This window comes from Undibacterium sp. GW821-FHT07F11 (genome assembly GCF_059418665.1).
In genome coordinates, this window is record NZ_JBWKQH010000003.1 from 676,559 (window position 1) to 724,692 (window position 48,134).

40 protein-coding genes (1 of these 40 cut by a window edge) are annotated in these 48,134 nt (G+C 50.0%); 11 read left to right on the plus strand and 29 right to left on the minus strand.

The genetic code is table 11. From position 1 onward, the window contains the following. The 3 genes in view from AC07OI_RS10395 to AC07OI_RS10405 are tightly spaced (at most 44 nt apart) and all read right to left on the minus strand, a layout consistent with a single transcriptional unit that may run on beyond the window. On the minus strand, nucleotides 1-1,518 hold the 5' portion of the coding sequence (locus AC07OI_RS10395; RefSeq protein ID WP_495257144.1) for a bifunctional salicylyl-CoA 5-hydroxylase/oxidoreductase. Its footprint begins 876 nt before the window's first position; the window shows 1,518 of its 2,394 coding nt (coding positions 1-1,518); the start codon lies at nucleotides 1,516-1,518; its stop codon lies off the left edge, out of view. 44 nt (nucleotides 1,519-1,562) lie between these two features. Further along, the gene (locus AC07OI_RS10400; protein ID WP_495257145.1) at nucleotides 1,563-2,765 is read right to left on the minus strand and encodes an ABC transporter substrate-binding protein; all 1,203 of its coding nucleotides are present in this window, start codon (nucleotides 2,763-2,765) and stop codon (nucleotides 1,563-1,565) included. A 25-nt stretch (nucleotides 2,766-2,790) separates the two neighbouring features. Continuing rightward, nucleotides 2,791-4,425 (minus strand): AMP-binding protein, encoded by a 1,635-nt coding sequence (locus AC07OI_RS10405; RefSeq protein ID WP_495257146.1) that lies wholly within the window; start codon nucleotides 4,423-4,425, stop codon nucleotides 2,791-2,793. Nucleotides 4,426-4,634: 209 nt separating this feature from the next. Between AC07OI_RS10405 and AC07OI_RS10410 the strand changes: the two genes are divergently transcribed. The 4 genes from AC07OI_RS10410 to AC07OI_RS10425 are packed head-to-tail and all read left to right on the plus strand — an operon-like array spanning nucleotide 4,635 to nucleotide 8,008. Next, nucleotides 4,635-5,555, plus strand: a complete 921-nt coding sequence (locus AC07OI_RS10410) for a branched-chain amino acid ABC transporter permease (protein ID WP_495257147.1) — start codon at nucleotides 4,635-4,637, stop codon at nucleotides 5,553-5,555. A gap of 10 nt (nucleotides 5,556-5,565) precedes the next feature. After that, nucleotides 5,566-6,537: a branched-chain amino acid ABC transporter permease gene (locus tag AC07OI_RS10415; protein WP_492706086.1), complete on the plus strand. Its 972-nt coding sequence runs from the start codon at nucleotides 5,566-5,568 to the stop codon at nucleotides 6,535-6,537. Then, the gene (locus AC07OI_RS10420; RefSeq protein ID WP_492706084.1) at nucleotides 6,534-7,301 is read left to right on the plus strand and encodes an ABC transporter ATP-binding protein; all 768 of its coding nucleotides are present in this window, start codon (nucleotides 6,534-6,536) and stop codon (nucleotides 7,299-7,301) included. The genes AC07OI_RS10415 and AC07OI_RS10420 overlap by 4 nt, the downstream gene beginning before the upstream one ends. After that, nucleotides 7,298-8,008, plus strand: a complete 711-nt coding sequence (locus AC07OI_RS10425) for an ABC transporter ATP-binding protein (RefSeq protein WP_495257148.1) — start codon at nucleotides 7,298-7,300, stop codon at nucleotides 8,006-8,008. Before AC07OI_RS10420 ends, AC07OI_RS10425 begins: the two co-directional genes overlap by 4 nt. A gap of 9 nt (nucleotides 8,009-8,017) precedes the next feature. On the opposite strand, the gene AC07OI_RS10430 is transcribed toward AC07OI_RS10425, so the two are convergent. From AC07OI_RS10430 to AC07OI_RS10475, 10 genes are all read right to left on the minus strand, one after another. Then, nucleotides 8,018-9,130, minus strand: coding sequence for a hypothetical protein (locus tag AC07OI_RS10430; RefSeq protein WP_495257149.1), 1,113 nt, complete (start codon nucleotides 9,128-9,130; stop codon nucleotides 8,018-8,020). A 62-nt stretch (nucleotides 9,131-9,192) separates the two neighbouring features. Beyond that, on the minus strand, nucleotides 9,193-11,574 hold the full coding sequence (locus AC07OI_RS10435) for a hypothetical protein (protein ID WP_495257150.1): 2,382 nt from the start codon (nucleotides 11,572-11,574) through the stop codon (nucleotides 9,193-9,195). Nucleotides 11,575-11,843: 269 nt separating this feature from the next. Beyond that, nucleotides 11,844-12,170 carry a cell division protein FtsB gene (gene ftsB, locus AC07OI_RS10440; RefSeq protein WP_492706077.1) on the minus strand — a complete coding sequence of 109 codons (327 nt, stop codon included), beginning with the start codon at nucleotides 12,168-12,170 and terminating at the stop codon, nucleotides 11,844-11,846. A gap of 106 nt (nucleotides 12,171-12,276) precedes the next feature. After that, a complete protein-coding gene (eno, locus tag AC07OI_RS10445) occupies nucleotides 12,277-13,560 on the minus strand; it encodes a phosphopyruvate hydratase (RefSeq protein ID WP_492706075.1) in 1,284 nt (427 codons plus the stop codon). A 485-nt stretch (nucleotides 13,561-14,045) separates the two neighbouring features. Continuing rightward, complete coding sequence (pyrG, locus tag AC07OI_RS10450; RefSeq protein ID WP_492706073.1) at nucleotides 14,046-15,689, minus strand: CTP synthase; 1,644 nt, start codon at nucleotides 15,687-15,689, stop codon at nucleotides 14,046-14,048. A gap of 111 nt (nucleotides 15,690-15,800) precedes the next feature. After that, a complete protein-coding gene (locus AC07OI_RS10455) occupies nucleotides 15,801-16,745 on the minus strand; it encodes a lipid A deacylase LpxR family protein (protein ID WP_495257151.1) in 945 nt (314 codons plus the stop codon). Nucleotides 16,746-16,786: 41 nt separating this feature from the next. Beyond that, entirely contained in the window at nucleotides 16,787-17,605 is an 819-nt protein-coding gene (locus AC07OI_RS10460) for an alpha/beta fold hydrolase (RefSeq protein WP_495257152.1), read from the minus strand. Between the two features lie 16 nt (nucleotides 17,606-17,621). After that, nucleotides 17,622-20,054, minus strand: coding sequence for a DNA internalization-related competence protein ComEC/Rec2 (locus AC07OI_RS10465; RefSeq protein ID WP_495257153.1), 2,433 nt, complete (start codon nucleotides 20,052-20,054; stop codon nucleotides 17,622-17,624). 15 nt (nucleotides 20,055-20,069) lie between these two features. Beyond that, nucleotides 20,070-20,876, minus strand: a complete 807-nt coding sequence (locus AC07OI_RS10470) for a TatD family hydrolase (protein ID WP_495257154.1) — start codon at nucleotides 20,874-20,876, stop codon at nucleotides 20,070-20,072. A gap of 48 nt (nucleotides 20,877-20,924) precedes the next feature. After that, the gene (locus tag AC07OI_RS10475; protein ID WP_495257155.1) at nucleotides 20,925-21,725 is read right to left on the minus strand and encodes a hypothetical protein; all 801 of its coding nucleotides are present in this window, start codon (nucleotides 21,723-21,725) and stop codon (nucleotides 20,925-20,927) included. 129 nt (nucleotides 21,726-21,854) lie between these two features. On the opposite strand from AC07OI_RS10475, the gene AC07OI_RS10480 reads away from it, so the two are divergent. Then, nucleotides 21,855-22,601 carry a transcriptional regulator gene (locus AC07OI_RS10480; protein ID WP_492706061.1) on the plus strand — a complete coding sequence of 249 codons (747 nt, stop codon included), beginning with the start codon at nucleotides 21,855-21,857 and terminating at the stop codon, nucleotides 22,599-22,601. A 17-nt stretch (nucleotides 22,602-22,618) separates the two neighbouring features. Here the strand turns inward: AC07OI_RS10480 and AC07OI_RS10485 are convergent, their stop codons facing one another. The 3 genes from AC07OI_RS10485 to AC07OI_RS10495 are packed head-to-tail and all read right to left on the minus strand — an operon-like array spanning nucleotide 22,619 to nucleotide 25,473. Continuing rightward, nucleotides 22,619-23,650: an N-acetylmuramoyl-L-alanine amidase-like domain-containing protein gene (locus AC07OI_RS10485; RefSeq protein WP_495257156.1), complete on the minus strand. Its 1,032-nt coding sequence runs from the start codon at nucleotides 23,648-23,650 to the stop codon at nucleotides 22,619-22,621. A gap of 39 nt (nucleotides 23,651-23,689) precedes the next feature. After that, nucleotides 23,690-24,184 (minus strand): ribonuclease E activity regulator RraA, encoded by a 495-nt coding sequence (gene rraA / locus AC07OI_RS10490; RefSeq protein ID WP_492706059.1) that lies wholly within the window; start codon nucleotides 24,182-24,184, stop codon nucleotides 23,690-23,692. 56 nt (nucleotides 24,185-24,240) lie between these two features. Next, complete coding sequence (locus AC07OI_RS10495; protein WP_492706058.1) at nucleotides 24,241-25,473, minus strand: MFS transporter; 1,233 nt, start codon at nucleotides 25,471-25,473, stop codon at nucleotides 24,241-24,243. A gap of 139 nt (nucleotides 25,474-25,612) precedes the next feature. Here AC07OI_RS10495 and AC07OI_RS10500 point away from each other — a divergent pair, with 139 nt between their 5' ends. Continuing rightward, nucleotides 25,613-26,398, plus strand: coding sequence for an AraC family transcriptional regulator (locus AC07OI_RS10500; RefSeq protein WP_492706056.1), 786 nt, complete (start codon nucleotides 25,613-25,615; stop codon nucleotides 26,396-26,398). A gap of 124 nt (nucleotides 26,399-26,522) precedes the next feature. On the opposite strand, the gene clpB is transcribed toward AC07OI_RS10500, so the two are convergent. Beyond that, nucleotides 26,523-29,126 carry an ATP-dependent chaperone ClpB gene (gene clpB / locus AC07OI_RS10505; protein WP_495257157.1) on the minus strand — a complete coding sequence of 868 codons (2,604 nt, stop codon included), beginning with the start codon at nucleotides 29,124-29,126 and terminating at the stop codon, nucleotides 26,523-26,525. A 117-nt stretch (nucleotides 29,127-29,243) separates the two neighbouring features. Here clpB and AC07OI_RS10510 point away from each other — a divergent pair, with 117 nt between their 5' ends. Next, nucleotides 29,244-29,786, plus strand: a complete 543-nt coding sequence (locus AC07OI_RS10510) for a hypothetical protein (RefSeq protein WP_492706052.1) — start codon at nucleotides 29,244-29,246, stop codon at nucleotides 29,784-29,786. A 38-nt stretch (nucleotides 29,787-29,824) separates the two neighbouring features. Here the strand turns inward: AC07OI_RS10510 and pip are convergent, their stop codons facing one another. Beyond that, complete coding sequence (pip, locus tag AC07OI_RS10515) at nucleotides 29,825-30,790, minus strand: prolyl aminopeptidase (protein ID WP_495257158.1); 966 nt, start codon at nucleotides 30,788-30,790, stop codon at nucleotides 29,825-29,827. Between the two features lie 248 nt (nucleotides 30,791-31,038). Between pip and AC07OI_RS10520 the strand changes: the two genes are divergently transcribed. Further along, on the plus strand, nucleotides 31,039-31,983 hold the full coding sequence (locus AC07OI_RS10520) for a phytanoyl-CoA dioxygenase family protein (protein ID WP_495257159.1): 945 nt from the start codon (nucleotides 31,039-31,041) through the stop codon (nucleotides 31,981-31,983). A 31-nt stretch (nucleotides 31,984-32,014) separates the two neighbouring features. On the opposite strand, the gene crcB is transcribed toward AC07OI_RS10520, so the two are convergent. From crcB to AC07OI_RS10545, 5 genes are all read right to left on the minus strand, one after another. Further along, nucleotides 32,015-32,395 carry a fluoride efflux transporter CrcB gene (gene crcB, locus AC07OI_RS10525; RefSeq protein ID WP_492706047.1) on the minus strand — a complete coding sequence of 127 codons (381 nt, stop codon included), beginning with the start codon at nucleotides 32,393-32,395 and terminating at the stop codon, nucleotides 32,015-32,017. After that, complete coding sequence (gene moaE / locus AC07OI_RS10530; RefSeq protein WP_492706045.1) at nucleotides 32,392-32,868, minus strand: molybdopterin synthase catalytic subunit MoaE; 477 nt, start codon at nucleotides 32,866-32,868, stop codon at nucleotides 32,392-32,394. Before moaE ends, crcB begins: the two co-directional genes overlap by 4 nt. A gap of 3 nt (nucleotides 32,869-32,871) precedes the next feature. After that, entirely contained in the window at nucleotides 32,872-33,129 is a 258-nt protein-coding gene (gene moaD, locus AC07OI_RS10535) for a molybdopterin converting factor subunit 1 (RefSeq protein ID WP_495257183.1), read from the minus strand. Nucleotides 33,130-33,171: 42 nt separating this feature from the next. Beyond that, on the minus strand, nucleotides 33,172-34,374 hold the full coding sequence (locus tag AC07OI_RS10540) for a molybdopterin molybdotransferase MoeA (protein WP_495257160.1): 1,203 nt from the start codon (nucleotides 34,372-34,374) through the stop codon (nucleotides 33,172-33,174). Nucleotides 34,375-34,563: 189 nt separating this feature from the next. Continuing rightward, complete coding sequence (locus tag AC07OI_RS10545; RefSeq protein ID WP_495257161.1) at nucleotides 34,564-35,088, minus strand: outer membrane lipoprotein; 525 nt, start codon at nucleotides 35,086-35,088, stop codon at nucleotides 34,564-34,566. A gap of 356 nt (nucleotides 35,089-35,444) precedes the next feature. On the opposite strand from AC07OI_RS10545, the gene AC07OI_RS10550 reads away from it, so the two are divergent. The 3 genes from AC07OI_RS10550 (at nucleotide 35,445) to AC07OI_RS10560 (ending at nucleotide 39,677) form a co-directional block, all read left to right on the plus strand. Next, nucleotides 35,445-37,721 carry a catecholate siderophore receptor Fiu gene (locus tag AC07OI_RS10550; protein WP_495257162.1) on the plus strand — a complete coding sequence of 759 codons (2,277 nt, stop codon included), beginning with the start codon at nucleotides 35,445-35,447 and terminating at the stop codon, nucleotides 37,719-37,721. Between the two features lie 52 nt (nucleotides 37,722-37,773). Continuing rightward, the gene (locus AC07OI_RS10555; protein ID WP_495257163.1) at nucleotides 37,774-38,463 is read left to right on the plus strand and encodes a Fe2+-dependent dioxygenase; all 690 of its coding nucleotides are present in this window, start codon (nucleotides 37,774-37,776) and stop codon (nucleotides 38,461-38,463) included. Between the two features lie 176 nt (nucleotides 38,464-38,639). Further along, a complete protein-coding gene (locus AC07OI_RS10560; protein WP_495257164.1) occupies nucleotides 38,640-39,677 on the plus strand; it encodes an acyltransferase family protein in 1,038 nt (345 codons plus the stop codon). Between the two features lie 8 nt (nucleotides 39,678-39,685). Here the strand turns inward: AC07OI_RS10560 and AC07OI_RS10565 are convergent, their stop codons facing one another. From AC07OI_RS10565 to AC07OI_RS10590, 6 genes are all read right to left on the minus strand, one after another. Further along, a complete protein-coding gene (locus AC07OI_RS10565; RefSeq protein ID WP_495257165.1) occupies nucleotides 39,686-40,900 on the minus strand; it encodes a glycosyltransferase family protein in 1,215 nt (404 codons plus the stop codon). Next, entirely contained in the window at nucleotides 40,897-42,051 is a 1,155-nt protein-coding gene (gene wecB / locus AC07OI_RS10570; RefSeq protein WP_495257166.1) for a non-hydrolyzing UDP-N-acetylglucosamine 2-epimerase, read from the minus strand. The genes AC07OI_RS10565 and wecB overlap by 4 nt, the downstream gene beginning before the upstream one ends. A gap of 41 nt (nucleotides 42,052-42,092) precedes the next feature. Beyond that, the gene (locus AC07OI_RS10575) at nucleotides 42,093-44,600 is read right to left on the minus strand and encodes a methyltransferase (RefSeq protein ID WP_495257167.1); all 2,508 of its coding nucleotides are present in this window, start codon (nucleotides 44,598-44,600) and stop codon (nucleotides 42,093-42,095) included. Between the two features lie 51 nt (nucleotides 44,601-44,651). Continuing rightward, a complete protein-coding gene (locus tag AC07OI_RS10580; protein ID WP_495257169.1) occupies nucleotides 44,652-45,980 on the minus strand; it encodes an ABC transporter ATP-binding protein in 1,329 nt (442 codons plus the stop codon). After that, nucleotides 45,970-46,797 (minus strand): ABC transporter permease, encoded by an 828-nt coding sequence (locus tag AC07OI_RS10585; protein WP_495257170.1) that lies wholly within the window; start codon nucleotides 46,795-46,797, stop codon nucleotides 45,970-45,972. The genes AC07OI_RS10580 and AC07OI_RS10585 overlap by 11 nt, the downstream gene beginning before the upstream one ends. A gap of 494 nt (nucleotides 46,798-47,291) precedes the next feature. After that, entirely contained in the window at nucleotides 47,292-47,735 is a 444-nt protein-coding gene (locus tag AC07OI_RS10590; protein WP_495257171.1) for a hypothetical protein, read from the minus strand. Nucleotides 47,736-48,134 lie beyond the last annotated feature (399 nt).

Here is a 48,134-nt window from a genome sequence, read left to right on the forward strand (position 1 = left end):
CTTTGCATCGGTATTGGCATGGACAAAATCGACGATGCGCTTCCAGGCTTGCGTATGTTCAGGTGCATACAGGCCGGGGCAAGCTGGCGTGATGCGGGCATCAGCAGAGACACAAGTCATTTCGGCAAACACCAGGCCTGCACCGCCCATGGCCCGGCCACCCAGATGCACGAGATGATAATCACCAGCCACACCATCGACCGCTGAGTATTGCGCCATCGGTGAGACGACGATGCGATTTTTCAATACCACGTCGCGCAACTTATATGGCGTCAGCATAGGTGGGATCGCTGTTTTTGTTTTGGGTACTGGCAAGCGAGCCCTGGCATACGCCTGCTCCGCTATCCAGTGCTCAAAGCTACGCACGTAAGTCGCATCCCTTACCCGCAGGTTTTCATGCGACAGACGCTGGCTGCGTGTCAGCATGGAATAGGCAAACTGCGGTGCTTCCATGGCGGTATAGCGCTCAACGTTTTCAAACCATTCCATGGAATTGCGGGCAGCGCTTTGTATCTTCAAGACTTCTATGGAACGCAAGTCCTGATAGGCTTCCAGCACGGCATCCATGCCTTGCTCACCATGCTTTTCAAAACTGCGTGCCAGTTCTATGGCATCCTCCAGAGCCAGCTTGGTGCCAGAACCTATGGAAAAATGCGCAGTATGAGCAGCGTCGCCCATCAAGACCACAGGCACACGTTTGTCATTCAATTGATTCCAGTGCACCCAGTTCTTGCAGATGATACGCGGGAACTTGATCCAATTGGCAGAGCCGCGCAAGTGCGTTGCGTTTGACATCAGAGCATTGCCATCGAGATATTTGGCGAACAGGTTTTCACAAAAAGCGATGGCTTCTTCCTGGCTCATTTTATCTATGCCTGCCTTGAGCCAGGTTTCTTCCGGTGTCTCGACGATAAAGGTCGCGGTATCGCCATCATATTGATAGGCATGCGCCTGGAACCAGCCATGCTCGGTTTTTTCAAAGGCAAAGGTAAAAGCCGAGAACAGTTTTTTGGTGCCCAGCCAGACAAAACGGCATTTGCGGGTATCAATATCAGGTTGATAGCTTTGCTCGTAACGGGTACGCACGCGGCTGTTCAAACCATCGCAGGCAATGACAAGATCAGCATCATATTCCAGCGCCAGTGCCTGGTCGTCTGTCACATCAGTTTCAAACACCAGCTTGACATCCAGCTCTTCGCAACGTTCTTGCAGGATATTCAGAAAACGCTTGCGGCCTATGCCGCAAAAACCGTGGCCGCCAGAGGTAACAACCTGCCCTTTGAAATGGGTATCAATGTCATCCCAGTGATTAAAGGATTGCAAGATAGAACGTGCAGTCTGTTCATCGGCATTCACCAGATTACCCAGGGTCTGGTCAGAAAATACCACGCCCCAGCCAAAGGTATCGTAAGCGCGATTGCGTTCGACGATGGTGATCTGGTGCGCCGGGTTTTTCTTTTTCATCAGCAGGCTGAAGTACAGGCCAGCCGGACCACCGCCTATGCATAGGATGTTCATTAAATTACCTTGAAAATTAATTTTTTACTTGACCAATCACTGTCTTATTGCATTTTGCAAGAAGCGACATAAGCGTCAGGGTGATTGGTAAATACGGCACTCAGAGTTTTGTTAGTCACCCTGCCCTGACCATCCTTGCTGATGATGCGTGCATAGTAATTTTGCACAGGATAGTGATTGCTGTTGAACTTGAAGTCACCGCGTACAGATTTGAAGTTGGCAGCCTTAATGGCTTTGCCCAATGCATCCTTGTCTTCTATCTTGCCCTTGACACCGCGCACGGCACTATCCATCAGCATGGCAGCGTCATAGCCTTGCGATGCATATAGCGATGGCAGGCGGCCATATTCTTTCTGGAAATCGGTCACAAAGCGCTTGTTTTGTGGATTATCCATATCATGCCCCCACTGCGATGCATTGAACATGCCCAGCATGGGTGCGCCTACTGCCTTGATGATGTCTTCATCGGCAGAGAAGCCTGGGCCGAATAGCTGGGTATTCTTGGATAAACCGGCATCCACAAACTGCTTGATGAAATTGATGCCCATGCCACCCGGCAGAAAGATATACACGGCATCGGGCTTCAAGCCGCGTATCTGCGCCAGTTCAGTTGCATAATCAAGCTGTCCCAGTTTGGTATAAATTTCTTCCGCAACCTTGCCCTTGTAATAGCGCTTGAATCCCGTCAGCGCATCTTTGCCCGCCGGATAATTAGGCGCCACCAAAGCGACATTCTTAAAGCCTTTGTCATTGACTTGCTTGCCAACAGCTTCATGCAGGCTGTCGTTTTGCCAGGCAACATTAAAGAAATAAGGGTTACATTGCTCGCCCGCATACTGCGAAGGGCCTGCATTGGCGCTGATGTAATGTACCTTGGCACCAAAAATTGTTGGCCCGACCGCCAGCATCAGATTGGAAAACACGATGCCGGTCATCAAATCAACCTTGTCTTTTTTGATGAGTTTATCGACCAGTTGCTTGGTCGCATCAGGATTTTGCTGATCATCACCCGTGATGACTTCGACAGGCAAGTTACCGAATTTATTATCCAGATGTTTCATGGCCAGGGAAAAGCCATCGCGTATATCAACACCCAGACCAGCACCCGCACCAGACAAGGTGGTGACCATGCCTACTTTGACTTTGTCTGCGGCAAAAGCACTGGTCGCATTGGTCGCAGCAATACTGGACAATAATAAACACAGCAAGGTCTTTTTCACGAACGTCTCCTTCGGGTTAATGGGCATGAATGAATATTTTCAAACGTTATATTTAGCTGGCAGCAGGCGTACGTAATTTATAGCGCTGTAGTTTGCCAGTCTCAGTTCTCGGTAAACTCGTCATGAATTCTATGGCGCGCGGGTACTTGTAAGGGGCAATACTGTTCTTGACGAAATTCTGGATTTCCTTGCTCAGTTCTGCTGATGCCAGTGCATCAGCTTTCAATACTACAAATGCTTTGACGATCTGGCCACGCTCTTCATCCGCCAGGCCTATGACCGCGCACTCAGACACTGCAGGGTGTTTCAGCAAGGCTTCTTCCACCTCTGGTCCGGCAATATTGTAGCCAGCAGAAATAATCATGTCGTCAGTGCGGGCCCGATACCAGAAATAACCGTCGGCATCCATCTCATAAGCATCGCCAGTCAGATTCCAGCCTTGATGGACATAATTTTTTTGCCTGTCATCTGCCAGGTAACGGCAACCTGTCGGCCCCTTGACTGCCAGGCGGCCAACCACGCCAGGGCCAGCCATGTCGCCATGCTCATCAAATATACAAGTCTGATAGCCGGGTATGGGCTTGCCGGTTGCCCCCGCCCGCGCCTCGTCGCCTGCGGCAGAAATAAATATATGCAGCATCTCGGTCGCACCTATGCCGTCTATCATGACCAGACCAGTCGCCTGACGCCAGGCTTCACGGGTTGCGGCAGGCAGAGCTTCACCGGCAGAAACGGTTTTCTTGAGGCTGGACAAGTCAAAATTCTTTGCGAGCGTTGCCATCTGGCGATAGAAAGTAGGCGCAGTAAAACAGACGGTGGCCTTGAATTCGTCTATGGCTTTCAGCAGGGATTCTGGCGTCAGTTTTTCCAGCAATACCGCCGTTGCACCGACACGCAAAGGAAACAGCAGCAAGCCGCCAAGGCCAAAAGTAAACGCCAGTGGCGGCGTGCCTATGAAAATATCGCTTTGCGCGGACTGCAAGGTCGAACGCGGGAAGCAATCGCAGATCGCCAATACATCCCTGTGGAAATGCATGGTGCCCTTGGGCATGCCGGTCGTGCCAGAGGTAAAACTGATGAGGCAGACATCTTCGGCCAGCGTATCGACAGCGGTAAATTCAGGAGACTTGCCAACCATCGACGCCTCCAGGCCATCATCGCCCTGATGATTGAAGTACACCACTTGCGTCAATATGGGATTGGCTTGCATTGCCAACTCCATCTCTTCGCGCAGATTTTCTGAGCAGAGTGCGGCGGCAATTTCAGCCTTGTTCGCGATCACACCCAATTCTTTGGCGCGCAGCAATGGCATTGTGGGCACGGCTATACAACCTGCCTTGATCACAGCCAGTACACTGGCAGCCATCATGGGATTATTAGCACCGCGCAACAAGACCCTGTTACCGGGCTGCAAATGCATATCTTCGAGCAAGACGTGGGCAATACGATTGACAGTAGCCAGCAGATGGGAATAAGTCCAGCTTTCTGCCTGGCTGCGGATGGCGATGTTGTCTGCATGACCGCTTGCACACATCTTGTCGAGCAAGTCGGCGACACAATTCAGGCGTTCGGGGTATTGCAACTCAGGCAAAGAAAAAATCAGCTCAGGCCATTGCTCGCGTGGCGGCAGGTGATCAAAAGCAAAGGTATCCAGATGGGCAGACCCTGGTAGCACAGTTGAATTCATTTCTTCTCCGGCTTTGGTACACAATATAGATACAGCAACCCGAAAACACAAAACTACTTTAAACCTAAACTATTTTTAGGTAAAGTGTTTTTTTACATCAAAATCCAGTTTTTCTCAAAGAAAATATTTTCAATTGCGTCGCTTATAGTATATTTTAGGCCTAAAGTAATTTCACATCTGCACCACCATCAGCATTTAGGGATCAGGGGATGAATATCACGCTTTTGCTTGAACACGGCTTAAATGGCTTGCAATTTGGCCTCATGCTTTTCCTGCTGGCAGCGGGCCTGACGCTGATCTTTGGCATCATGGATTTCATCAACCTGGCCCACGGTTCCCTCTACATGGCAGGTGCTTATTTCGCCGCCAGCTTTACCGGCATGACAGGCTCTTTCTGGTTAGGCCTGCTGGCAGCGGTGATAGCGACTGCGCTGCTGGGTGTGGTACTGGAAGTAGTCGTCTTCAGGCATTTATACCAGCGCGATCATTTATCCCATGTGTTGGCGACTTTTGCACTGATACTGATATTCAACGAAGGTGCGCGCATGATTTGGGGTGCGCAGCCGTTGATGCTGAATATTCCGCCACAGTTGGCACAACCGGTGGAATTGTTGCCAGACTTCTTTTATTCATCTTTCCGCCTGTTCATCATTGCGACCGGGCTGGCTGTCGCTGGCCTGCTGTATTTTGTCGTTACCAAAACCCGCATAGGCATGCTGGTACGTGCCGGGGCATCGAACCGTGAAATGGCTATCACCATGGGTATCAATATCAAGCTGGTATTCACGCTGCTATTTGCCTTTGGCGCAGCTCTGTGCGCCATTGCGGGTGCCCTGCTGGGCTCCATACTCGCAGTACAGGTGGGCATGGGTGAAAGCATCCTGATACTGGCGTTTGTGGTCATCGTTATTGGCGGCATAGGCTCAATACGTGGGGCGCTGGTAGGCGCATTGCTGGTAGGGCTGGTTGATACCCTGAGCAAGACCTTGCTGCCAGGTGCATTGAAACTGCTGATGCCACTGGAGATGGCAGCCAATCTTGGCCCTGCCCTGGCATCAATACTGATTTATGTATTGATGGCAGCCGTGCTGTTTTACAAACCCCAGGGCCTGTTCCCTGCACGAGGCTGAGGGAGTGATCATGCAAAGCAGCCTACATCACACTGTCTCGCGCAAGTCCAGCATAGGCATCCTGCTCTTGCTGATTGCCTTCCCCCTGCTCGCTACTTACTTCGCCCAGGAATTTTATATAGGCTTGTTAAGCCGCTTGATGATTTTTGCACTGGTAGCCAGCAGCCTGAACCTGATACTCGGTTTTGGCGGCATGATCAGCCTCGGGCACGCTGCTTTCTTTGGCAGTGGCGCTTATGTGGTGGGTATATTGATGCAGCATGGGGTCACATCTGCCTGGATCAGCTGGCCGGTAGCGATGTTGGTTGGCTTTTTGTTGGCACTTGCAATAGGCAGTGTCTCACTCAGAACGCGAGGCGTGTACTTCATTATGATCACGCTGGCATTCGCACAGATGTTGTATTTCCTGTTTGTGTCACTGAAAAATTATGGCGGCGACGATGGCCTGAGTCTGGCGCAACGCTCAGTGACGGGGCTGGACATGAGCAATGACAGCAATTTTTATTATCTGGTGCTGGCCATTTGCACCATATTTCTCTTCATCCTGTACCGACTTATCAATTCCCGTTTTGGGAGAGTGATACAAGCCATCAAGGAAAATGAAACCCGTATGGAAGCCATAGGCTACCCGGTATTTCGCTATAAGCTGCTGTGCTTTGCGATTGCCGGCAGCATCGCCAGCCTGGCCGGTGCCCTGCTGGCAAACCAGAACATGCTGGTCAGCCCTAACCTGCTGCACTGGACGCAATCTGGTAGCCTGATGGTAATGGTGATACTTGGCGGCGTAGGTTATCTGTCTGGCGGCATGCTGGGTGCGGTAGTCATGCTGATGCTGGAAGAAATCCTGTCTGGCTACACCATACACTGGCAATTGTATCTAGGTATTATCCTGCTGCTGGTCGTCATGCTTTTGCCAAATGGCCTCGCCAGCTTGCCGCAAAAATTCATGTCGGCGAAAAAACCGCAAGAGGATCAGGCATGAGCGTTTTACAGTTAAAAGGCCTGGTCAAACGCTATGGTGGCCTTGTGGCTACCAATAACCTGAGCCTGGATATCTTGCCCGGCGAAATCCACGCCATCATAGGCCCGAATGGCGCAGGCAAGACTACGCTGATACACCAGATATCCGGTGCCATTGCGCCAAACCAGGGACAGATCATTTTCAATGGTGAGGATGTTACTGCCACCAGCATGCATGAGCGCGTCAAGCTAGGGTTGGCACGTTCTTACCAGATCACGAATATTTTCCAGTCATATACAGTCATCGATAATCTGAGCCTGGCAATACAGGCACGTTCAGGCAGCAGCATGCGCTTCTGGCGCAAGGCAATAGATGAGCAGGCACTTTTTGAGCAAGCCCGGCAACTCGCCAGCGACATAGGTTTGGCTGAGCACTGCAATAACAAAGCCTGTGAACTCGCACATGGCGAACAACGCCAACTGGAACTGGGACTGACCCTGGCGACGCAACCCAAACTGCTTTTGCTGGACGAACCGATGGCAGGCACAGGGCATGAAGAATCAGGCAAGATGCTGGAACTCATCGCCGCCCTGCGTGGCAGGGCCGCCGTGATCTTGATTGAACATGATATGGATGCCGTCTTTAAACTGGCTGACCGTATTTCTGTTTTGGTGGCAGGTTCCATCATCGCTACTGGTACTGCAGAACAGATACGCCAGAACCCGGAAGTCAAAAAAGCCTATCTAGGTGATGAAATGGATATCGCAATCAGGGAAGTCGCATGAAGACCATACTGGAAGTCGAGCATATCGCCACCTCTTATGGCCATAGCCAGGTCTTGTTTGGCATAGACCTGCAGATACGCCAGGGTGAAGTCGCCAGCCTGCTGGGGCGCAATGGCGCTGGCAAAACCACGACCTTGCGTTCGATACTGGGACTGACGCCGGCACACAAAGGCCATATCAACTTCATGGGCCAGCGCATAGAAAAAATGACGACGGACAAAATCGCCAGGATGGGCATAGCCCTGGTGCCGGAAGGCAGGCAGATATTTCCTAACCTGACCGTCAAAGAAAATCTGGTCGCCTTTGCCGCCAATCGCAATCAGAGCAAAATGCCATGGAGCCTGAAAGAGATTTACCAACTCTTCCCGCGTCTGGCCGAGCGTGCAGGCAATATGGGTAACCAGTTATCTGGTGGCGAACAGCAAATGCTAGCCATCTCGCGCGCCTTGATGACCAACCCGCATTTACTGATACTGGATGAAGCGACTGAAGGTTTGTCACCACTGGTGCGCGAAGAAATCTGGGCTTGTCTCAGAAAACTGCGTGACCAGGGGCAAACCACGCTGGTCATTGATAAATATGTAGAAAAACTCATACCCCTTGCCGACCAGCACAGCATCATGGAACGTGGCAAGATAGTCTGGCATGGCAATAGCGAAAGCCTGACGCAGTCACCCGAAACCTGGCAGAAATATGTGGGTGTTTAGAATTGGCATTTAAAATTGATAGCGTGCCTGCACACCCAAACCCAGCACTTTGGCACTACTCAAGTTCAGATTATCTGTCTGCAAATGCACACCCACGAACTGATTGCTCCAGCCTATACCCACTGATTTGTAGCGCGTATCAAAACTGGCATCAAAGCGGCCATAGGCAGAATGATTGGCGACGCTCAACACCGGTAGATTAACACCGTAAAAATGCCGGACTTGTGCGGCAAATTCCCATTGCTGGTTTTGGTAAGCGAGTCGCGCAGTGTGCGTTTGTGGCACAGAGATTGAGCGTGTCCTTTGACGGTTAACGCCTTGCAGCAAAGGCTGATAGTTCAAATACCCCTTGCTGTCATATTGCACAACGGCAGAGTTCAGGCTTTGCTGCAGCTCTGGCAAATTTTTCCAGGCAAAGCGGTTGTATGCATCTTCCAGTTGATATTGCATACGCCATGCCGGATTGATTTGCCAATCCATGGCAAGGCTGGAACTATAGCCTCTGGCCTCCGGCTCAAATTGCTGGAACAAATATTGGTAACGGCTGTTCACATCCAGCTCGCTCGCAGAAAAACTGTAATGCTGGTTATCGACATAACTGGCCGCACCCGTTGCCTGCGTAGCGCGGTACTGCGGGTTCATGTAATACACGGCACTGGCAAAGAAGCGTGGCTGATATTCACCGCCAAAAGCGAACCAGCGCCCTGCCCTCAGGCCAAAGCCTGACCAGCTTTCCAGCTGGGCATCCAGTTGATAATTGACAGCTTTCTGTGGCAAACCAGCTTGCTTGTATGCCTTGACAAATGCCAGTGTAGATAAACTGGCTTTGAGCATGCCCTCCTGGCGGGCTTCCAGATTTACTCGCCACTCTTTATAACCCACACCCAGCTCTGCCCGCAAACGACGCAGGCTGACATTCTGGCCATCTTTGGGAGAAAAATCTGTATTCCAGTCGCCCTCGATTTTGCGGGTGGGCATGAAGTCTGAAGCTTCCCACAAATCCAGCGTGGAAAATACCTGCCAGCCATCGTCACTCTTTTGCGGAACAAGCATGTCCAAAGCATATGCCTGCTGGGTCAGTGATGCGCAGAATAAGGAAAGTATCAGACGGGATGAAAACATGGTTTACTCAAAAAAAAAAATAAGCCCGCTGACATGCAGCGGGCCGTCAATCAATTTAAAAATTACCTGATGGTTTCAAAGCTGCCATCGACATAGCTGATACGGCCTGCCTTGATATCCAGCCAGCCCACCTTACTACCATCCTTGAGGATGTCGGCAACTTCGTTGCTGCCATAGACATCAAAAGAAACGCCAGATGAGCTGCTGACACGCACTACCCTGGACTTACTCGTGCTTTCACTCATTTGCGCATTGATGACACTGCTGCCATCAGTGTATTGCGCCAAAATGCTGTTGCTGCCGAAAGCATCGTTACTTGCCGTGACATTCAATTTCAATGGAGGGCGTTCTGGCACCTGTACCACACCTGATAATGCCACTGCTTTGCGCACGAAATTATTTACTGACTCAGGCTTGCTGCTATCAAAGCTGCCGTAGGTAAAGCGCTCTACCGTCAATTGCCCGTTAAAAATCTCCAGTGCATTTGTGAGGCCCGTAGCGTTGCTGATGCTGCCGACAAAATCAATACGGTTTGGCTGATAATTGAGGCCATTCTTGTCCGCAGATGCATTACCGATTTTAATTTCACCATGCACTTTGCTGTTACCAGCTTCAGCAGTAATCGCCAGGTTGAATTCTTTGATGCCATTTTTTTGCAAATTGCCTTTGTAATTCAAGGCAACAATTGCGTATGAGCCTTTATCCAGTGACAAACGAGAACTCACCTGATCTTTTACATAGGATTTAAGCTCACCACTGAAGTCATAGCGGGAATTGCCGTCGACGGTTTGATTGCGGTCAGCGCGAAGACTCCAGCGCTCAAAATCTGAAATCAACTGACCGGCACTATTGGTGCGCGGCGGCATCTTACCTTCAACCGTAAAGGCATATAGCTTGTTGCCTTCCATGGCAAAACTCATTTGGCCGGCGTAAACATCATTTGAGTTGCCGTTTGTTGCAACTACATCTGTGGGAGTAACTGGCCTTCTGAGAAAGTCGTTCTTTCCTTCATTCCAGACGAAAACGGCTCTTTGCTGCACAAGTTCGGATTTGTAGTTAAAACGAGTAACATCGTTTGCCACTGGCTCCAGCCAGATACGGTCTACCAACTCTACCCATTCAACCTGGTATTTGTAGCCGTACTTATAGGTACCAGGCAAAATGAAACGTGAAAAACGGCATTCTATGCCTGCTGCCTGTGAAGGCGTCGCTGCCACATTCATGGCATCGCGCATGACCGTGCAGTCGCCCAGATTGCCTATATTCTGATAACCACTCCATAAAGCAGTCTGTCCATAGAACAAACCATTCACCGCAGTTTGAGAGGTCTGGCCGTTTCTATATTTATTAAACTGATCTATACCTTCAGTAATAGTTTTAGACCAGATCAACAAGTCTTTATCCATTGGCTGCGTAGCTTTTTCAAAATCAGCCTTGACTGCATTGAGACGTATATCAAGGCCACCACTTTTTTGTGCGTTGGAAACCGCGTAGATGTTATTGCGCAGGCTGCCAAACAATTGTTTGGTTGCCGCTATCTTGTCTGTTTCCGGCGCAGGTGCAGGCAAGCTATTACTTGCAAAAGTACTGATGCCGGCTACCGAGTTTTTGCCTGACTTGTTAAGATTTTCATCTTGTGCAACTTTTTCCAGGCTGGCACGCAAGGCAGCACGCACATCTTCGCGCAACACAAAATCATTTCCATCCAACTTGCCAGCAGAGGCGATTTGCCTTACCACACAGGCAACGCGGCTACCCTGGGTCGCAGCATCACAGGAAAGTGCCTTGTCCAACGCAAGTTGCGAAATGGCAGTCAGGCTCAGACCCTGGATTTTTTCATCGACATAAGTATCCTGTGCTGTATCTACCGTTGTGTGGATGACGGGCACCCTTTGCGGATCAAAGCCCAGCAAAGCCTGCACACCCGCTCTCGCCCTGTCTATGTTTGATGATGTCAGGCCACCCGCTTTTTCAGCGACTTGAACGATCATCTCTGTCAGTGGCGTAACGCTACCCCAATATATGGCTTCAGGAGTGACACCTTGCTTGACGACACTGCGCAACTGCAAGTCTTCAGGAAAAGGCAGGTCTGCCTGGGTAGCTTCGTCATACATCATGGCACCAGATGCCGCACTTACCTCAATGAGGAAGCTGGCAACACCGCCGGGCACCAATATCGCATAGCTTCCGTCAGCACCAGTAATGGCGGTCGCAAAAGCATTTGCCGATTTACTACCGGACTGATCGAGACTAAAAGCCGATACACGCGCACCGATGATACGTCCCTTTGCTACTACACCGTTGAATTGCCGCCCACTGCTGCTAACGGCCACTGTAGCACCATTAGTATTAATACTGGCGGCACCACCTCCGCCACCACCACAAGCACTAAGCAACGAAGACAAAAGAAGAGGAATAAAAAACGGATACTTGTTATTTTTCATGTAGTAATGGGAAAGTTTGTGCGCAAAAGCGCACATGCATAAGAAGTACAAAATGCAGCATGCGCACAGTAAGGCGCAATACCCGCAATGTTGTTACAAAATGTAAATGCAAAAGACCGGGGATTCTAACACTAGAAATGTCTTAGGTCACACATAAGCCATACAAATCTGTGATTATTGCTTTTGGGAAGAGGATGCGAATGAGATGCTATGTAAGATACAGGTGTAAAGCCTGAGCCAGGAATCGGGTCAGAGTTTGAGTCAGGGACTCAGGGCTTCACTTGCGCAGGCAATATACGCTCTGTAGTCGTCGGTGCAGGTGAATTGGCATCCAGAATCTGCACAAAGATTTCGTTTTTTTTGATCATGCCCAATTCAAAACGCGCACGCTCTTCTACTGCGTCCGTGCCAATTTTCAAGTCCTGAACTTCGGATTCGAGCTTGCCATTGCGCTCTTTTAATTTTTCGTTATTCCCCTTTACCTGCGCTACCTGCCTGTCCAGCTCCCAGACACGCAACCAGCCCCCCTTACCCAACCACAGCGGGTATTGGATCAGCATCAACAGGGCAACAAAGGAAAGAGCTATCAAACGCACGGATAATTAAAGCAAAAAGAATAAAAACAAAACTAATCTGTTTCCAAAAGCAGACCAACAAGAAAAAGGGGAACCCCGTTCCCCTTTTTCTTTGCACGATACCAGATTACTTCAGATTATAGAAGGCGTCGCGACCAGGATAGCTGGCAATTTCGCCCAAATCTTCTTCAATACGCAGCAATTGGTTGTATTTTGCCATACGATCAGAACGGGACAAGGAACCGGTCTTGATTTGCAGGGCATTGGTACCAACGGCGATATCAGCAATGGTGCTGTCTTCTGTTTCTCCGGAACGATGGGAAATAACGGCCGTATAACCAGCACGTTTTGCCATTTCGATCGCAGCAAAAGTCTCAGTCAAAGTACCGATCTGGTTGATCTTGATCAGGATGGAGTTGGCGATACCTTTTTGTATGCCTTCTTTCAGGATCTTGGTATTGGTGACAAACAAGTCATCGCCAACGATCTGGACTTTCTTGCCCAGTTTTTCTGTCAGGATAGCCCAGCCATCCCAATCGCCTTCAGCCATGCCATCTTCGATGGAGATGATAGGATATTTGTCTACCCAGGTTGCCAGCAGATTAGTGAAGTCAGCAGAAGACAAAGTCAGGCCTTCACCTTCGAGGTGGTATTTGCCATCTTTGTAGAATTCACTGGCAGCGCAATCCAGACCCAGTGCGATTTGCGTACCTGGCTCGTAGCCTGCAGCTTCTATCGCCTGGATAATCAGTTTGATGGCAGATTCGTGGTTATCTACGGAAGGAGCGAAGCCACCTTCATCACCAACCGCCGTCGTCAAACCCTTGTCATGCAGGATTTTTTTCAATGCGTGGAATACTTCTGCACCATAGCGTACTGCTTCGCGGAAAGTTGGCGCGCCAACCGGGATGATCATGAATTCTTGAATATCCAGATTATTGTCAGCATGTGCGCCACCGTTGATGACGTTCATCATAGGCACAGGCAATTGCATCGCGCCTGAACCACCGAAATAACGGTACAGTGGCAAACCAGCTTCTTCAGCAGCTGCCTTGGCAACAGCCATGGATACGGCCAGCATGGCATTTGCACCCAGGCGGCTCTTGTTTTCAGTACCGTCCAGATCGATCAGGGTACGGTCCAGGAATGCCTGTTCATTCGCATCCAGGCCCATGATGGCTTCTGCGATTTCGGTATTGATGTGTTCGCAGGCTTTCAAGACGCCCTTGCCCAGATAGCGGGACTTGTCGCCATCACGCAGCTCTATCGCTTCACGGGAACCAGTGGATGCACCAGAAGGCACAGCAGCACGGCCCATGACACCGGATTCCAGCAGGACATCACATTCAACAGTTGGGTTACCGCGCGAATCCAGAACTTCACGACCGATAATATCAACGATGGCACTCATTCAATTCTCCTAAACAATCAAAATATCGAACAAAATATCTAACAAATAATACGAATCTGATTTGCAACTGCATCCACCGGCTTGATATGCCTGCGGATAAATAAAGCTGTAATGAATTTGCTACAGTCAAAATAATGGTGCAGATAATACTCCATTACTCTGGTTCGACGAACGGAACAAAACTTTATTCTTGTCGCTTTTTGCGCTGGTAAGCAAAAAAGCCTGTTTCACTACAGGACAAATCAAGCAAAAACGGGTTCACAGAATCCAAGCTTTCTTGCATAGTGCTTACCGCTGCTTGCCCTTAGTTACCATCTGCAAGGCAACTACATTCTTTCAAGCAACTCTGCGCCATTTTGCAAAAAAGGCGAACCGCAATCGTGGCTCGCCTTTTTCAATCAGGATTTAGCAGGATTTATTCACGACAGGTAAACCAGCAATCAACAAACCAGGCTGGTTCAGGCCTGCATCAAATCCATACAACTTCATGCCTTGTTACCTTGCGCCTTTTTATGCTCTATCGCCGCTTTTGCGAAAGAAATAAACAAAGGGTGGCCGTCACGTGGTGTTGATTTAAATTCTGGGTGGTACTGCACACCCAGATACCAAGGATGCACATCACGTGACAATTCCATAATTTCACACAAATCTTCTGTCGGTGTACGGGCAGAGACGATCAAGCCTGCTGCCTCAACACGACCCAGGTAATGATTATTGGCTTCATAGCGATGACGATGGCGCTCAGTCACGACATTGCCATAAATCTCTGACGCCAGCGTACCAGAACGAACTGCGCAAGTTTGCGCACCCAGGCGCATAGTGCCGCCAAGGTCAGAATTTTCATCGCGCGTTTCGACTTTACCATCGTGGTTCTGCCATTCATTGATCAGGGCAACCACTGGCTGTTCTGTCTCGGCATCAAACTCTGTCGAGTTTGCCATGGACAGGCCAGCCTTGTTACGTGCATATTCAATCAGGGCAACCTGCATACCCAGGCAAATACCCAGGTAAGGTATTTTGTTTTCACGTGCATAGCGGGCAGCCAGTATCTTGCCTTCTACACCGCGCTTGCCGAAACCACCTGGCACCAGGATGGCATCGTATTTTTCCAGTGACTTGGTACCGTGCGCTTCGATTTCTTCAGAATCAACATACTCAATATTCACACGGCTCTCAGTATGGATACCGGCATGACGCAAGGCTTCTGTCAAAGATTTATACGACTCTGTCAGGTCTACATACTTACCGACCATACCGATAGTGACTTCTTCTTTCGGATTTTCCAGCGCATAGATCAATTTGTCCCACATCGCCAGATCAGCTGGTTTTGGTGACAAGCCAAGCTTATCGCAGACGATTTTATCCAAGCCCTGGTCGTGCAACATCTGTGGAATCTTATAGATGGTATCGGCATCCCATACAGAGATCACTGCTTCTTCAGCCACATTGGCGAACAGGGAAATCTTGGCGCGTTCATCATCAGGGATGGGACGGTCAGCACGGCACAATAAAGCATCCGGGAAAATACCAATTTCACGCAGTTTTTGTACGCTGTGTTGGGTGGGCTTGGTTTTCAATTCGCCAGCAGCAGCAACATAAGGCACCAGCGTCAGATGGACGAATGCAGCAGCATTGCGGCCAGCGCGCAGGCTCAGTTGACGGGCAGCTTCGAGGAAAGGCAGGGATTCAATATCACCTACCGTACCACCAATTTCAACCAGTGCAACGTCAGCACCGGCAGCACCGCGATGGATGAATTCCTGGATTTCATTGGTGATGTGCGGGATAACTTGCACAGTCTTGCCCAGGTATTCACCACGGCGTTCTTTGCGAATTACTGATTCATAGATCTGACCAGTGGTGAAATTATTCACCTTTTTCATTTTGGCTGTGATGAAGCGCTCATAGTGACCCAGATCCAGATCAGTTTCAGCACCGTCATCGGTCACGAAAACTTCGCCATGCTGGAATGGGCTCATGGTACCTGGATCCACATTGATGTAGGGATCAAGTTTGAGCATAGTGACTTTGAGGCCGCGCGATTCAAGGATCGCAGCGAGAGAGGCAGCGGCAATACCCTTGCCTAAAGAGGAGACTACGCCCCCCGTAACGAATACAAACTTAGTCATTGCAGAAGGTGCCGAACGGCACAAGCGGGAAATTCGAATTATACATCACTAAGCTGTGATGTGCGAAAATTCCCGCCTGCAAATCCTGGTAAATTTCAGGAACTGGCTGGCTTACATTGCATAAATAATTTGTAATCTTGCAAAATTCTGTGCGCCCTGACCATTGCTCAACTCCTTGATTTCGTTGCTGCGACGGATGAAGGATGCTGATGCGCCATAGTTTTCACCACGCCAGAAATAGCCAATTTCAAACTCGCCAACCAGGCTTTTAGGCTTGACTGCCGTAGTTTGATTATTAAAATAGCCGCCTTGTATACTTGCATTGTAGGCAACGACCTTGACCTCGGTGCGCAAGAAACCATAGCTGGCTGGCTGCTCTGGCAATGTATTCAGACTACCGGCACGTATCGTCAACTCTGCACTTGCATCAGTAAAAATATTGCCGAAACGTCCTTTCAGGCGTGGAGTGATATCTACATTGGAACTAGTTACCATGCGGCCCGGTGAATATTCACCCGACAACACTGCGCCCCACTCATTACGCAACTGCGTGCTCCAGCCTTGTGGCAAGGGCTGCTTCAACAATCTGTGCAGATGCGTCTGTGTCCATTCGCCACCGGCGCAGGGCCCCAGACATCCTATATCCAGACCCAGGCGCTGGCTCTTGCCATTGGCTTCATTCTTTTCACGATACAGGCCTGCAAACAACCAGCCAGCATAAGGGTGGTCAATCTTGGCAATCTGCTGCGGAAGCAGCTTAATATCGGATGCGGTGTACAGCTCCTGCCCCAGACGCCAACCATAAGTCAGGGCCTGTATGGCATCACCTTTGGTAAAGCTCTGTCCTATTCTGTTACCGCTGGTATAAAAACCGTCGTCCCTCTTGAACAAGAGGCTGTCATTATCAATATCGACTTGCCAGCTTGTCTTGCCAGTCTGCCGCACCTGAGTGAATTCACTCCAGGACGGGAAAACCTCTTGTGCAAAGACGCTGGTCGTAAAGAACACTGCTGCCAGTGAGGTGGAAAATTTCAATACAGGCTTGATTTGATTCATGTATTTGTCGAGATAGGGTTTATATGAAGCTTAGACTGAGCTTATTGAATCGAGCTTAGTTTCATGCGTTCCAGCATAGTCAGCACAGCAGTGGCTGTATGGCCGGGCACTTCCATGGGGATCAAGTGTCCACCAGGAATAAGGACATAATTATCGCCCATTAATTTCTTTGTCGCATGAGGGCCAGCCTGGCGGCATTCTACGGATTCAGTCCCGCCTACAAAACCGACAGGCACATTGGGCGGGCGCTTATTCAAACGGCCCAGGCCATGTGGCAGAGTACGGTAAATTGCCGTTTCCACTTCACGGGTAAAGCGCAGGGTCACACCTTCAGCATGAGGTTTAAGACCTGCCGTCATATAGTCACGCAAGACTTCTGGCGGCCAGATGGCAAACATCTCCTTGGACGCAAAGTGCTGGTAGGCCTCTTCTTCGTTTTTCCACAGATGGCGACGCCTTTCTGAAAAGCGCGCAGGTGAAAACTTTTTATCCAACCCCAGGGATTTGAATATGCGCAACAACATTGCCCGCCAACCTGAGACTACTGGCGAATCCAGCACCACCACGCCACGCACCAGGTCTGGCCTGGCTCTAGCTGCCATCAGGGACAAAATCCCACCCAGCGAGTGCCCCAGCAAAATCACGGGTTGCTGATAGTTAGCCTGCAAGGTATCAATCAATTCCTGCACCAGGTTCCGCCAGCCGTCCGTTACAGGATAAGCCGGATCATGGCCCACCATGTCTGTCGCATGTACCTCATAATCTGAACGCAAATGATCAAGGAACATACGATAAGTCCCTGACGGGAAGCTATTGCCGTGGACAAAATGGATAATAGGTTTTACGGTAGTCTCGTTCATAGCTAGGGGTATAGCATTACCGGCCAAACCAATAACGCGCATTTTCCTGTCTGAATTGTGAAGTTTTCAATGATGCGCCAAATTGTATGCTGATTGCACCCGATTCATCTGTTCTTAGACGTTTTATTCCAAAATCAGCATAGCGCTGGAAGACTTCTGCCTTGGGGTGATGGTAGCGGTTCAGGTAGCCCACCTGGAAAATTGCCAACTCTGGCTGCACCACTTTCAGGAATGGTTCTGTGGACGATGTACCACTACCATGATGTGGTGCCAGCAACACATCTGCCTTCAGTTTTTGTGGGATGGTATTCACCAGCTCATCTTCCTGTATGGCCTCTATGTCGCCCGCCAGCAAAATGGAATGCAGTTTGGTAGAGACCTTTAATACACAACTGCGGGCATTCGGTTTCCACTTCGTGCTTTCATAACTGGCAGTGCCGGGTTGCAAGACTTCAAAATGCACGCCATCCCAATCCCAGGATTGCCCGCCCACGCAACGCCTGTGCTGCTTTGCAGTTTGAACGATGGAACTATCCAGACTCAGGGACGTAGTTAACAGGCCTACAGGCAAATGCCTGAGTATGCTTAAGGCTCCGCCAGAATGGTCATTATCGTTATGGGAAATCATCATCACATCAAGTTCATTAATGCCCCTTGCATGCAGATACGGCAAAATCACGCGGCTGCCGCTATCTGATTCTGGTCCCAAACTGGGGCCGCTATCATAGAGTAGCCTGTGGTGCCCAGTCTCCAGCAATAAAGCCATGCCCTGCCCTACATCCAGTGCCGTCACGGCCAACTCTCCATCTGCTGGCTTTTGTGAAGTCTGCAATAACAGTGGCAGGCAACAGACGAGCCCCAGCCAGCGCAAAGGCCAGGCTTTAGGAGCCAGCAGCCACAATACACCTGCCATGGCCAGTGCAAACAGCAAGAATGAGGGAATAGGCGCAGTCCACACTGCATAGGGCAAGGCACTGAAGTAAGTCAGGAAGCGCGCCAGGAAATCCACGAAGACGTGGGCAATTTGCAGCAGCCATCCTGACAAAGGCGCAGGCAAGATACTGCCGACCAAAGCCACAGGCGTGACAACAAAGCTGACCAGGGGAATAGCGATTGCATTGGCCAGCGGGCTGATCAGGGATATCTGGCCAAATAAAAACATGGTCAGCGGTATCATGCCCAGGGTTACTGCATATTGCATCAGTGATGCTGAACGCAAGGTAAGCATAAAGCCGGCAGCACGACTTACTTGCGTTTTGACGCGCTCTTGTCCGCCAGTCGCAAAAACGATGACTCCGACAGCCGCAAATGATAACCAAAAACCCGCGGACAAGACCGCCCAAGGGTCTGCCAATACGACAAGTCCCAGCGCCAGGCTTAACACTGCAGAGAAACTGCTGATGCGCCCTGTCCATATCGCCACCGCAACCACGCTGAGCATGATCAGCGTTCTTTGCGCAGGCAAACCAAATCCGGCCAGAGCTACATAGACCAGTGCCATCAGCGCACCTGCCAGTGCTGCTGCCTTTTGCGCAGGCAGGCGCAAGGGCAAAGAAAGATTGAGGAAGAAAGAGCGCCGCCAGAAGTAAAACACCAGGCCGGCGAACAAGCCCGCCACCATGGTGATATGCAAGCCAGAGATACTGATCAGATGACCTATGCCTACCCGGTTAAATATGGTCCAGTCAGACTGAGGGATTTCGCGTTGATCGCCAACCACCAGGGCGACCAGCACTCCAGCATAGGGCTGACCGGGCAAGGCAGCGTGGATGCGGTCGCGCAATCTGGCGCGGCTGTATTCAACGACATTGCCTATACTCCAGACAAAATCAGCCAGCTTGCGGTTATAGATAACGGCATCCGATTCATATTTATCAGGCCTCACCGCGCCAGTAGCACGTATACCCTGCTCCAATAACCATGCCTCATAATCAAAGCCAGCGAGTGGATTGGCGTTGCCATGTGGGCGCTTCAGCCGCACTTTGAATTGCCAGCGCTCTCCTGGCTGCACTGTCGTCACCTGCCGCATATCGCTACCACGGTCCGCGCCATACCAGGACAATGCAACTTTGGATGGCCAACGGGCAATGCCAGTCAAATCACCGACACCATCAGCGCGCACTTGTTCCACTGCGAAATTGAATCTTTGCCCTTGTTCAAACTGAAAAGGCAGGCCGTCTATGATGCCGGTTAATACCACATCCTGGTTTTCCCATTTTTTGGGCAACTCTTCGCGCATATAAAAATGCGCATAAGTTGTGGCCCAGACGAAGCCCAATAGAGCGACAACCGCAAAGCGCGCGGGCAGATGCAACCAAGGTGCTGGTTTGTATTTAACCAGAAGAAGAATGATGGCTAGTGATGAAACCACCATCAGCGCCAGCAAGTTGCTGTTTAATAGCTCTGCCTGCTGCTGCAAAATGGCGACGCCCAGTACAAAGCCCAACATCACCGCCCGCACAGACTAGCCCCTTTGCATGCGTGGCATGATGTGCACGGCATTGGCGGTAGTCGCTTGCGCCACTTCAGCCAGGCTCAGATTGCGCAATTCTGCCAGCACGGCACCTATCTTTGGTAACTGTGCTGGTGTATTGGCGCCTTCTGACAACCAGCTTGGCGGAATATCGGGCGCATCAGTTTCCAGCACGATGCTGGACAAGGGTAAGTCAGTTGCCAGCCTGCGTATTTGCAAGGCACGTGTGAAAGTCATGGCGCCGCCAAAGCCCAGCTTGAAACCCATATCGATGAAGGTCTGTGCCTGCTGCAAACTGCCGTTAAACGCGTGTGCAATACCGCCTCTGACTTTGATGCGCCGCAAATGTTTGAGAATGATGTCTTGTGAACGCCTTACATGGAGCAGCACCGGCAAGTCAAAATCCCTGGCCAGCTTCAGTTGTTCTGTATAGAAGTATTCCTGCTTTTCCTTCAAAGGGCTCTGCGTCAGCGCAGGCACAAAATAATCGAGGCCAATTTCGCCTATGGCTACCAGTTTTTTCTGTGCATCTGCACCAGCCATCAAGGCACTTACTTTTTCACGCAGGAGCAGCAAGTCTTCTTCTTTTGAAGTTGGCACATACATGGGATGTATCCCCAGGGCATAAAAACAATCATCCCGCTGCCTGCCCAATTCGATGACAGTATCAAAATTGCTTTTGTGAACGGCTGGTACAACGATGGCCGAAACACCCGCTTGCGCTGCGGCTTCGGCCACAGCCAGCGATGTACTGCCAAACTCACTTGCATCCAGATGACAGTGGCTATCTATCCACATAATGTCCACACATAGCTTCAAACCCAGGCTAATTTATTAATAGCCTGATTATGAAGCAGTTTGCCTGCAGACTACAATGTTTTGAGCGGGGGTTCTTGCTTGCACTTCCTTGTGAGCACGCCAGCGGCAGACTATCAGACCAGCAGCCAGTGCTGCCAGCAAGTGCTTGAGACTGTGTCCGCTCATGAACTGGAGTTGCTGCAAAATCTGTCCATCCAGCATTTCAGTGATTTTTGCCAACACATACAAGAACATTGCTGCTCCAAATGCCAGGCGGTCTGCACGTTCTGCTTTCCATATCCATTGCCATAAGGGGATCAATACCAGAGTCAAACCCTGTATCAGTAAATAGGGCCGCAAGTCACCTGTCTGCTGCCACCAGATCACGGACATCAAGGCCGCCACCAATAACAGCACCAGTTCCATGAAGGCTTTGCGTGCATCCATGCCTGGCAGGCTGTCTGCCCTGACTGCTGCCAACAAGCTGCAACAGGCGAATGCAATGGGTAGTCTGTCCCAGAAAAGGCGTGCATCGTCAGGTGCAAGATGGTAATAACTGGAACCCACGGTAGTGGCAGCGATACTAAGAGCAAAGACACAATAAGCGGGGAATGAGACACCAGCATCGCCCTTGCGATATTTCTTCAGCAAAAACCAGCCACCAACCATCGCCACTATCACAAAGCCAAGATTGGTCAGCACATCAATGGCATGAGGTATACCTGCCCAGTCTGACTGGTCTGCAAAGTCATGATAATGCGCTAGCTGGGCTATTGGCCCATGCAGTAATAATGCCAGGGCTGCCAGCGTCGAAATCAGCAAAGGCAATGTACGCAATCCAGTTTTCATTTTCCCCACCTATGTTTTAACAGATAGGCAATTGTGGAGACAGGCAGCAAATAATGTAACCAATACTGGTAAAGTAGCACCATACAATAATCGAAGTATTAAATCCCGCAACCTTACGCGTGCAAAACCATGACAGAAATCCGGCAATTATTGAACAGCATCAAGCAGCAATTGAAGCTGCAAGGCAAAACATACAGGGACGTGGCTGTAGCTCTGGATTTGTCCGAGGCCAGTATCAAGCGCCTCTTGAGTACCGATAATGGGGCCAATATGAGTATAGAAAGGCTGGCACAAATCAGCCAGTTTCTGGGCTTTAGCCTGATGGAGATCACGCAGGAGGCAAATGCAAGCAATACCCGCATCCATAGCTTGAGCCCTGCACAGGAAAAGGAGTTGGTCTCTGACACAAAACTGCTGCTGGTGGCAGTTTGTGCCTTGAATCACTGGAAATTTGAAGAAATCCTGCACGTCTATCAACTCAGTGAAACAGAATGCCTGAGTAAACTCTTGCGCCTGGATAAATTGTGCCTGATCAGCCTGATGCCAAATAATCGCATACGTTTGAATATCGCCAGGGACTTTGACTGGCTGCCACACGGCCCCATACGCCAATATTTCCACGACACAGGCATGGCAGATTTTCTGGATGCGCCGTTCAGTCATGAATATGAATCACAACATTTCATACACGGCATGCTGACAGATGCCGCCGCCGAAAAATTCCAGGCTGAGATACGCCAGCTCAGACAAAAACTGGCTGAGCTGCATACTGAGAGTTTGAGCAGCCCGCTCAAGAAAAGGCGGGGTACCGCAGTATTGCTGGCCATGCGTGAATGGGAGCCAGCCAGCTTCACTGCCCTGCGCAGAAAACCTTAGTGTAACTTGGCGTAAGTTTACTGCCCCTGTTTGGGCCTGGGCAAAGTGACGGCACCGGGGATAACGATATCGTCGCGCAAACGCAAGAATTTAAAACCAAGCAAGCGGCGTGGCTTGGCTTGCTTGCTGGTCCGGGTTCGTTCATTGGTACGGTTGATGAAGGTATCAAAGCCTTCTTCCCTGACTTGCGGCTCAGCAGAATTCAAGAAATTGCGTTTGCCATTCGCATCAATCACAACCAGGCCGACATGGGTGATAGACTGAAAACCATCCTTGTCCGATACTACGTTCACAAAATCACCATCGCGTAATTGATCCAGCATGGAATTGACCTTGTCGGCTTTGACGTAAGCTTCATGGCTGGTTTGTACCGGAATACTGGTTTCCTTGTGATGTTGTTCGCGCAGAAATTTGGCCCTGTCGACGACGATGTCATAGTTTGCGACCTTGTCCGCGCCAAAGCCGGCACTAACATCCTTGAGCAACCAGGCATTATTGGTATTCCAGTCCACCTCTGTGTAATGATTACGCGTCGTCACGCCTATCAGGCCGTCTTTATAGCGTATGCGTTGCAAAGTCCAGAAGAATTCTTCCCAGGAACTGCTCAAGGCCATGGCATAGGTATGTTCAGCAAACACCAGGCAATCGCTGTGCGTCAGGCTATACATGGGCAGGTTGTCATGCAATTCAAAAGGAAATTCTCCCAACAAGTTCAACTTGTAGGGCTGGCCTATATTTTTTCTGGCGATGAGGGTGATACGTTGACGCAGGTCGGGCACATTGGCATGCAAGTATGCCAGGTACTGATCCACCTCCTGCGGCGTCATCTGGAAGATCTTCTTATTTTGAAATGGCTCATTAGCGAGGCTGGCAGATGTTGCAGCCTGCTTATCCTGGCCTTGAACAGGCAAAGCGATCAATAAAGCGGAAGCCAGGGCGAAGGCAAGGATGCAAGGAGGCATGGGAAATAAAGTAAATGGACTAAAGTCAGACTTATACCATAGCCCGCGATTTACCTCATTGCTCAATAAAAAACGCATGCAGTTCATTTGATCTGCATGCGCTCAATGAGCTTAGCTTAAGCTAGCTTACACCAGCGCTGCTCTCGCCACCAGCACACCATCTGCATCTGCGTAAATCCAGTCACCCGGCTTGATCGCGACACCCGCGATATTAATGCGCGCATTACGCATCCCGCCACCGTGCTTGGCAGCACGCAAGGGCATGGGTGCCATTGCGCGCACACCAATATTACAAGCGTTGATTTCATCCACATCGCGGATGCAGCCATGCACGACAATACCTGCCCAGCCATTTTTTTCAGCCAGCGCAGCCAGATTGCCTCCGACCAGTGCGCAACGGAAACTGCCGCCACCGTCTATTACCAGGACATGGCCATTACCGGGGGTTTCCAGCGTTTCCCTGACGAGGACATTATCTTCGAAGACTTTCAGCGTCACTGCCTGACCACTGAACTTTGCTACCGTACCATAGCGCATGAAGATAGGCGGGATGACAGCCAGTTCATGCGTGGCGATTTTATCTTCGTTGGCGTCACAAATATCACAGGTAGCAAAGCTCATGATTTATCCTCGTTAGTTAGTTTGGAGCTTCATTCTAACCAGCTAAGCAATAATACTCAAACCGCCAATGCCCTGGTCCTGCTGCCGACATTGACAGCCGTCAAGATTGCCAACACCTGGAAGAAGCCAACGCAGATAAATACCCAGGAAGGATGATGTGCATCCATGATGGCACCAAAAATCAATGGTGCTACTGCCAGACCAGAATCCAGGCCCGAATACACAATGCCGTAGACACGGCCTGTGGCGTTTTTGGGCGCTGCAGCACGTATCATCAAATCGCGTGAAGGCCCGGCGACACCGGAACCAAAACCTATTGCCCCCATCAGCAAAACAGCGATGCCTGCATTGACAGCGCCGCTGGCCAGTATCAGCGAGAAAATCCCCGCGAAACTGAACGCCAGCGTAATGGTCCTGTCATGATGGGTGGTTTTAGCCGCCAGAAAACCACCCCACAACATGCCAGCTGCCGAAGCCAGCATGTACAAGGTATAGGCCGTCGTGGCTGAACCCAGCGACATGTCATACATCTGACGCAAACTGACTGACGAGAAGCTTTGTATACCGCCCAGTGCCATGGCAATCATGAAGAAAAAACCAAAGCACATCCACACCGCAGGTATACGCATGAAATCCATCGCGCCTTCGGCAGCTTTAGCTACATGCGCTGCACTTTGATGCTGCACCACCTCAGTACGCAATAAGTCACGGTAAAAAACCAGAATGGCCAAAACAGTAAAAGGTAGGAAAGCTGCGCAAAACAAGGCTGTGCGCCAGGTCGTCAAACCAGCGATGGTCACCAGAAACACGGGAGCCGCCGCCCAACCCAGATTACCAGTAATGCCATGAACGGAAAATGCATAGCCCAAGCGCTGGGTCGATACTTTTTTGTTGAGTAAAGTGTAATCAGAAGGATGAAATACGCTATTGCCCACCCCAGCCAGCATGGAACCCATCAACAGCATGCTGTAATTTTGCGACATCGACAGCACCAGGGCAGCCACGCCCAGGCAACTGATACCAAAAAACAAAACCGCCCTGGCCCCAACCTTATCGACGATAAAACCCGACAGGGCCTGGCCAATGCCAGAAATGACAAAAAATACTGTCATCAGCAAACCCAGTTCGGCAAAAGACAGGCTGAATGCATCTTTAATCCAGGGGAACAAAGGGGCCAGTATCATGTGAAAGAAATGGGAAATACCGTGTGCCAGGCCCACCAGGCTGATCACCATCACATCCTTTTTCACATCCTCCGGCGCTGTCTGGGCTGTCGCTGCTGTCGTCATTTAAAGTCCTCTCCTGTTTCCAAATACTCTTCGCGTGGCAAAGCACGTTTTTCAAGTAAGCAGTGTATGCAAATTCACCCAGTCTGATTTAAGATAGGTAGACAAACTTTATCGCATTTCCGCCAAATTAGGATTTATCATGGCAATTGACATCCTCACCGATACCCGCCCCCAGGCGCCAGACAAGCGACCATCGTCTGAGCGTCCGGTGCGTCTGGCCGCCAGGAATTTGCCCACAGAAGAAATCATCAGCATGCACAGCCACACTTGGGGGCAATTCACCTATACGCCCCAGGGCATGATGCAGATACTGGCAAACAATAACACCTGGTTTGTGCCGCCCCTAAGAGCAATCTGGATACCACCAAATGTGGCGCATGAGGTACGCATCATAGAACCCTCGCATCTACGACTGCTGAACATTCATGCCGATTTTGCACCTTTTCGCGGTACCGATTGCCTGGTACTTGAAGTTTCGCCATTACTCAGGGAATTGATTGCCTGTATGGAAGTGATAGAAGTCGCCAGCCCACGTGAATTTCATATTGCTGCGGTCATCATGGATGAATTACAAGCAGCAAAAGCACTGCCTATACGCCTGCCCATGCCCAAGGATAAGCGGCTTAAAAATCTGTGTGAAATTTTGCTGGCAGACCCGGCTTCAGGTCTGACAATGGAAGATTATGCGGTACAAGTGGGGGCATCTTCGCGCACTCTGTCACGCCTGTTTGAGCAAGAACTCGATATGTCATTCACTGCCTGGCGTCAGCAAATGCGTTTATCCAAGGCTTCGCCATTAATTACCAGCGGCATGCCTTTGTCGCAAGTGGCGTCTGAACTTGGTTATGCCAGTCAGTCGGCATTTTCTGCCATGTTCAAAAAAACCTTTGGTGAATCCCCTTCAAGTTTTTTCAAGCAAAAGTAAGCTGGCACTGCGATACATGTCTTGCATAATTCCAGATAAAAAAAGGGCAGCATTTACACGCTGCCCCAACTTGCTTTCCTACAAAGGTATAGACCGGTAATCTATCCTCAAGTTCAATCCGTTTTCAGGCGAGTTCCCCGCCTTTGCTAAATACCAGTTCATGGTCTTTGGCATCAATTGCAATAATATCCTTAGGCCCGAATTTGCCTTGCAATATCAGTTTGGACAAGACATTTTCTATCTCTTGCTGGATAGCTCGTTTCAAAGGTCTTGCGCCATACACAGGATCGAAACCGGCCTCGGCGATTTTTTGCAGTGCATCCTCGCTGACCTGCAAACCCATGTCCATCTGACGCAAACGCTGCTCCAGGGTCTTGAGCTGTATCTTGGCAATCGCTCCTATGTTTTTTGCATCGAGTGCATGGAAGACCACGATTTCATCAATACGGTTAATGAATTCAGGGCGGAAATGGGTTTTGACTTCACCCATGACAGCCATCTTGATGACTTCTGGATCACTGCCTTCCATGGCCTGTATTTGATGCGACCCCAGATTCGATGTCATGACGATCACAGTATTTTTAAAGTCCACCGTGCGGCCTTGTCCATCTGTCATGCGACCATCATCAAGTACCTGCAACAACACATTGAAGACATCATGATGCGCTTTTTCTACTTCGTCCAGCAAAATCACGCTATACGGTTTACGTCTTACCGCCTCGGTCAGGTAACCGCCCTCTTCATAGCCAACATAGCCCGGTGGCGCACCTATCAAACGGGCAACCGAGTGTTTTTCCATGAACTCACTCATGTCGATACGGATCAAGGACTCCTCCGTATCAAACATGAAATTCGCCAGCGCCTTGCACAACTCCGTCTTACCGACACCGGTAGGTCCGAGGAACAGGAAAGAACCATAAGGGCGGCCAGGATCACCCAGACCAGAACGCGAACGACGAATGGCGTCAGACACTGCGGTAATCGCTTCATGCTGGCCGACGACACGTTGATGCAAGGCGTCTTCCATATGCAATAATTTCTCACGTTCACCCTGCATCATGCGTGATACCGGTATGCCAGTTGCACGGGACACAATTTCTGCAATTTCTTCAGCACCTACCTGCGTGCGCAAGAGTTTCATCTTGCTGCCATCTTGCTGGTTTTTGTCAGCCTGGGTATCAGCCTGCTTAAGCTGTGCTTCCAGCTCAGGTAATTGACCGTACTGCAATTCAGACATGGTTTGCCAGTCGCCACGGCGTTTAGCCTCATCCATTTGCAGACGGATTTTTTCTATCTCTTCCTTGATATGGGTGCTGCCCTGTACCAGCGCTTTCTCTGCCTTCCAGACTTCTTCGAGGTCGGCATATTCACGTGACAGTTTACCTATCTCTTCTTCAATCAGGACCAGGCGTTTTTTGGAGCCTTCATCTTTTTCGCGCTTGACAGCCTCCTTCTCTATCTTCAGTTGTATCAAGCGACGGTCCAGCTTGTCCATGACCTCAGGCTTGGAATCTATCTCTATCTTGATTTTGGCTGCCGCCTCGTCGATCAGATCAATTGCCTTGTCTGGCAAGAAGCGGTCGGTAATGTAACGATGTGACAATTCTGCCGCTGCAACAATCGCCGGATCAGTAATATCGACACCATGATGGACTTCGTATTTCTCTTGCAAGCCACGCAGGATCGCTATGGTTGCTTCTACACTAGGTTCATCAACGATAATCTTCTGGAAACGACGTTCAAGAGCGGCATCTTTTTCTATGTACTTGCGGTATTCATCCAGCGTGGTTGCGCCTACGCAATGTAGCTCACCGCGTGCCAGCGCAGGCTTGAGCATATTGCCAGCATCCATCGCACCTTCGGCCTTGCCTGCGCCTACCATGGTGTGCAGCTCATCGATGAAAACGATGGTCTGGCCTTCATCCATGGCAATTTCCTTGAGCACGGCTTTCAGGCGTTCTTCAAATTCACCACGGTATTTGGCACCGGCCAGCAAGGCCGCCATATCCAGCGACAAAACGCGCTTGGATTTCAGACTATCCGGCACTTCACCATTGACGATACGCTGGGCCAGTCCCTCAACGATGGCGGTTTTACCGACACCAGGCTCACCGATCAACACAGGATTATTCTTGCTGCGGCGCTGCAAAACCTGGATGGCGCGGCGAATTTCATCATCACGGCCAATGACAGGATCAAGCTTACCCAGACGGGCACGCTCAGTCAGGTCCAATGTATACTTTTTCAAGGCTTCGCGTTGCCCTTCGGCATCCTGGCTATCAACATTATTGCTGCCACGCACTGCGGCAATGGCAGCTTCCAGTGCTTTACGTGTCAGACCACTTTCGCGTGCCAGTTTACCTGCTTCTGACTTGTCTTCTGTCAATGCCAGCAAAATCATCTCACTGGCAAGGAACTGGTCACCGCGTTTTTGTGATTCTTTGTCGGCCAGGTTCAGCAAACCCACGAGTTCGCGCCCGGCTTGCACCTGCCCATCTGTACCACTGACCTTGGGTAGTCTTTCCAAGGCCGCTTTCAAGGCATTACTCAATGCGGTCACATTCACCCCTGCCCTTTGCAAAAGGGAATGACTGCTACCATCGTCCTGGTTGATTAATGCCAACAAGACGTGCACAGGTTCTATGTATTGGTTATCATTGCCGACTGCCTGACTTTGCGCATCGGCGAGCGCTTCTTGTAACTTGGTGGTTAATTTATCGAGCCGCATGACTCTCTCCTGAAGAATTAGTTAGCATACAATTTGGGGCAGGCCAGCTAATTTCAAGAATAGGCAAAGCTAAACTCGCAGTGCATTTCACGATGTTTGTTTTATATCAAAGACCACATGGATTTACATCAGATACAAATTACTTATCTTCCCGATCAGGACAGGCTACTGCTCAAACTCTCGTTTGCAGAAAAAGATAAATCGGCCAGACAAGAAATAGACCTCTTGTTTACCCGCCGCACAACCATGAAGTTCTGGCCTGGTTTGCTGGAGGCCATGGGCAAACAAGTCAAGATGAGCAAACCCAGTGCCGCCCATGCCAGTTCAGAACTGGTGCAAATGGAACATGAAGCTTCAGTGGCGGAAATGAAGGATAGTGGCCATTTCAATGCGCCACTCGAAGATGATGTTGAAAGCTGGCCTCTGGGTAAAGAAGCCATGTTGCCAGAGAATATACAATTTCATGTCCATGCGAAACTGCCATTCAGGATGGAATTTACAGTAGCCGGTGGCAAGAATTTTGAAATTGCCATGGGCAAGCGTTTGCTGCATGGTTTTTGCAAATTATTCCAGGATGCCGTGGAAAACGCAGATTGGGGCTTCACCCTGGAAATGCTGGCCAACGCGCCGGAGGCACCTCCGGCGGGTATGCTGAACTGAGTTGAATAGCAAAGCCAAACAAAGCAAGCGGCAAAATCTTAATCGAATTTGCCGGATTTTTTAAATTGATTGGTTGCCTCTACCAGTGCAGCAGCAATACCATGCTCACCACCGGAATGGCCTGCGTCAGCGATCATCTGCAAACTTGCTTCTGGCCAGGCCTGGTGCAGCCTGTGTGCAGTCACTGGCGGGCAAACCACATCATAGCGGCCTTGTACGATGACAGCAGGTAAGTGACGGATGCGGTCTATATCCTCAATCAACTGATCTTCGCGCATGAAGGCACCGTTGATCATGTAATGCGCCTCCAGCCTGCCCAGGCCTATGCACATGGCGTCTGATTCAAAATCAGCAATGGTATCTGGCTGCGGTAGCAAAAAGATGCAAGAACCTTCATAACGGCTCCAGTTACGTGCGGCTTCCGTATAAATAGCGGGATCGTCACTGAACAAGCGTTTGGCATAAGCTTGCAGCAAGTCGTGGCGCTCTTCTGCTGGCACGCCTTCGGCAAAGCGCTGATGCACCTCCGGGAAGAACCATTTCATGCCATTCACAAACCATTCCACCTCAGCCTTGGTGCACAGGAAAATGCCCCTGAGGACAAAACCCAGGCAACGCTCAGGATGCGTCTCACCATAGGCCAGCGCCAATGTAGAACCCCATGAGCCGCCAAAAACCAGCCATTGTTCTATGCCCAGCATGACGCGGATTTTTTCTATATCGTCCACCAGCAAAGCCGTGGTGTTATTGCGGTATTCACCTAAAGGCAGGGATTTTCCCGCACCACGCTGATCAAACAGTACGATGCGATAATGCGCAGGGTCAAAAAAACGACGGTGATTTGGCGCTGTGCCTCCACCTGGCCCACCATGCAGAAAAATTACGGGTTGACCATCAGGATTACCACTTTCTTCCCAGTACAGGGTATGGGTATCATCGACTGGCAACATGCCTGTACGGTACGGCTCTATGGCAGGAAATAAAGAACTTGTATCAGCGCTCATATAGATAAAAGAATAGAGAAGAAATGGATAAGGTAGCTCAGAGTGTTAGCGGGGATTATACCCATGTGTATTGAGAAGCAATAGGCAATATTGCAACATCTGTTTGTGTATTGCAGTATAGACTTTTATTTTTTATGATGTTGTTTTCACATTCACCGCCCATCATGCCCTTATCAGATATCCACGCGAACTTGAATGGACGTGAACAATTACATGTCCCGGGCCTTTATAGCTATTGGTCACGTACAATGGCAGTCCTGAATGGCAAAGGTACTGGACATGATCCTGAATCTCACAGGGATCGTTTGCTATTGCATGTGCTTGGGTTGGGTTTGGAACAAACAGCACAGTATCTTTCACAAAACCAGCCAGCCTTTGCAGATTTCGAGGCATGGATTGTACAAACAGCAGGCCTGCCGCCCAGTAGCGCCATCGCCCGCCTGCAAAATTTGCATCACGGCACTGCACTCCCGCACGATGTCTCAAGCTTGTTTGAGAACGTGAATAACATGCCTGAGGTGTTGAGTGAAGAAGACATGCTGCACTGGTCAGAGCATGGTTTTGTTATTTTGCATAATGCCGTACCCGACACAGACTGCGAAATGGCTGCCCAGACCATCTGGGATGCTCTGGATGCACGTGAAAACGATGAAACATCCTGGTACCACAAGGGACATGCCAATATCATGGTGCAGTTATTCCAGTCTGCCGCATTTGAAAAAAACCGCCGCTCGTTACGCATCCACAAAGCATTTGCGCAATTATGGGGAACTGCAGATTTGTGGGCGACAACCGACCGCTGCAGCTTCAATGTTCCTGAAAAACCGGGTCATGTCTTTCAGGGCCCGGACCTGCACTGGGATGTAAGTTTGCAGCAGCCAGTGCCATTTGCAACGCAAGGTGTACTGTACCTGACCGATACCCCACCTGAGCAAGGTGCGCTGACACTGGTTCCTGGCTTTCATCGACGGCTGGCTGCATGGCTGGATGGGTTGCCTGACGATGTCAATCCCAGAGAGCAGGATTTACATGCACTGGGATCAATGCCGGTAGGTGGCAAAGCTGGTGACCTGGTCATCTGGCACCAAGCCCTGCCGCACGGCAGCCGCGCCAATCGCGGCAGAAAACCACGCATTGTGCAATACATCAATATGTTGCCCAGTCATTTGCAGATACATGAAGCTTGGCGTTGATCGCGCACCTGGCGCATCATCAGACAGTCGGTCAGGCAATCACTTTATAACTGGCAAAGCCGGCGAAACAACACACAATGGAACCCAGTAAATGGGCACCACTATGCAGCAAAGCCCAGCCATAGTCACCACGATGCAAAAGGCTCATGGATTCTGCTGAGAATGTGGAGAAAGTCGTCAAGCCACCCAGAAAACCGGTAATCAGGAACAGCCGCCACTCAGGTGAGAGATGCGGGTTGGCAGAGAAAAAAGCAACAGCAAAACCAATGACATAACCGCCTCCAAGATTGGCGATCAGGGTCCCAACCGGGAACAGGGGCAAAACACCATTCAGCCACAATCCCAAAGCCCAGCGTAACCAGGCACCGATTGCAGCTCCGACACCTACCGCCAATGCACCCAGCCAGCTCATGCAGCCTCTCCTGCTTTTGTTGGCGGGCTCCACTTTTGCAAGGCCAGATCATCAGTTTCACGTGCATCTACCCAGCGCGCACCCTCTGACGTTTGTTCTTTTTTCCAGAAAGGTGCCTGGGTCTTTAGATAATCCATGATGAACTCGCAGGCAGCAAAAGCATCGCCACGATGACGTGTCGCCACTGCCACCAGAACAATCTGATCCTGCGGTTGCAAGGGACCTACCCTGTGGATCACGAGGGTATTGATCAAATCCCAGCGTGCCTGCGCTTGCGCGACGATCTGTTCCAGCGCTTTTTCTGTCATACCTGGATAATGTTCCAACTCCATAGCGCTGATATCCTGCCCATCGTTGATATCGCGCACCAGGCCAACAAAGCTGACCACGGCACCTATGCCAGGATTGCCTTGACGCAGTTGCACCAGTTCGGTATTCAGATCAAAGTCAGCAGTTTGTACCCGGATAATCATGTATCACCCCCCGGTAACCGGCGGAAAGAAAGCCACTTCCGCCCCTTCACTGATAGCGGTATCCGGTTCACACATTTGCTGGTTATACGCCATCCGCAAAGCGCGTCCTGGCGCCAATACTTCAGCCCAGATATCACCACGCTCGGCTAGCCAGGACCTGACTTCGCCTACTGTGCTTATACCTTCTGGCAAGACTACTTTTTGTTCAGACATGCCCAATTTTTCACGGACACTGGCAAAAAAACGTAATTGTATATTCATCATCTAAAACACTAGAAATATGGGCAAGCAAAGCCAGACAGATTACATCAGGCTGCCAAAGGGAATATATCGTACCAGTTCGCCCTTGCGTATGCCCTGACCTGGCGCAAGATCGATCAAGCCATCGCCCCAGACTGTTGAAGTCAGTACGCCAGAACTTTGATTGGGGAACAAATCCAGGCCACCATCCGCATTCAGTCGGGCACGCAAGAATTCATTGCGTCGGTCTGGTTTTAGCCAGTCAAAATCGGCACGCATCTGGTAAGCAGCAGGTGCCACCTTTTCCACACCCTGCATACGCAGGATAAATGGTCGTACGAACAGCAAGAAAGTAACAAAACTGGAAACTGGATTACCCGGCAAACCCATAAAGAATGCCTTGCCCACTTCACCAAAAGCCAAAGGCTTGCCCGGCTTCATGGCTATCTGCCACATGTTCAGGCTACCTTCAGCTTCAACGGCCGGACGTATATGGTCTTCTTCACCTACTGACACACCGCCGGACGTGATGATGAGATCATGGCCCTGACTGGCACGGCGCAAGGTATCACGTGTTGCATCCAGCTTGTCTGGCACGATGCCATAGTCCGTCACCACGCAACCCAGGTCTTGTAGTAAGCCCGTCAGGGTAAACCGGTTGGAATTGTAGATGGCCCCTGGCTTCAAGGGCTCGCCCGGCATAGTGAGTTCATCACCGGTAAAAAATACGGCAACCCTGGGCTGACGTAATATGGGTAATTGCGCCAGACCTACTGAGGCTGCCAATCCCAGCTCCTGCGCCCGCAAACGTGTGCCTGCTTTCAATATAGTGGCACCGGCCTGAATATCTTCCCCCTGGCGACGCACCCACTCACCGGCCCGCGGCTGGTGCTTGATAGTCACGAAATCACCGTCTGCCTGACATTGCTCTTGCATGACAACCGCATCTGTCCCCTCAGGTATCATGGCGCCAGTAAAAATGCGCGCAGCCGTACCTGGTTCCAGTGCCTGGGCGACATGACCAGCCGGTATCCTTTGTGAAATTCGCAAACGAGTCTCACCACTGACGCAATCACTGGCACACACGGCATAGCCATCCATCTGTGTATTGTCCACAGGTGGCACGTTCAATAAAGACGACTGGTCCTGAGCAAGAATGCGGCCATTGGAGGCGATTGTTGCAAGCGTTTCCCTCTCTTCAATGGGGCGCACGGCTGCCAATAAAAAATCCAGCGCCTCTTTGGCGCTTAACATGGGTTTGGACATAGTTCAGATTTCCACTTCAGCTTATGTAGTATTAAGCTGCATTGTAGCCTGAGTCCCGGCGATTGACTTATGAGAGCGCCACTAAGCTTTATATGAAATCTGAAAATAAAAAAAAACACACGCAATGAAGCATGTGGATTTTTTATTCAATACAGTCAAGACGGGTCTAATCCATCGTGGCATGCACGCTCAGGGTGCCAGGACCATTTGACCGTTCTGATAAGTCACTCTGATTCTGTCGCCTACACGATAATAATTACTTGGCTCAACCAGTACTGCACGCTGGTCGCCATTGGGCAGACGCAAAGTCAATTCCAGCTTGCGTCTTGGGGTGGAATTGCGCTCCATTTCATTACCGATAACGCCGCCGGCAATCGCCCCACCTACAGTAGCAAGATCACGCCCAGTGCCTTTACCGACCTGATGACCAAGTACACCACCAAGCAAAGCCCCCACCACTGCACCACCACCAGAAGAGCCGCCGCTACCAACATTCACATCACGCATGCCCACAATAACCGCTGTGTCCACATAGGTATTTTGATATTGCTGCGCAGGATAATTCTGAGGGTTTTGCCCATAAGCCGGATATTGCTGCTGGGTCTGATATTGCTGAGGATACTGATTCTGCGTTTGAGCAGGATAACGCTGGACCGCACATCCTGTCAGTGCAACCGCAACTGCGATGGTAGTCAGGATAGTAAGCTTGCGCATGATGAACTCCGAAAATAGGTAATGTAGTCACTTAACGCGACAGCAAGCTTATTGTTGACTGGATGCGCCGAAATATCTCTCGAAATAACAATCACTTACAATTTCTTATCAAAAAGAAAATCAATCAAGACATTGCTTCCAAGTCGTTTTTACTCCCGTATTCAATTGCACCATAGACCATTTCCAGGACATTTGCGTCGCAACTGATACGAATCAAATACTAATAAGAACGATTATCATTTACTTTCACATTTCATTTCGTTACAATTACGCTCTGATTTTTTTACATTCCTACCTCAGCCATTCTTGAAGAAAAGCCAGCGGTATTTTATTTTCATTATCATCCAGGAAATATCATGGTTCACATCAAGAGTCGCAAACACACTAATTTAAATTCGCGCATCAATCACACGATGACAGTTGCCGCAGCAGCATTTTTGCTGCCTATCGCCGCCCACGCAGCTGACCCTGCTTTGCCAGAGGTTAAAGTTACCGCAAAAACCGAGAATGATTTCAAGGCAGACAAAGCATCTTCCCCTAAATACACTCAGCCGCTGGTAGATACTACTCAGACTATTACTGTCATCAAACGCGAACTCATTGATCAGCAAGGTGCCTTGACACTGACTGAAGCCCTGCGCAATACGCCAGGCGTTGGCGCTTTCTTCCTCGGTGAAAATGGTAGCACCAGCACTGGTGACAGCATCTACATGCGTGGCTTTGATGCCTCCAGCAGCATTTATGTAGATGGTGTACGTGATTTAGGCTCGATTTCCCGTGACTTGTTCAACATTGAACAAATCGACGTACTGAAAGGCCCTGCCGGCACGGACAGTGGCCGCGGCGCACCTACAGGCTCCGTCAACCTGGTCAGCAAACAGGCAACTCTTGATGATGCCATCCTGGGCAATGCAACTATCGGCAGTGGCAGCCAAAAACGTATTGCACTGGACTGGAACAAGGCTATCAGTGCAGAACAAGGTTCTGCATTCCGTTTGAACGTCGTGGATCAGGATAGTGGCGTGGTTGGCCGTAATGAACTCAAAAATAAGCGCTGGGGTGTTGCTCCATCCTTCGCCTTTGGCCTGAAGTCGCCTACCCGTTTCTATCTGAATTACCTGCATGTGCAACAAGACAATGTACCTGATGGTGGCGTACCTACAGTAGGTCTGCCTGGCTATACCAGCCCGGACCCAAAACGCCCTTTCATCAGTACTGCACCTAAAGTCAATCCAGAGAATTTCTACGGCTCTGTCAATGACTTTGACAAAGTCACAGCTGACATGCTGACTGGCCGCATTGAACATGACTTCAGCGACAAGGTAAAACTGATCAATACAGCACGCTACGGCAAAACCAGCCAGCATTACCTGTTGACCTCTTTCATGGGTTCAACTGCCAATCTGTTGACACCCTCAGTAACTGATCTGTCTACCTGGACACTGGCGCGCGGTACCCGCACGTTAAAAGACCAGGAAAATGAAATCCTGACCAACCAGACTAACCTGGTGGCAGACCTGGATTTGGGCGGCCTGAAACACAGCGTGGTCGGCGGCATTGAAATCACCAGCGAAAAACAAAATACCTGGGGCAATGATGGCCTGGGTACATTGCCAGCAGCTAATTTCTACAATCCAAATCCACGTGACCCGGTCACTGGCCTGAACCCGGTACGTAATGCCGTCTTCACCCGTGGCGCAACCAATACTGCCAGCGCCTACGTATTTGACACGATCAAATTCAGCCCTGAGTGGCAAGTCAACGCAGGTGTACGTATTGACCATTACACGACAGACTATTCCGCCGCCAGCTTGTCCACTGCTACGGCCAATCCCACTTTACCAGTTGGCACATTAATACCGACCAACCTGAACATGGCCGGCAACCTGGTCAACTTCAAACTGGGGGCATTGTATAAACCAACCAAGGACAGCAGTGTCTATGCATCGTATTCCACTTCCAAGCAGCCGCCTGGTGGCTCCAACTTTGCCTTGAGCGCATCTGCCAGCAGCGCCGCCAATCCAAAGTTTGATCCGCAAGAAACCAAGAATATGGAAATTGGTACCAAGTGGGATTTGCTGGAGCAGAAACTGTCTTTCACAGCAGCGATCTACCGTACCGAAGTATCCAATGAAGTCGTACAGAACCTGACAGACTTGCTGTACTACCAAACAGGCAAAAAACGCGTGCAAGGTGTAGAGCTGGGCGTGACAGGCGCGATCAACCGCAACTGGCTGGTCAGCGCAGGTTACACGCGCATGGATACCAGTGTTGAAAGTGGCCCACTGGTGACTGCCAGCGGCATCAACAACCTGAGCTACACACCTAAGCAAAGCTTCACGGCCTGGACTTCTTACCAGTTACCTATGGGTATCAAAATTGGCGGTGGCGCTCGTTTTGTTGATGCACTGTTGCGCGGCACTGATGGCGCAGTCGGCACACCGGCAAAGACTGAAGCGTATTGGGTATTTGATTCCATGGCCAGCTATGCCATCAACAAAAATATAGACCTGCAATTGAACATCAATAACATTGCAGACAAAGTCTATGTTGCTGCCATCAATAAGAGTGGTTACCGTTATACTCCAGGTACACCAAGAGCGGTCAGCCTGACAGCAAATGTAAAATTCTAAAGCAATCAAACTGGCCCCTCTCCTGGAGGGGCTTTTTTCTGGAGCATTCGTAATGATGTTACATATACCTGGCGTGCTCAGCCGTGAGCAAGTCAGCTCAATAAGACTAAGGCTGGACGCAGCAAACTGGGTTGATGGTAAGCAAACTGTAGGCGCACAAGGCGCGCAGGTAAAACGCAACCGTCAACTGCCTGAGCACTCTGCATTGGCACAAGAACTGGGTCACATCGTTCTGGCTGCATTAAAAAATAATCCCCTGTTCTTTGCCGCTGCGCTACCCTTGCGCATCGTCCCCCCACTGTTCAACTCTTATGCCGGTGGTGAACACTATGGCCTGCATGTAGACGGCGCGGTGCGCAATGTCGCCACTGCCGCCAATGTCAACTACAGTTTGCGTACCGACGTATCTTCCACCTTGTTCCTCTGTGACCCGGAAGAATACGATGGCGGCGAACTTGAGGTAGTCGATACCTACGGCACCCATGAAGTGAAATTGCCTGCCGGTGACTTGATACTTTACCCCTCCACCAGCCTGCACCAGGTCTTGCCAGTCACCCGTGGTGAGCGTGTATGTTCATTCTTGTGGACGCAAAGCATGATACGCGACGACGCTCGCCGTACCATGCTGTTTGAAATGGACCAGAACATCACCCGCCTGCGCAGCTTGCTTGGTGATAGTGCAGAAGTATTGAGCCTGACAGGCCAGTACCACAATCTCTTGCGCATGTGGTCAGAGACCTGAGCTTGCTTGTCGCTTGCAAATTAAACAGCAAAGCCCGCAAAGATAAATTTCCATACGGGCTTTCTTACTTAAAGGTAAACTTGCCTTAACCGAAGACTCTCCATTCCAGCCAGCGCACTCAGACCAGACAAACATGAAACTAGACAAGCACACCAGCCAGTCTGCCAGGAGCGTGGATGTTTAAGCCGTTTGCCGATTATCTGTCGAATAAGAGATTTGCATCCCTGGATGGCTTGCGCGCCATCAGCATCATCGCCGTCATCTGGCATCACACTGCGCCTGCAGGCATCAATGAAATACTGGCGGCCATAGGCGCGCAGGGTGTGCAATTGTTCTTTGCCATCAGCGGTTTTTTGATCACGACCTTGCTGTTAAGAGAACGTGAGCGCAATGGCAAGATAGACCTCAAGGCATTTTACTTGCGCCGCTCACTGCGCATTTTCCCGTTGTATTACGGCACACTGGCGCTGTATATTCTACTGGTTTATGCATTGGAAAGACATTCCGAAGTAGGCCAGGCTTTTTTTCACAACCTCATCTACTTTGCGACTTACACCTCGAATATCTTCGTCGCCCTGGATGGACGGGTGATCTTTTATTTTGCCTGGTCACTGGCAGCGGAAGAACAGTTCTATCTGGTGTGGCCACCACTCTTGTTACTGGCGGGTTCCGTCACCAGAGCCAGTATCATCCTGATCAGTGTCATTGCAGTTTGCGTAGCGAGTCAAATGGCAGGGCTACATGCATTCGATATCATACAATTGCCCATCGTCATCGGTGCCTTGCTGGCGATCGGCTTGAACAATGAAACGCATTTTACCTGGCTCTATCGCATCCTTGGTCAGGCATGGTCAGTGCCCCTGCTCTTCATAGCACTACTGGCTGTCTTGCTTACTAGTGTATTACCTGGCTTTGTTGCTTCAATATTGTTTGCCGCGCTGGTTGGGGCTTGCGTGATTCAGGAGCACCATCCTCTGGCCCCCATACTGTCATTAAAACCCATCGCCTATCTGGGGTCGATCAGCTATGGCATGTATATGCTGCACATGTTGTGCAAAAACTTTGTCACCAAACTTTTTGCTGTCTTGCAGATTAATGAACCAGGGATTGCGGTTTTCTTGCTGACGCTGATTGTGACGACCATCCTTGCCAGCATCAGCTTTCGCTATTATGAATCCTGGTTCTTGAACTTAAAAACCCGGTTTGAGCGTTAACACAAAAATCAGGCACGTTGCCAGGCGAATTGCTCAAGCCTGGTGGCCGATCTCCTACGACCCCTGTGATCAGCACTGGCATCAAACAGCGGTATCAATCCGGCAAAACGAGCGGCCCAGGAATTATCTGCTCTGAACTTGCTAAGACCATCTACACTGCTGCGATGTCGCAGGCAAGTCTTGAGCAAAGTCGTAAAATCACTATCCCCGTTGTATAAAAACACCCCGTCCTCATCTGCCCGCAAAGACATCTCGCCAAAGTCGGACGACAATACCGGTATTCCCAGCGAACGATATTCATAATATTTGATAGGATCAACTGAGGCCGTCAGCAGTTTTCGCTTGAACGGTATCAAGCCTACAGAAAATTTCTGCATGGCCTGCATGGCACGCGCATGGCTGCATGCCGGCAGGATTTGTACATTTTTTGGCAATGCGCAAGGTGGCGGCGTGAACACAGGCCCTATCAGGCGCACAAGGGCACGCGGCTCAGTGTTGATCAGGGACGATGCAAGCTTCACGACTGCATCCCAGTCGAACCAGTGCCCTATCGTTCCCACATAACCATAGACGGGTGACTGCTCTGACCTTGGCAATGCAGGTGGCAGGTTATCACTGTCACAGGCATTCAGGATCAGGCTCAGTTTGTCAGCCTGATCAGAAAAACGAGAAACGGCGCTGGAAGAAACCACTATCTTATTGACCCTGGCAGCCAGCTTGCCCTCTGTATGCTCCATGGCCTTGCTGGACAAGCCTTCATAGAAGGCCGGAAAATCATCCATCGCGTCATACATGGAGGACATCTCAGGGTAACGCGCCAGCACCTGCAAGGCCAGCTTGGATGGCTTGCCAACAACTATCTGTGCCTTGCCATTGACGACAAATGCATCTATCTCCGCCATGGCCTTGCGCCAAAACCATTGCTGCAAAAATCCGGAAGCAGGCAAAGGCTCTATCGGCAAGGCAGGAACCTTGACCAGTGTCAGCCAGCCCGCTTTTTCTGGATTTTCTTTATCCCTGACTGTGCCAGCAACAGCAGATACCTGCGCAAATTTTGAAGCCAGCACACGTTGTACATCGCTCATGTCTGGAAAACGCGTAGGATACGGGTCTACCCACAATACTCTGGCGTTGAATTGCTGGTGAAACCAGCGCACAAACTGGTGGGGTCTTTGGGCAAAGCTGTTCCAGGGAACAGGCGAGAGGTAGACGAGGCGCATCATGCAGGCTCGGCTTCAAGTGCAGCTTCGGTATCACTATCGGTAGAATTATCCTGAGCTGCATAGTATTGCTTGAGTACCAGCACGATCCGCCCGGCTGCCAGGCCATCGCCATAGGGCGATACACCTCTTGCCATCTCCTTATAGGCAAGCTCATCATCCAGCAATTTTTGTGTCTCTGCGACGATATTGTCGTAATTTGCGCCGACAAGCTTCACCACACCCTGCTCTACTGCTTCTGGCCTTTCCGTTTCTTCACGCAGGACCAGCACAGGCTTGGCCAGCGCTGGCGCTTCTTCCTGCACCCCACCAGAATCACTGATGATCAGATAAGCACGCTTCATCGCAGCCACGAAAGGCGCATAGTCCAGAGGTGCGCACAAATGAATATTGGCACTCTCCCCAAGCGTTGCATGGGCAACTTCCTTGACATTCGGGTTTGGATGCACAGGGTAAAGGAATTGTACATCTGGATTATCCTGTGCCAGCTTGAGTATGGCACGGCAGATATCTGCGAAGGGTTCACCAAAATTTTCACGCCTGTGTGAAGTAATGAGTACCATGCGTTTGCCTGCATCCAGTTCCAAACCCAGGCTCAGCTCACGCTCCGCCGTCATCAGCAAGGCATCAATCACTGTATTGCCAGTTACGATGATGTCACTATCTGCCACACCTTCACGCAAGAGATTCTGGCGTGAGTTTTCTGTTGGCGCGAAATGCCATTGAGCGAGGCGGCCGGTCAATACCCGGTTTGCTTCTTCTGGAAATGGATTTTGCTTATCCCATGTACGTAAGCCCGCTTCAACGTGACCAATAGGTATGCGGTGATAAAAACAAGCCAGCGATACCGTCATGACAGTTGTCGTATCCCCCTGTACCAGTACCACATCCGGTTTCTCTTCCAACAAGACCGCATCCAGATCCAGCAACATGCGGCCAGTGAGTGTCGTCAATGACTGGTTAGGGCGCATCATGTTCAAATCAATATCAGCTTCAATATCAAAAAATGACAGCACCTGATCCAGCATCTGGCGATGTTGTGCCGTTGCCAGTACCCTTACCTGCGCCCAGGGTTCTTGCTTCAAGGCCAGAATAACGGGGGCCATCTTGATGGCTTCAGGACGGGTACCAACGACACACAATATTTTTTTCATGATGATTTACTTTCAGATTCAGAAATTACTGTCCATGCATTTCAATGCAGTGAAGATTTTTGAAATGCCTTTTCCATCGCCCTGGCCCGACAATCCCAGTCATTGGCATCCGCCAGATCAGCCAGGCGTTGGGTAAATTCAGGGGCATCTTTCACCGCAAAGGCGGCATCCAGCGCAGTGCTTAAAGATTCCACGCTGTTGCCAGAAAATACTTCTTCAAACGCGACACACTCCGCCATATCCCTGGTCACAACCACAGGTTTTTCCAGCGCAAAGTATTCAAATAATTTGAGGGGTGAAGTGGTACGGGCGATTTCGCCGGGGGCGAATGGAATAAAACAAACATCAAACTGACGGGCATAGGCTGGCAGGATTTGATAATCCACCGTCCCCATATACAAAAGATTGTCAGCCTTCACCAGTTTGTCTGAACCACCGTAGTAATCAGGCCCGATAAACACAAAGCCAAGATCAGGGCGACTGGCAACCAGATCAGCCACAGCCTCATACCACAGCCAGGGAGCAAGCGCGCCGAAATAGCCAACTACCTTGCTGTATTTGGCGCGAAAATTTTGCAGGTTTTGCGGCAGCGGCGTACTCAAGTGTTTGGGGTGACGGTAATGCGCAGTATCCACACCGTTTTGTGCGAGGATGACTTTATCTGCGCCGACTGCAGCAACGGCTTCTTCATGCAGTTTTTTGGCAGATGCCACCACATAATCTGCGCCGCCATTGAAAGCGAAATCCTTCAGTGCCAGCAAACGGCGCACGTTTTCTGCATCGCCGCTGATTTGCGGGTCAATATGATCTATGTACTCATACACCAGCGTGCCACGCCTGCCGTTTTCCAGTAACAGCTCTGGCGTATTAGCATAGGCAGTTGAATACAAGGAGCGCACCACATCCTGCAATTGATTGACTTCATGGCGGTTGGTGATCCAGACATTTTTCGCCACTTCCCTGCAGCCCTGCACATCATCACCTGCCCAATTGTCAGTGCGGTAAATCACCAGATAGCCAAGACGGCCAAAGGCAGCAGCGATATGCTGTGGTCGCTGGTACAAAGGTACATTCCAGTCAATCACCAGTTCCTGCACAAAGATGCCCTTGTAATCTGCGCGGCGCGACAATACTTTTTGTTGAAATTCAGGCCAGCTCAAATCTGTGTTTTTTACCATTTTTACAGCGACAGGTGTGCTTGTGTTACCAGCGATTGCCGGAATTCCTGCAGCCACCAACTGCGTTGTATTAAGAGGTAAAGCTGACGCTCTCACCCAGCGTACAAAATCATGTCTTGGGCCATGCAATGCCCAGCGCATTTTTGCTGGCAAACGCCAGAACATGAATTTGGCAAGGTCATAACAGGCGCGCCCAGGGCTTTGAAAGAACTGTCCGGTAAAACGCAAGGGCCGCGTCAATATCCAGGAGTAAGACTGCGTCATCTCCCTGATAGCTTGCTCCTTGTAATGCACATCCAGATTGAGCCTGCTGATTTGCGCATCACGAAGGTCCAATTGCTGAACCAGCTTGTCGTAGTCATCCGCTTTCTTTTGCAGGCTGTCTGTCAAACTCTGCAACTCGGATTGAGCTTTGCCTTGCGCTTGCAATGCATGTTCACGACTCACCAATTGATCTTTCAGGCCGAGTATCTGTTGCACCTTCTTGTCTATGTCTTGCTGTAGTTTTTCACATTTCAAAAGCAATTCGGCGATATCCAGTTGCTGCTGTTGACAGGCCCTTTCATGTTGCAACAACATGTGCTCATGATGCACGCTTTGCAACTCAAGCGATTTTTGAGCTTGCTGTGCAAACTGCAATTGCAGTTGATATTCGCTCAGCGAAGTTTGCAATTGAAGCAATTCAGATTGCACATCTGTTTGCATCATATGCACATGACTCAGGCGCAAGCCCAGTTTCTTAAGCCAGTTCATATCCGCATACATCAGTATGATTTGCTCCCCCTGCCACAGGCTATCTGGCAAAGGACGACAATCCAGCACCTTGGCCCAGATCAGGTTGAAACCATTTTCCAGTTGTAGTGGAATATTCTCTGGCAAGAAAGAATAGAAATGCTCGCTCTCACGCTCCATCTCACGGTAAGGCAAAGCCAGAACCAACGCTTTCTTCGCCCGCTGACTCAGCGTTTGCAAAACCTGGTAAGGCTGATGAAAATGTTCCAGCGTATTCGAAGAAAATACTACATCAAATGCGTCCTGATCTGATGCAGATGACGCCAGCCAGTCCGTATTTGCAAACTCCAGGGCGGGATAACGTGTATGCGCCTGCTGTATCGCCGCAGCAGAAAAATCCACACCCTTAATCTGATCAGCCGGTACATAGCTGGCCCAAACATCAGTACCATCTCCTTGTGCACAACCCCAATCCGCCACGCTTAATTTCTCTTGCCGGATTTGATCCAGCAACCAGTCTGGCAATTGCTGAATGGCGATGCTGGCAAAGAAACGCGATTGTTTATCGCCCTTGCAAGCGACCCAATCATTTTCAAATCGCGCATCCCAATAAGCGCGGGAATTAATTTCTGTTTGCATGTTCGTGTTATCTATCACTGATTAATTTTGATGAAGAGTGCTTGATCACCTTCAGGCAGCCAGTTTTTTTAGCTTCAGGTCGAGTGCAGGCGCAACAATCTCTTGCGAGATCGGCGGTTGAAACAAACCAAAAAAGCGCTGATCCGCTAGTGAAGAAAAGTAATGCGCACCCTCTATGTATTCGTAGTAGTGAATGTCACGGTGCAGGCGATTTTCTACCGCGGCAACCAGCAGATATTTACCAGTGACCAGTGGGTTGATGAGTTTGAAGCTGACTTCAAATTCTTCATCGTCCGGCAATCGCCTGGTTTCAAAATCATGAGTAGTCGAAACGATCAGGTCACTGCCTTTTAAATCCTTGATGGAGACAGCAACGCTTAAATGTTCTCTGTCTATGCTTTGCGGTATGCGCAGGCTGATCCTGATCTCCATGCTTTTGCCCCAGTCATGGACATCGCGACGCGCGCCACTGGCATCCAGCACGGCAGCAGAAAGTATCAGACCCTTATGTGAGCCCCAGTGAGTAACTGGCCTACTATCAAGTGCAACATCTTCCACGGCCACTTCAGTCAGTGCATTTCCCAACACAGGGACATTGGCAGCATGCATGGCTTCATGTTCGTCATCATCGCTGGCATCATCATCCTGAAACATCATTTCCATGTAACGCCCAGTCACAGGAAAGACATCGCCCTGCTCCAGCATGCGTCCCTTATCGAGCCAGATGGCGCGGTCACACAGAGTGCGTACTGAACTGACGTCATGGCTGACAAATAAAATGCTTGCACCAGTTTTTTGTATATCTTTGATACGACGCATGCATTTGGCAACAAAGCGGGCATCGCCCACAGCCAGCGCCTCATCCACGATCAAAATCTCAGGATCAACATGAATCGCAATCGAAAACGCCAGGCGCGCATACATGCCGCTGGAATAGGTCTTGACCGGCTGATCCAGAAAGTCACCGAGCTCTGAGAAGGCCAGTATCTCGCCCATACGTTCCAGCATCTGCTCTTGCGGGAAACCCAGGATCGCCGCATTCAGCAAAACATTTTCGCGACCTGTAAACTCGGTATTAAAACCAGCCCCCAGCTCCAGCAAGGCAGCCAGCCTGCCATGCGTCGCCACCGCGCCAGATGTTGGCGACAGTGTGCCGCATATCATTTGCAACAGGCTGGACTTGCCACTGCCATTGCGACCTATAATGCCCACCGTCTCACCCGGCACAATCTCAAAGGACACATCTCGCAAAGCCCAGAATTCCCGGTAGTAAGTCTTGGAACGAGATAAAAGCATTTGCTTCAACCTGTCCTGCGGCTTGTCGTAGAGCTGGTAACACTTGCTCAGTTGCTCTACCTTGATAGAAAACTTAGAGGACATCAGCAAACCCCTTGCGCGTCTTTTGAAACCAGGCAAAACCCAGCCAGGCAACAACACCAGACAATAAAAAATAAGCCAGCCAGCTTTGCCAATCCAACGGCTTACCCCAGATCATGGCGTCACGGCTCTGCTCTATCACCTGCGTCAAAGGGCTGACTTGAACCAAGGCACGAAAGCCATCCGGCAAAGCCGCTATTGGATAAAACACCGGCGACAAAAATGTCAGCACTGACACGGCAACACCCACCACCTGATGTATGTCACGAATAAAAACACCCAACGAAGCCAGCAGCCAGCTCACACCCAGGCTCAACAAAACCAGCGGCAGCAAAACCAGAGGCAGGATAAAAATCGTCGCAGGCGGCACACCAAAAAATATCGAATAAAAAATCAGCCAGACTGTAAAGCTGACCATCAAGTGAAAACAAGCAGCCCCCATCACCACTACAGGCAAAATCTCCAGAGGAAAAATCACCTTCTTGACGTAATTCACATTGCTCACCACCAGACCAGGTGCACGGCTCACGCATTCAGAAAACAAACCAAACACCATCAAACCCGCAAACAATACAAGTGCAAATTCCGTCTTCGATTCAGACCCACCAGCCCAGCGCGCCTTGAACACCACACTAAATACAAAGGTGTAAACCGCCAGCATCAGCACAGGATTAAAAAAGGACCACAACAAACCCAGCAACGACCCTTGATAACGCATCAGCACTTCACGCTGTATCAAACTCGCGATGAGCCTGCGATGCAGGCGCAATGAGTTGAACAAACTCAAAGGTGTAATGGACGGTACTGCGTGTGGATTCATTCAATTCATTTCAAAAAAAATCGCAGCGTACTGAGAGCCGCGAGCTACCGACATCTACCTGAAAAAAGCACAGACGAAACTCATCCTCCCTGCAGGGATAAAGAATGTCCAAGGCTTGAACAAGTTGAAGTAATTAATTTTCGCAGCACAAATACATGCACTGCTCCCCTGTCCGGCGACCAGAGGCCAGACTCATGCATAAGAGCTCGTACAAGTTCACATCATGCAAACGCAAATCTATTGAGCATCACAGATATGCAACTGACGCACACTGTTTCAGATGGGGATTATAGGGAGAGGTGATAAAGAGTATTTCTAACAAGTGTCGTGCAATTGTATGCAATTTGTACACATGTGAAATTATGGGATCGATAGCCGTGTTGAATACAGTGTGATTCGTCAACCACAAAATGGGATGAAGTTGTTGCAGCAATTGTTGGCGTCGATTTGCAATAGCCGCGATTTGATCTGACAGCTATCTGATTTCTTCAAAGTTATTTTTCATGTCTAAATGGCGCATTGAGCACTGATTCAGGCGAAATGACATAGCGCTCAAAAAAATCATCTAAACTTTTTGCGACACAAACAGGTAGGCGATTATCGAAGCCATCAACCCAGACTTCCGATACAGCCTCTGAAACTGGCTTTAGTCGGAAATGATAGCAGTCTAGAAGATAGTCTGAAAAAATGATCCCACATGCTGACAAATCATGATTCGCATCCGAAATTTCTTGTAGAGACCAAATTCGCCAATTGTCATCATTCATATTTGGCATTCCACCAAGAGACTCATACAACACGACAACGTCGTCTGTGGCATGAGCACCGATACCATTAAAAATTTGGTGTACAACTTCCTTCGGAAATGGAGGATGTATCCCAATGTCTTGAGATCTCCAACGAGCAACAAGTTTGACAATATTGGACTTGAGACTCATGAAGTCCAACCAATCAAAACGAATTTCACGATGTATCTCATTATCTCTCCTAATCGATTATTTTAACAAACGAGAGTGTGCGAAAAAGTCAGGGTACCTCACAAACAGGGCAAACAAGCAAAATCAACCAATCCGAAAAGCCATCTCTGTGCGTTTGCTAGCTGAATTGATAATCATCTAGCCGTCCCCCTTCGGCAAGCACTGAGAGATAAAGTTACGGTGCAAACCTACTTTATCAAAGGAGAACGGCATGTTATTTTGTGGCATAGACCTTCATTCGAACAACAGTTTTGTAGTCGTCTCAGATGACAACGACAAGGTGTTGTTCTCCAAGCGGCTCCCCAACAATCTAATGGAGGTATGCGCTGCGCTCAGCCCCTACCGACAAGAGCTGTGTGG

Coding starts and splice junctions, on each gene's coding strand:
- AC07OI_RS10400 (WP_495257145.1), bottom strand. CDS start 2,765: ATGCCCATTAACCCGAAGGAGACGTTCGTGAAAAAGACCTTGCTGTGT.
- AC07OI_RS10405 (WP_495257146.1), bottom strand. CDS start 4,425: ATGAATTCAACTGTGCTACCAGGGTCTGCCCATCTGGATACCTTTGCT.
- AC07OI_RS10410 (WP_495257147.1), top strand. CDS start 4,635: ATGAATATCACGCTTTTGCTTGAACACGGCTTAAATGGCTTGCAATTT.
- AC07OI_RS10415 (WP_492706086.1), top strand. CDS start 5,566: ATGCAAAGCAGCCTACATCACACTGTCTCGCGCAAGTCCAGCATAGGC.
- AC07OI_RS10420 (WP_492706084.1), top strand. CDS start 6,534: ATGAGCGTTTTACAGTTAAAAGGCCTGGTCAAACGCTATGGTGGCCTT.
- AC07OI_RS10425 (WP_495257148.1), top strand. CDS start 7,298: ATGAAGACCATACTGGAAGTCGAGCATATCGCCACCTCTTATGGCCAT.
- AC07OI_RS10430 (WP_495257149.1), bottom strand. CDS start 9,130: ATGTTTTCATCCCGTCTGATACTTTCCTTATTCTGCGCATCACTGACC.
- AC07OI_RS10435 (WP_495257150.1), bottom strand. CDS start 11,574: ATGAAAAATAACAAGTATCCGTTTTTTATTCCTCTTCTTTTGTCTTCG.
- eno (WP_492706075.1), bottom strand. CDS start 13,560: ATGAGTGCCATCGTTGATATTATCGGTCGTGAAGTTCTGGATTCGCGC.
- pyrG (WP_492706073.1), bottom strand. CDS start 15,689: ATGACTAAGTTTGTATTCGTTACGGGGGGCGTAGTCTCCTCTTTAGGC.
- AC07OI_RS10455 (WP_495257151.1), bottom strand. CDS start 16,745: ATGAATCAAATCAAGCCTGTATTGAAATTTTCCACCTCACTGGCAGCA.
- AC07OI_RS10460 (WP_495257152.1), bottom strand. CDS start 17,605: ATGAACGAGACTACCGTAAAACCTATTATCCATTTTGTCCACGGCAAT.
- AC07OI_RS10465 (WP_495257153.1), bottom strand. CDS start 20,054: ATGTTGGGCTTTGTACTGGGCGTCGCCATTTTGCAGCAGCAGGCAGAG.
- AC07OI_RS10470 (WP_495257154.1), bottom strand. CDS start 20,876: ATGTGGATAGATAGCCACTGTCATCTGGATGCAAGTGAGTTTGGCAGT.
- AC07OI_RS10475 (WP_495257155.1), bottom strand. CDS start 21,725: ATGAAAACTGGATTGCGTACATTGCCTTTGCTGATTTCGACGCTGGCA.
- AC07OI_RS10480 (WP_492706061.1), top strand. CDS start 21,855: ATGACAGAAATCCGGCAATTATTGAACAGCATCAAGCAGCAATTGAAG.
- AC07OI_RS10485 (WP_495257156.1), bottom strand. CDS start 23,650: ATGAACTGCATGCGTTTTTTATTGAGCAATGAGGTAAATCGCGGGCTA.
- rraA (WP_492706059.1), bottom strand. CDS start 24,184: ATGAGCTTTGCTACCTGTGATATTTGTGACGCCAACGAAGATAAAATC.
- AC07OI_RS10495 (WP_492706058.1), bottom strand. CDS start 25,473: ATGACGACAGCAGCGACAGCCCAGACAGCGCCGGAGGATGTGAAAAAG.
- AC07OI_RS10500 (WP_492706056.1), top strand. CDS start 25,613: ATGGCAATTGACATCCTCACCGATACCCGCCCCCAGGCGCCAGACAAG.
- clpB (WP_495257157.1), bottom strand. CDS start 29,126: ATGCGGCTCGATAAATTAACCACCAAGTTACAAGAAGCGCTCGCCGAT.
- AC07OI_RS10510 (WP_492706052.1), top strand. CDS start 29,244: ATGGATTTACATCAGATACAAATTACTTATCTTCCCGATCAGGACAGG.
- pip (WP_495257158.1), bottom strand. CDS start 30,790: ATGAGCGCTGATACAAGTTCTTTATTTCCTGCCATAGAGCCGTACCGT.
- AC07OI_RS10520 (WP_495257159.1), top strand. CDS start 31,039: ATGGCAGTCCTGAATGGCAAAGGTACTGGACATGATCCTGAATCTCAC.
- crcB (WP_492706047.1), bottom strand. CDS start 32,395: ATGAGCTGGCTGGGTGCATTGGCGGTAGGTGTCGGAGCTGCAATCGGT.
- moaE (WP_492706045.1), bottom strand. CDS start 32,868: ATGATTATCCGGGTACAAACTGCTGACTTTGATCTGAATACCGAACTG.
- moaD (WP_495257183.1), bottom strand. CDS start 33,129: ATGAATATACAATTACGTTTTTTTGCCAGTGTCCGTGAAAAATTGGGC.
- AC07OI_RS10540 (WP_495257160.1), bottom strand. CDS start 34,374: ATGTCCAAACCCATGTTAAGCGCCAAAGAGGCGCTGGATTTTTTATTG.
- AC07OI_RS10545 (WP_495257161.1), bottom strand. CDS start 35,088: ATGCGCAAGCTTACTATCCTGACTACCATCGCAGTTGCGGTTGCACTG.
- AC07OI_RS10550 (WP_495257162.1), top strand. CDS start 35,445: ATGGTTCACATCAAGAGTCGCAAACACACTAATTTAAATTCGCGCATC.
- AC07OI_RS10555 (WP_495257163.1), top strand. CDS start 37,774: ATGATGTTACATATACCTGGCGTGCTCAGCCGTGAGCAAGTCAGCTCA.
- AC07OI_RS10560 (WP_495257164.1), top strand. CDS start 38,640: ATGTTTAAGCCGTTTGCCGATTATCTGTCGAATAAGAGATTTGCATCC.
- AC07OI_RS10565 (WP_495257165.1), bottom strand. CDS start 40,900: ATGATGCGCCTCGTCTACCTCTCGCCTGTTCCCTGGAACAGCTTTGCC.
- wecB (WP_495257166.1), bottom strand. CDS start 42,051: ATGAAAAAAATATTGTGTGTCGTTGGTACCCGTCCTGAAGCCATCAAG.
- AC07OI_RS10575 (WP_495257167.1), bottom strand. CDS start 44,600: ATGCAAACAGAAATTAATTCCCGCGCTTATTGGGATGCGCGATTTGAA.
- AC07OI_RS10580 (WP_495257169.1), bottom strand. CDS start 45,980: ATGTCCTCTAAGTTTTCTATCAAGGTAGAGCAACTGAGCAAGTGTTAC.
- AC07OI_RS10585 (WP_495257170.1), bottom strand. CDS start 46,797: ATGAATCCACACGCAGTACCGTCCATTACACCTTTGAGTTTGTTCAAC.
- AC07OI_RS10590 (WP_495257171.1), bottom strand. CDS start 47,735: ATGAGTCTCAAGTCCAATATTGTCAAACTTGTTGCTCGTTGGAGATCT.